The organism is Candidatus Thiothrix phosphatis, assembly GCF_035668035.1.
In the GTDB taxonomy this organism is placed as follows: domain Bacteria; phylum Pseudomonadota; class Gammaproteobacteria; order Thiotrichales; family Thiotrichaceae; genus Thiothrix; species Thiothrix phosphatis.
Genome location: NZ_JAYMYJ010000043.1, coordinates 54791 through 99541, shown reverse-complemented (window position 1 = coordinate 99541; position 44751 = coordinate 54791). Strand labels below are relative to the sequence as shown.

The 44751-nt window shown below is 57.4% G+C and carries 47 protein-coding genes (1 of these 47 running past the window's edge); 23 read left to right on the top strand and 24 right to left on the bottom strand.

The genetic code is table 11. The annotated features are described in order from the left end of the window. Nucleotides 1-354 (bottom strand): YgiQ N-terminal domain-containing protein (locus VSS37_RS05685; RefSeq protein WP_510952320.1); only part of this gene is annotated, 354 nt, incomplete at its 3' end. Between the two features lie 76 nt (nucleotides 355-430). Continuing rightward, nucleotides 431-685: an accessory factor UbiK family protein gene (locus VSS37_RS05680; RefSeq protein ID WP_324693784.1), complete on the bottom strand. Its 255-nt coding sequence runs from the start codon at nucleotides 683-685 to the stop codon at nucleotides 431-433. A gap of 265 nt (nucleotides 686-950) precedes the next feature. Between VSS37_RS05680 and VSS37_RS05675 the strand changes: the two genes are divergently transcribed. From VSS37_RS05675 to VSS37_RS05660, 4 genes are all read left to right on the top strand, one after another. Next, nucleotides 951-1601 carry a TorF family putative porin gene (locus tag VSS37_RS05675; protein WP_324693783.1) on the top strand — a complete coding sequence of 217 codons (651 nt, stop codon included), beginning with the start codon at nucleotides 951-953 and terminating at the stop codon, nucleotides 1599-1601. A 61-nt stretch (nucleotides 1602-1662) separates the two neighbouring features. Continuing rightward, nucleotides 1663-2001 carry a P-II family nitrogen regulator gene (locus VSS37_RS05670; RefSeq protein WP_324693782.1) on the top strand — a complete coding sequence of 113 codons (339 nt, stop codon included), beginning with the start codon at nucleotides 1663-1665 and terminating at the stop codon, nucleotides 1999-2001. Nucleotides 2002-2015: 14 nt separating this feature from the next. After that, the gene (locus VSS37_RS05665; RefSeq protein ID WP_324693781.1) at nucleotides 2016-3380 is read left to right on the top strand and encodes an ammonium transporter; all 1365 of its coding nucleotides are present in this window, start codon (nucleotides 2016-2018) and stop codon (nucleotides 3378-3380) included. Nucleotides 3381-3557: 177 nt separating this feature from the next. After that, complete coding sequence (locus VSS37_RS05660) at nucleotides 3558-5120, top strand: alpha/beta fold hydrolase (protein WP_324693779.1); 1563 nt, start codon at nucleotides 3558-3560, stop codon at nucleotides 5118-5120. On the opposite strand, the gene VSS37_RS05655 is transcribed toward VSS37_RS05660, so the two are convergent. The 9 genes from VSS37_RS05655 to VSS37_RS05615 form a co-directional block, all read right to left on the bottom strand. Further along, nucleotides 5113-5883, bottom strand: coding sequence for a type II secretion system protein N (locus VSS37_RS05655; RefSeq protein WP_324693778.1), 771 nt, complete (start codon nucleotides 5881-5883; stop codon nucleotides 5113-5115). The genes VSS37_RS05660 and VSS37_RS05655 overlap by 8 nt on opposite strands. Beyond that, on the bottom strand, nucleotides 5880-6356 hold the full coding sequence (locus VSS37_RS05650; RefSeq protein WP_324693776.1) for a type II secretion system protein M: 477 nt from the start codon (nucleotides 6354-6356) through the stop codon (nucleotides 5880-5882). The genes VSS37_RS05655 and VSS37_RS05650 overlap by 4 nt, the downstream gene beginning before the upstream one ends. Beyond that, complete coding sequence (gene gspL / locus VSS37_RS05645) at nucleotides 6353-7546, bottom strand: type II secretion system protein GspL (RefSeq protein WP_324693775.1); 1194 nt, start codon at nucleotides 7544-7546, stop codon at nucleotides 6353-6355. Before gspL ends, VSS37_RS05650 begins: the two co-directional genes overlap by 4 nt. Further along, nucleotides 7515-8579: a type II secretion system minor pseudopilin GspK gene (gene gspK / locus VSS37_RS05640; protein ID WP_324693774.1), complete on the bottom strand. Its 1065-nt coding sequence runs from the start codon at nucleotides 8577-8579 to the stop codon at nucleotides 7515-7517. Before gspK ends, gspL begins: the two co-directional genes overlap by 32 nt. A gap of 52 nt (nucleotides 8580-8631) precedes the next feature. Then, nucleotides 8632-10614: a transglycosylase SLT domain-containing protein gene (locus VSS37_RS05635; RefSeq protein WP_324693773.1), complete on the bottom strand. Its 1983-nt coding sequence runs from the start codon at nucleotides 10612-10614 to the stop codon at nucleotides 8632-8634. 97 nt (nucleotides 10615-10711) lie between these two features. Continuing rightward, entirely contained in the window at nucleotides 10712-11224 is a 513-nt protein-coding gene (locus VSS37_RS05630) for a hypothetical protein (RefSeq protein WP_324693771.1), read from the bottom strand. Nucleotides 11225-11525: 301 nt separating this feature from the next. Beyond that, a complete protein-coding gene (gene rsgA / locus VSS37_RS05625) occupies nucleotides 11526-12434 on the bottom strand; it encodes a ribosome small subunit-dependent GTPase A (RefSeq protein ID WP_324693770.1) in 909 nt (302 codons plus the stop codon). 40 nt (nucleotides 12435-12474) lie between these two features. After that, on the bottom strand, nucleotides 12475-12741 hold the full coding sequence (locus tag VSS37_RS05620; RefSeq protein ID WP_324693769.1) for a hypothetical protein: 267 nt from the start codon (nucleotides 12739-12741) through the stop codon (nucleotides 12475-12477). A gap of 16 nt (nucleotides 12742-12757) precedes the next feature. After that, nucleotides 12758-13999: a M48 family metallopeptidase gene (locus tag VSS37_RS05615; protein WP_324693767.1), complete on the bottom strand. Its 1242-nt coding sequence runs from the start codon at nucleotides 13997-13999 to the stop codon at nucleotides 12758-12760. Between the two features lie 52 nt (nucleotides 14000-14051). Between VSS37_RS05615 and orn the strand changes: the two genes are divergently transcribed. The 4 genes from orn to VSS37_RS05595 all read left to right on the top strand — a co-directional run bounded on the left by orn (nucleotide 14052) and on the right by VSS37_RS05595 (nucleotide 18563). Next, the gene (orn, locus tag VSS37_RS05610) at nucleotides 14052-14600 is read left to right on the top strand and encodes an oligoribonuclease (RefSeq protein WP_324693765.1); all 549 of its coding nucleotides are present in this window, start codon (nucleotides 14052-14054) and stop codon (nucleotides 14598-14600) included. Nucleotides 14601-14667: 67 nt separating this feature from the next. Then, nucleotides 14668-15603, top strand: coding sequence for an AAA family ATPase (locus VSS37_RS05605; RefSeq protein WP_324693763.1), 936 nt, complete (start codon nucleotides 14668-14670; stop codon nucleotides 15601-15603). Continuing rightward, nucleotides 15590-16558 carry a DUF58 domain-containing protein gene (locus tag VSS37_RS05600; RefSeq protein ID WP_324693762.1) on the top strand — a complete coding sequence of 323 codons (969 nt, stop codon included), beginning with the start codon at nucleotides 15590-15592 and terminating at the stop codon, nucleotides 16556-16558. Before VSS37_RS05605 ends, VSS37_RS05600 begins: the two co-directional genes overlap by 14 nt. Next, complete coding sequence (locus VSS37_RS05595) at nucleotides 16551-18563, top strand: transglutaminase TgpA family protein (RefSeq protein WP_324693760.1); 2013 nt, start codon at nucleotides 16551-16553, stop codon at nucleotides 18561-18563. Before VSS37_RS05600 ends, VSS37_RS05595 begins: the two co-directional genes overlap by 8 nt. Here the strand turns inward: VSS37_RS05595 and VSS37_RS05590 are convergent. The 6 genes from VSS37_RS05590 to VSS37_RS05565 all read right to left on the bottom strand — a co-directional run bounded on the left by VSS37_RS05590 (nucleotide 18556) and on the right by VSS37_RS05565 (nucleotide 22891). After that, a complete protein-coding gene (locus VSS37_RS05590; RefSeq protein ID WP_324693758.1) occupies nucleotides 18556-19500 on the bottom strand; it encodes a DUF808 domain-containing protein in 945 nt (314 codons plus the stop codon). The two genes, VSS37_RS05595 and VSS37_RS05590, sit on opposite strands and share 8 nt — an antisense overlap. A gap of 156 nt (nucleotides 19501-19656) precedes the next feature. Beyond that, complete coding sequence (locus tag VSS37_RS05585) at nucleotides 19657-20244, bottom strand: DUF4166 domain-containing protein (RefSeq protein ID WP_324693756.1); 588 nt, start codon at nucleotides 20242-20244, stop codon at nucleotides 19657-19659. Between the two features lie 11 nt (nucleotides 20245-20255). Beyond that, nucleotides 20256-20720: a DUF2269 family protein gene (locus tag VSS37_RS05580; protein WP_324693754.1), complete on the bottom strand. Its 465-nt coding sequence runs from the start codon at nucleotides 20718-20720 to the stop codon at nucleotides 20256-20258. Further along, on the bottom strand, nucleotides 20717-21547 hold the full coding sequence (locus VSS37_RS05575) for an NAD-dependent epimerase/dehydratase family protein (RefSeq protein WP_324693751.1): 831 nt from the start codon (nucleotides 21545-21547) through the stop codon (nucleotides 20717-20719). Before VSS37_RS05575 ends, VSS37_RS05580 begins: the two co-directional genes overlap by 4 nt. 101 nt (nucleotides 21548-21648) lie before the next feature. Beyond that, nucleotides 21649-22665 (bottom strand): AraC family transcriptional regulator, encoded by a 1017-nt coding sequence (locus VSS37_RS05570; RefSeq protein WP_324693749.1) that lies wholly within the window; start codon nucleotides 22663-22665, stop codon nucleotides 21649-21651. 4 nt (nucleotides 22666-22669) lie between these two features. Beyond that, entirely contained in the window at nucleotides 22670-22891 is a 222-nt protein-coding gene (locus tag VSS37_RS05565) for a hypothetical protein (protein WP_324693747.1), read from the bottom strand. Nucleotides 22892-22998: 107 nt separating this feature from the next. Between VSS37_RS05565 and VSS37_RS05560 the strand changes: the two genes are divergently transcribed. The 3 genes from VSS37_RS05560 to VSS37_RS05550 all read left to right on the top strand — a co-directional run bounded on the left by VSS37_RS05560 (nucleotide 22999) and on the right by VSS37_RS05550 (nucleotide 28623). Then, nucleotides 22999-23295, top strand: a complete 297-nt coding sequence (locus VSS37_RS05560; protein ID WP_324693745.1) for a hypothetical protein — start codon at nucleotides 22999-23001, stop codon at nucleotides 23293-23295. Between the two features lie 69 nt (nucleotides 23296-23364). Continuing rightward, nucleotides 23365-27318: a ribonucleoside-diphosphate reductase subunit alpha gene (locus VSS37_RS05555; protein WP_324693788.1), complete on the top strand. Its 3954-nt coding sequence runs from the start codon at nucleotides 23365-23367 to the stop codon at nucleotides 27316-27318. 21 nt (nucleotides 27319-27339) lie between these two features. Next, complete coding sequence (locus VSS37_RS05550) at nucleotides 27340-28623, top strand: ribonucleotide-diphosphate reductase subunit beta (RefSeq protein WP_324693743.1); 1284 nt, start codon at nucleotides 27340-27342, stop codon at nucleotides 28621-28623. Nucleotides 28624-28649: 26 nt separating this feature from the next. Here VSS37_RS05550 and VSS37_RS05545 read toward each other — a convergent pair whose 3' ends face one another. Together VSS37_RS05545 and VSS37_RS05540 are read right to left on the bottom strand one after the other, a co-directional pair. Beyond that, nucleotides 28650-30179 carry a hypothetical protein gene (locus VSS37_RS05545; protein ID WP_324693742.1) on the bottom strand — a complete coding sequence of 510 codons (1530 nt, stop codon included), beginning with the start codon at nucleotides 30177-30179 and terminating at the stop codon, nucleotides 28650-28652. Nucleotides 30180-30377: 198 nt separating this feature from the next. After that, nucleotides 30378-30824 carry a sulfur globule family protein gene (locus tag VSS37_RS05540; RefSeq protein WP_324693740.1) on the bottom strand — a complete coding sequence of 149 codons (447 nt, stop codon included), beginning with the start codon at nucleotides 30822-30824 and terminating at the stop codon, nucleotides 30378-30380. A 167-nt stretch (nucleotides 30825-30991) separates the two neighbouring features. Between VSS37_RS05540 and VSS37_RS05535 the strand changes: the two genes are divergently transcribed. From VSS37_RS05535 to VSS37_RS05500, 8 genes are all read left to right on the top strand, one after another. After that, complete coding sequence (locus VSS37_RS05535; RefSeq protein ID WP_324693739.1) at nucleotides 30992-31606, top strand: methylthioribulose 1-phosphate dehydratase; 615 nt, start codon at nucleotides 30992-30994, stop codon at nucleotides 31604-31606. A gap of 6 nt (nucleotides 31607-31612) precedes the next feature. Continuing rightward, entirely contained in the window at nucleotides 31613-32155 is a 543-nt protein-coding gene (locus tag VSS37_RS05530; protein WP_324693738.1) for a 1,2-dihydroxy-3-keto-5-methylthiopentene dioxygenase, read from the top strand. After that, nucleotides 32155-32847 (top strand): acireductone synthase, encoded by a 693-nt coding sequence (gene mtnC / locus VSS37_RS05525; protein ID WP_324693736.1) that lies wholly within the window; start codon nucleotides 32155-32157, stop codon nucleotides 32845-32847. The genes VSS37_RS05530 and mtnC overlap by 1 nt, the downstream gene beginning before the upstream one ends. A 62-nt stretch (nucleotides 32848-32909) precedes the next feature. Then, on the top strand, nucleotides 32910-34289 hold the full coding sequence (gene glmU, locus VSS37_RS05520; protein WP_324693735.1) for a bifunctional UDP-N-acetylglucosamine diphosphorylase/glucosamine-1-phosphate N-acetyltransferase GlmU: 1380 nt from the start codon (nucleotides 32910-32912) through the stop codon (nucleotides 34287-34289). Next, nucleotides 34289-36127: a glutamine--fructose-6-phosphate transaminase (isomerizing) gene (gene glmS, locus VSS37_RS05515; protein ID WP_324693734.1), complete on the top strand. Its 1839-nt coding sequence runs from the start codon at nucleotides 34289-34291 to the stop codon at nucleotides 36125-36127. The genes glmU and glmS overlap by 1 nt, the downstream gene beginning before the upstream one ends. Nucleotides 36128-36285: 158 nt before the next feature. Then, nucleotides 36286-38058: a SulP family inorganic anion transporter gene (locus tag VSS37_RS05510; protein ID WP_324693733.1), complete on the top strand. Its 1773-nt coding sequence runs from the start codon at nucleotides 36286-36288 to the stop codon at nucleotides 38056-38058. Nucleotides 38059-38124: 66 nt separating this feature from the next. Then, nucleotides 38125-38358, top strand: coding sequence for a MoaD/ThiS family protein (locus VSS37_RS05505; RefSeq protein WP_324693732.1), 234 nt, complete (start codon nucleotides 38125-38127; stop codon nucleotides 38356-38358). After that, nucleotides 38359-38802 carry a molybdenum cofactor biosynthesis protein MoaE gene (locus VSS37_RS05500; RefSeq protein WP_324693731.1) on the top strand — a complete coding sequence of 148 codons (444 nt, stop codon included), beginning with the start codon at nucleotides 38359-38361 and terminating at the stop codon, nucleotides 38800-38802. It begins immediately after the preceding gene. 11 nt (nucleotides 38803-38813) lie between these two features. Here the strand turns inward: VSS37_RS05500 and VSS37_RS05495 are convergent, their stop codons facing one another. From VSS37_RS05495 to VSS37_RS05475, 5 genes are all read right to left on the bottom strand, one after another. Beyond that, nucleotides 38814-39107, bottom strand: coding sequence for a hypothetical protein (locus VSS37_RS05495; RefSeq protein WP_324693730.1), 294 nt, complete (start codon nucleotides 39105-39107; stop codon nucleotides 38814-38816). A 181-nt stretch (nucleotides 39108-39288) separates the two neighbouring features. Further along, complete coding sequence (gene moaC / locus VSS37_RS05490; RefSeq protein WP_324693729.1) at nucleotides 39289-39780, bottom strand: cyclic pyranopterin monophosphate synthase MoaC; 492 nt, start codon at nucleotides 39778-39780, stop codon at nucleotides 39289-39291. Next, the gene (locus VSS37_RS05485; RefSeq protein ID WP_324693727.1) at nucleotides 39777-40328 is read right to left on the bottom strand and encodes a DJ-1 family glyoxalase III; all 552 of its coding nucleotides are present in this window, start codon (nucleotides 40326-40328) and stop codon (nucleotides 39777-39779) included. The genes moaC and VSS37_RS05485 overlap by 4 nt, the downstream gene beginning before the upstream one ends. Next, nucleotides 40329-41780 (bottom strand): S41 family peptidase, encoded by a 1452-nt coding sequence (locus tag VSS37_RS05480; protein WP_324693726.1) that lies wholly within the window; start codon nucleotides 41778-41780, stop codon nucleotides 40329-40331. A 177-nt stretch (nucleotides 41781-41957) separates the two neighbouring features. Then, entirely contained in the window at nucleotides 41958-43205 is a 1248-nt protein-coding gene (locus VSS37_RS05475) for a murein hydrolase activator EnvC family protein (protein WP_324693725.1), read from the bottom strand. A gap of 261 nt (nucleotides 43206-43466) precedes the next feature. On the opposite strand from VSS37_RS05475, the gene VSS37_RS05470 reads away from it, so the two are divergent. From VSS37_RS05470 to secB, 4 genes are all read left to right on the top strand, one after another. Continuing rightward, nucleotides 43467-43811: an ArsR/SmtB family transcription factor gene (locus VSS37_RS05470; protein WP_324693724.1), complete on the top strand. Its 345-nt coding sequence runs from the start codon at nucleotides 43467-43469 to the stop codon at nucleotides 43809-43811. Between the two features lie 99 nt (nucleotides 43812-43910). Further along, nucleotides 43911-44336, top strand: coding sequence for a rhodanese-like domain-containing protein (locus tag VSS37_RS05465; protein ID WP_324693723.1), 426 nt, complete (start codon nucleotides 43911-43913; stop codon nucleotides 44334-44336). Further along, nucleotides 44333-44596 carry a glutaredoxin 3 gene (grxC, locus tag VSS37_RS05460; protein ID WP_324693722.1) on the top strand — a complete coding sequence of 88 codons (264 nt, stop codon included), beginning with the start codon at nucleotides 44333-44335 and terminating at the stop codon, nucleotides 44594-44596. The genes VSS37_RS05465 and grxC overlap by 4 nt, the downstream gene beginning before the upstream one ends. A 26-nt stretch (nucleotides 44597-44622) precedes the next feature. Then, nucleotides 44623-44751, top strand: the beginning of a protein-coding gene (secB, locus tag VSS37_RS05455) for a protein-export chaperone SecB (protein ID WP_324693720.1). It continues 324 nt past the right edge of the window; 129 of the gene's 453 nt are visible here — the first part of the coding sequence; it begins with the start codon at nucleotides 44623-44625; the stop codon falls past the right edge of the window.

Here is a 44751-nt window from a genome sequence, read left to right as displayed (position 1 = left end):
GTCGGCGGTGTAGCGGTTGATCATGGAATCCATGTTGCCTGCTGCCACGCCGAAAAATAGGTTGGGTTCGCCCAGCGCCATAAATGCGTCTTTCGACTGCCAGTCCGGCTGCGCGATGATGCCGACGCGGAAACCCTGCGCTTCCAGCACTCGCCCGATCACCGCCATGCCGAATGAGGGGTGGTCGACGTAGGCGTCGCCGGTGACGATGATGATGTCGCAGGAATCCCAGCCGAGCGCGTCCATTTCCGCGCGCGACATGGGGAGGTATTCAGCCGTGCCGTAGCATTCCGCCCAGTATTTGGGGTGGTCGTAAAGGGAGGTGGGTGGGTTGGGGATGCTGTTCGGCGGCATGGGGGCGGTTTCGTCACAGGTAAAGGCGCTTATTCTAACGCAGCCTGTGGCAAGTGTGTGATTTCTCCCAAATAGTTTAGGGCGTGTCGGCCAGCCGGGCTTCCAGCTCCGTCAGCCGTTTTTCCAGCGCTTCCAGCTTTTCGCGGGTGCGCAGCAGCACGGCGGACTGGATGTCGAACTCCTCCCGCGTGACCAGGTTCATTTTTTGCAGGCTGCCTTCCATGACGCCGCGCAGGTTTTTTTCCATGTCTTCCTGCAAGTGGCGCACAGGTTCGGGCAATGCCGCCGAAAAGCGTTTCACGATGTCTTCCAGATTTCCCAGAGCGGCCATGAAGGGTTCCTTGGTGATGAATTAATGGGGATGCGCCACAGTGTAACAAATCCTGCCGCTGCCCGCGCATATCCGTATGGAAGTGCATCAGTGGTTGCTTATGCATTATTTTGGTGCGTTACTGTGTTCCAAAACAGGGAAACTATTTGGCTACTGAGGTTTATTTACAACAGGTTGTGCATTTATGACGCAATTCTGTTGTTGGCATGTCAATTGCATGGTTATTGGGCATACAGGAACATTTTCTTACTCAGGAGATATCGAGATGAAAAAGAACACTCTGTTGGCGGCAACAGTTCTTGCGTCACTGGTGGTCAGCACCCAGGCCATGGCGGGCGCCAGCGGCAATATCGGCGTCACCAACAATTACATCTGGCGTGGCGTCACCCAGACTGACAATTCAGCCGCTGTTTCCGGGGGATTGGATTATGAATCGCCGAATGGCCTGTACGTCGGCACTTGGGCGTCCAATGTGGATTTTGGGAAGAAAGGGACTGAAGTCGACCTGTATGGCGGTTACAAGAAGGAGCTGGCTTCCGGTTTGAGCTATGACGTGGGAGCCATCCGCTATGCCTATCCTGGCGATGCGGTCAGCGGTGACTTTACCGAAATTTACGGCAAGCTGGGCTATAAGGGCGTCAGCGGCGAGGTGGGTTACACGGTTGACAAGGAAGGCGACCCTGACAAGAAAAATGACGTTTACTACGGCCTGGGTTACGACGGTGAACTCAAAAATGGCGTGGGCTATGGCGTCAAGGCCGGGCATTACAACTACGATGACCCGACGGTTGATGATTACAGCCATTATCAGGTCAGCCTGAGCAAGGACGATTTCACCTTCGCCGTTGATGATAACGACCTGCCGGACACTGACCCGATGGTTTCTGTTTCCTGGTCCAAGTCTTTTGATTTCTAAAGCTGTTGCTTGCCCCATCGGTCATCCGGGCGGGGTTCCCAGCTTATAAGGAGTAAGTTCTATGAAAATGGTTACGGCTATTATCAAGCCATTCAAACTTGACGATGTGCGTGATGCGTTGGGGGATATCGGCGTCAAAGGCATTACCGTTACGGAAGTGAAAGGTTTTGGCCGCCAGAAAGGCCACACGGAGTTGTACCGTGGCGCTGAGTACGTTGTTGATTTCCTGCCAAAGATCAAACTGGAGGCTGCCGTGGCCGATGCGCAGGTTGATCAGGTGATTGAGGCGATCAGCAAGTCCGCCAATACGGGCAAAATCGGTGATGGTAAAGTTTTCGTCACATCCGTTGAACAAGTTGTCCGCATTCGCACCGGCGAAAGCGGTGAAGATGCGTTGTAAGGGGGAGCTTTTACATGAATATCCGTTTCGGTTTGATGCTGCTGGCTATCGTGCTGGGTTTTTCCGGCATAGCGATGGCCGATGAGGCCGCAGCTGCTCCAGTGCCTGACAAAGGCGACACCACATGGATGATGGTTTCCACGCTATTGGTCATTATGATGACGATTCCTGGCCTGGCGCTGTTCTACGGTGGCCTGGTACGCACCAAAAATATGCTGTCTGTGCTGGCGCAGGTCTTCACCATTTTCTGCGTGATTTCTATTCTGTGGGTCGTATACGGCTACAGTTTGGCCTTTACCGAGGGCAACAGTGTTATCGGCGGCTTCGACAAGCTGTTCCTGAAAGGCGTTGACACGGCTGCTTTGGCGGAAACCTTCAGCAAGGGCGTTTATATCCCGGAAATGGTGTTCGTCGTCTTCCAGCTGACCTTCGCTGCCATCACCACCGCATTGATCGTGGGCGGTTTCGCCGAACGCATCAAGTTTTCCACGCTGCTGGTGTTTTCTGTGCTGTGGTTTACATTCTCCTACCTGCCAATGGCCCACATGGTCTGGTTCTGGGGCGGCCCCTCCGCGTATGACGCCCCGGCAGGCTTCCTGTTCTCCAAAGGCGCACTGGACTTCGCGGGTGGCACGGTCGTGCATATCAACGCGGCGATGGCGGCCCTGGTCGGTTCAATCGTGGTGGGCAAGCGCGTCGGTTACGGGCGTGACTCCATGGCTCCGCACAGCCTGACCATGACCATGGTTGGCGCTTCGCTGCTGTGGGTCGGCTGGTTCGGCTTCAACGCTGGTTCCAACCTTGAAGCGACTGGCACGGCGGTGCTGGCCATGCTGAACACTATCGTGGCGACTGCCGCCGCTGGTTTGTCCTGGATGTTCTTGGAATGGATGCTCAACGGCAAGCCTTCCTTGCTGGGTGTGACTTCCGGCGCGGTTGCCGGTCTGGTTGCGGTTACGCCTGCTGCCGGTTTTGCGGGCCCGATGGGTGCCATTGTGCTTGGTCTGGTGACTGGCGCGGCGTGTCTGTGGGGCGTGACTGGCCTAAAACACATGCTGGGTTATGACGATTCCCTGGACGTGTTTGGCGTTCACGGCATTGGTGGTATCATTGGCGCAATTGGCACTGGCATTGTGGTCAACCCGGCGCTGGGTGGTTCTGGTGTGTTCGATTATGCAACCAACTCTGTGGCTGCATACAGCGGCGCACAAATCCTCAGCCAGTTGTGGGGTGTGGGCACGGTGCTCGTCTGGTCCGGTACAGTCAGCTTGGTGCTGTTCCTGATCCTGAAGCACACCATGGGGCTGCGCGTCACTCAGGAAGAGGAACGCGAAGGCCTGGACACTGTTTCCCATGGCGAGCGTGCTTATAACCTGTAAGCAGCATAGGCCGGAGTTGTTCCGGATCGTGTAAGTAAGATTTCAGAGTCGATTTTTTAGGCGGGAGCAACACTCCCGCCTTTTTCTTTTTGGATAAAAAATATCAATGCTAGATTGATTTCAACCGCAGGATATGGGTTAATGAAATCTCAAATTTGGGCTTGATAATAATATTTGATGAAAAAACTGATTTGGGCGCTGGCGGGCAGCCTGGTGGTTTTGTCTCTATTGGGGATAGTTTCAATCCATCATTTCGCGCCTGTCAGCCTGGTCGAAAGCATTTCTGCAAATGGGGCGCGGTTTACGCCAGTCGACTGCTGGTTCACTATTGGGGAAGGTGTCCGGGCGCAATGCGGCTGGTTATATACCGCGCCAGCGGCGGGCAAGACCCATTCCGCATTCAAACTTCCTGTCATCGTCATGCAATACCAAGGGCTAGACCGTCAGCCTGACCCGGTTGTGTACTTGGCCGGTGGGCCTGGTGCCCCGGCTGGGCTGGAGCGGAAAGCGGTGGAGGGTTATTGGCTGGGCTGGTTCCAACAAAAGGCCGGGCTGAAGCGCGACTTGGTGCTGTTTGATCAGCGCGGTGGTGGCATCAGCCGACCCGATATGGAATGCGATGGTTACCGTGAGTTGAGCGCCAGCATACTTTCCCAGCCCGGAACGCCGCAGGAGAACGCACGCCGCTACCGGGAAGTCGCCCGCCAATGCCATGGCCAATTGCAACAGCGCGGCCTGCCGCTGGATGAGTTGGGAACCGTTTATAGTGCGGGTGATGTGAATGACCTGATGCAATTGCTGGGGTATGCGCAGTGGAATTTGTGGGGCGTCTCCTACGGAACCCGGCTGGCGTTTGAAGTGCAGCGGCGCTACCCCGACAAGGTGCGCAGCATGAGCCTCGATTCCGTTTACCCGCCGGGCGAGCACCTGTTCCGCGCTTGGCCGGATTTGTTGCAGGGCAGTTTGCAGCGCCTGTTTGATTTTTGCCAGGCAGATAACCAGTGTGCGATGGAGAACGGTGACCTTGGGGCGCGTTACCAGCATTTGATGGCGCAACTGCGGGAGCATCCGCTGGAGATTCCGGTGGCAGGCTTGCATTTGGGCAACTTGCAGGAATTGCAGTTGAATGATGAAACCTTGCTGGCGATCCTGTTCGATTCCCAATACATGAGCGGCAGCCTCAGGGAAATGGCGGGCATGATCCGCCTGCTGGATGAGGGGCGTCCCGACAGGGCGATGGGTTTCATCCAGCATTACCTGCGCCAGCAATTCGATGCGTCATTCCGGGAGGCGGCGTATTGGTCGGTGGAATGCCGGGACAATCCGCCGATCGCACGGGCAGAGCGGGAAGCCAAGATCAACGCCTTGCCTGGATTGCGGGATTACCTGCCTTACGACTACGACCTGTGCGACATTTGGGCGGCGGATGCTGATGGGTCGCTGCGTTTGCAGGACGTCGCCGCGCCGCGCCAGACGCCGACGCTGTTGCTGGCTGGCCAGGATGACCCGATTACCCCGGCGGCGTGGGCGACCAAAGTCGCCAAGCAAGGGTTTGCTGAACACATGGCCTATTTGTTCCGTTTTGAGGGGATTTCGCACAGCGTCATGGACAACAAGCCTTGCGCCGCCGACCTGTTTGTGAGTTTCATCAATGCACCGGATCAGCGCCCGAGTGCGGACTGCCGCCGGAGTTTCAGGGATTCTGAAAAGGGGCCGCTGCATTCCCAAGGCATTAGTTAATCCCCGGCAATTGCCCCTGCTCCTGTATCAGGTAGCCGCCGTCAGCTTGTGGGCGGCCAATGAAGGAGGTGAGGATCTGTTTGGTGCCGTCATCGATGCTGTTGCCTGGTTTCAGGGTGATCTGGCTTTGGTAGTGGCCGTTTTGCTGCACTGTGACCGCACCGTCCAAGGTGAAGGCGGCGTCTGGTGCAGAAGCCAGCGTGATTTGCTGCGCATTGTCTGCCCCAGCATTGAGGATGGCGCTGTAGGTGCCGAAACGTTGCGGTGCCAGTTGTATCCCTGCTTCCCGCCATTCGCCGTGCCCGCTCAAATGAGGGAGGGTTTGCCGATCCCATTCCAGGTTGTTCAGGCTGGCCTGGAACGTGCCGCTCAGGGGTGGAACCATGAAGCGTTGCAGGTAGGGGGCAAGCGCTTGTGCCGGAACATCGCTCAGATTCAGAGGCGCGCAACGTATCGCGCCAGCCAGGTTGATATTGCAGATGCCGTCGAATTTCCCTCCTTGCGCCATCTTGCCGCGCAGGGCGGCGGCAAGATGGCCTTTCAGCAGGGGACTTAGACGCAGATCCCATTGTAAATGGTTTATTTGCGTGCCTTGGCTGCGGAGGGTTTCTGCGCCTCCCTGCCATAGGGTTCCGGTGATGCCTTGCAGTTGTACAGGCGCATCAGCCGGGAGTTTTGACAATACTAGGTTGGCCGGAAGCTGGCCGAATGAGGCGAGCAGGAAGCTGCCGACGCCTGCGAATATCAGGGTGCGTATTTTCATCTTTCCAGCGTGATCTGCGCGTCAACAGCGCCGGGTTTGGCCGCGGGTTTCATGTCCATGCGGGTGGCGAGGGCGGCATGTTGGGTTTCCATCAAGGCCAGGAATTGCGCCAGCGCGTCGAACGGTTTGCCTTCCAGTTTCAGGCTGACGCTGTTTTTGTCCTTTTCTTCGGAAGTTGCGCCTGCGCCATCCAGTTGGAATTGCTTGAGGGCGGCGATCACGGCGGTGTGCAGGCTGCCGCCAGGGGTCGCCGCTGCCGGGGATGCGCCCCGCAAGCTGAGGATTTCGGTGCGCCGGGATTGCATTTCCAGGTTGGCGGCCTGGGCGTCGGCCAGATCCTGTTGCAGTAGCTGGTGGTGGCTGGCGAGCGGCCGCCAGACAAACAGCCACAACAGGGTCAGGCCAATCAGGATGGCTCCGGCCATGACCAGTTGGCGTTCACGCGGGGCAAGGCTGTTCCACCAAGTTTTCATGATTGGCCTCCCAGCGTCAGGGTGGCTTTTACGCTGTCGGCGGTGCGGGAGGATTGCAGCTCCACCGGGTTGCCGAGGGATTTTTCCAGCGTTTCACGCAGGTTTTCAATCGATTGCTGGTTTTTCGCCTGAAGGTTGATGGTCAGGGAGCCGCTTTGGGCGCGGATGTCTTCAACCGTCAGGCCGCCGGTTTGGTTCAAGGCCGCCGCAAACGAGGCGAGTTGTGGCAAGTGGCTGGGCGAACCGGCCGCCGCATCTTTGCCGTTGACGCGCGCCAGTTCGGAAGCCAGCCGGTTTTTCAGCCCGCGCGGGTCAACATCGGTGGCGCTGGGGAACAATTCGGTGAACAGTTGCAGGTTGGCGGCGTCGAGGGTGTCCAGTTGCTGTTGCAGGCGGTGGTTTTCAAACCCGTAGATGCCAATTGCCAGCAACGCGGCCATTGCCGCCAGTCCGGCGGGCAGCCGCCAGCGCCGCCATTGCTGCCGCCACTGGGTGCGGTTTTCATCTTCCAGGCCGTTGAGCAGGTTCAGCTTCAGCGTCGGTTGCAGGCTGGTGGGCAGCAGTTGTTCGGGCTGGGTTTCCGGCAGGATGCTGAAACGCGGGTCGGCTGCCCAGGTTTCTGTCGTGTCGCTGTACAACCGCAAGCGCAATGGCTCTGTTTTTCCGTCAACCATGCCGTTCAGCAGCAGGGGTAGGGCGCGGACGTTGCTGGCGTAGCCGGAAAGCAGGCCAGTCCGCACCCAGGCGTTGTCACCCTGCCGCCAGAGGGTGGTGGCACCGTCTTCCCATGGCAGGGCGAACAAATCCGGCAGGATATAGGTGGGGCGCAATTGCCGCTCCTGTAAGGCCTTGACCCAAGCGCGCAGGCGGTCGCGGCGGATAATGGCGACATCCACCAGCGCCGAGCCGGGGCGGGCTTGCCAGACAATGTGCTGGTCTTCCAGGTCGTCAGCGATGCTGTCTTCCAGGGCGAACGGTATCGCCTGCTGCAACTGGCGTTGGTTGCGGGTGTTGATGCTGGTCTGGGTGAGCAGCACTTCCCGGCTGGGGATCAACAACGCCAGTTCCTGCCCGCGCGTCAGAGGGGGCAAGGCTTCCCACGAGCCATGCGTCCAGTCGGCGGCCTTATTGCCCAGGTTGGCCCAGGCTGGCTCTGGGTCATTCGGTGTTTGCAGGCGTATTACTAGCATCGTCAGTCGTTGTTGGTTGTTCATTAACCCGGTCGAATTGCCGCATTATGACACGAACCGGCCCATTCGGGGTGCGAAATAGCAGGCTGTTGACGAAAACGCGCGCCCGGTTGATCTGCACTTCCCCACTCAGGCGGAAGTATTGCGAGGTGACGTCGAAGCTGTCCAGCAGCACGTCGTCCTTGCCGGGAACAAAGCCCATGTCACGGCTGAACTCTTCCTTGCTCTTATAGGCCTGTTTGGCCTGACGCTTGTTCAGCACTGTTTGGATCTGGCTGTCGTTCAGGCCAATGGCCCTGAGGACTTCCTTGCTGGCAGTGTTGGGGTTGAGGGTGCTTTTCTTGAATGGGAGCACGGTGACCATGTGCAGGAACTGGTTCAACGCCTTGTCTTTCAGTTTCGGGTCGAGGATGTCCAACCGCACCAGCCGCAACTCGCTGGGGTCGGCGAACGGCATGTCGGCCGCCAAGTAAGGCATGGTGCCGGATAGGTAGTAATCCCGTTCCGCACCCTCCACCCCCTGCGGGATGACGTTGGCGTCCAGCCAGTCGGCGATGGCGTCGGAAAAACCGGGGGGAAGCCCGGCGTTGGCGACAAAAGGCTTCAACTGGTTGAGGGCGGCCCCATCCAGTTTGCCGCGTTGTTCGCCTTCCTGGCTGACCAGGTTATTGAGGTTGAAACGCGCTTGCATGTCTTCCAGCTTGCCGCTGAAGCGCACGACGGCACCGCTGTCTTCGGTCAGGGTCTGGACGGGAAGCTCGTAGGCCCAGCGGTCGGTGAAGGCGTCGTATTTGTTTGCCAGTGCGTCCAACTGCAATTGCAGCCCGGCGTATTGCTCCATGGTGAAGGCGTATTGCCAAGCGCGTTCCAGCGACTGGAAATTGTCGCTTTGCCGCACGGCGCGGCTTTGGCGGGCGAACACCACGGCCGCCAGCGTCACGATCAGCACCGCAATCACCAGCACGGTGAGGATGGCGATGCCGCGTTGCCGCTGGGGAGCTGGGTTGCCTGGGTTGGGTCGCTGTGCTTGCATGCGCTGATTATACGGCAATCGCCCAGCCTGTGGATGAACGTGCCGTCACCATTCAGTCCGGTTTGGCGGTGGGAAGCGTGGCCGCCTGCGCGGTGGCGGCAGGTGGCGTGGCAGGCGGAACCGGCGGCAGGCGTTCGGACAAACGGCGGCCTTTGCCAGCGTTGAGCTTGTAGTCGTAGATGGTGGTGTAGGTCATGACCGCCTGCACATAGTCGCGGGTTTCGGTGAAGGGGATGCTTTCCACCCATTGGTCGGCGTTGATCAGGCTTTCCGGTGCCCATTGTGGCGGGCGGGCGGGGCCGGCGTTGTAGGCGGCGGTGGCCAACGCGTAGTTGCCGGAAAATTTTCCCAACATGTCGCGCAGGTAGGCGCTGCCCAACTGGATATTGGTCGCGGGTTGCAGGATGTCGTCCTTGCCGTTGATGTTCAGGCCCAGTTTGCGGGCGACATGACGGGCGGTCGGGGGAATCAGCTGCATCAGGCCCAGCGCATTGGCGGGGGATTCCGCATTGGGGTCGAAAGCGCTTTCACGGCGCATGACGCCCAGTATCCAGGCCGGTTGCAAGCCGTTGTTGCGCGCCTGCTCTTGCACCAAGTCGGTATGGATCAGCGGGAAACGCAGGTAAGTTTCATCCCATTCCTTGGCGCGGGAAATGGTCCAGATCGCCAGGTTCGGGTCGCCTGCGCGGGTGGCGAGGTCGGCGGCGGCCAGCATGCCTTCCTTGTCCGCCTGCTTGAGGATGCGGAACCATTCCTTGCGCCCCTGGGCGCGCTCGCCCAGCGCAAACCACTCGAAAGCGCGCTGGATGGCGGCCAGTTTCTGCAACCCAGCGACCCGCTGGCTGCGGTCAACCGGGGCGGCTTGCAGGCTGCTGTAGCCCTGCCCCAGCCGGTCGGCAGCGAGGAAACCGTAGAAGCTGGCTTGTGGCGCAATGCTGGCGTACAGGCTGGCGGCTTCGCGCTGCTTGCCGGTTTGCTCCAGCGCCCTTGCCTGCCAATAGTGCCAGCCCGCTGCGTCGCGGGGGTCGTCAAATTTGAGTTGGCGGGTGGCGTCCAGCAGCTTTTCCCAGTCGCCGTAACGGGCGGCCATCCGCGCCAGCCACAGGTTGCCGTCCTGGGTGCGGTGTTCGGCGGGGATCGCCGCCAGCCGGGCGAGCGCGGCGGAGTCATGGCGCAATGCCTGATACATGCCAAGGGCGCTTTCCACCCGGCCAGATTCTTCCGGGGTGAATTTGAATTTCTGCCGGGCTTGCAGCCATAGGGATTCGGCGCTTTCCGGTTGCTTGCGGGCGAGGCGCTCCAGGCCAAAAGCCAGCGTTTCGCGCAGGTAAGGCGTGTCGGCCTGTTGGAAAGCGGTCGGCAAGGCAGAGGCGGGGTCGCGGCGTATCTGTATCCAGACAGCGACGGTGGCGCTGATTTCCGGCGGCAGGTCGGCGGCCAGTTGGGTCGCCAGGGTGGTCTGGTTCTTGTCGATGGCGGCGCGGATGCGTTCCCAATAGTCCTCGGTGGAGAGCAGGGAATGGTTGCGTAACAGCGTTGTGACCGGCTGGCAGGCGTTGGAAAGGGCTTTGTCGATCGTCATCCAGGTCTGTTTGCCGCTTGCCAGCGCTTCCTGCTGCCGTCCGGACGCCGCTAGCGCTTGGACGCGGTAGCATTGGGTGTCAGTGTCATCGAGGTCGGCGGGGATGGAGGCCAGCAATTGCCGCCAATCCTGTTTGGCCGCCAGCCGTTTGGCCAGTTGTATGTAAAGGCTGTCAGCCATGAGGGAGTTGGGGTTGCGCAGGGCGAAATCCAGTATTTGGGTGTCGGGGGCGTTGTCAAAAAAACGGTTGAGGTAGGCGTACTCCAGCCAAGGGTATAGCGGGTAGGTTTTCAGGTCGGTAGGCAACGTTGTGAAACTGTCGGTTTTGCCGCCTTGCAAATCGGCGTAGGCCCGCTGGAACAGCGCGCGCTGGTTTTCAGGTGTGGCAGCGGCGCAGGAAGGCGGAATGCAGAACAACGCGCAACAAATAATGGGCAGCAACAATCGGCTCATGGGCACAGGTCATAATTGTCAGTCATGTGCCAAGAATCTCATAAGTGCTGCAAGTTATTCAAATAATGCCATGTATATGGGTATGTGGATGAAACTGTCAGGCAGCCTTGTCAAAAGTTTCATCCACGGTCAGAAAATTGCTTCTGAACAACAGGTAGCCATAGTGTTTGACGGCACCATCCTTGTCATAGGCGGTGAAAAAGACGCCTGCATAAATCTGGCGGCCTTCGTCATTGCTCTGGCTTTCAATCATGATGATGTCGCGCATGACGCTGTTGGTTTGGCCATCTTTGCTGCTACGGTAAGCGATGTCGCCAAATTCGATGCCGTGGGTGGGGGCAAATTTGACAGCCGGGCTGCCGTTTTTCAGGTGGGCGTTGGGGTTGGCGGACAGGAAGGCGATTTTGACATGGCGCAAGACCAGATCAGGCCATGGGTTGGAGATTTCGATGCTCAAGCGCTCTTCCGGCATGCTGGGAAGGCGCAGGCGGCGCATCTTGACTTTGGGCCAATAGCACGCTGTTTCTGGGTGGGGGGACGACTCGCAGGGGATGCATTCCTGGAAGTTGGCGTGGATATTATCCGGCAGATGCAGTTGATGGACGTTCATGTTGTTACCTCTTTCTTGGTGCTGGATAGGGTGAATCCCAGGGAAACCAATCAATTATGTGCTTGACTTTATCTGAAAGCTATTAACCCAAAAGTGACAGTCATCACTTTGAAGGAAATTTTTCTGAAAAACAACCGCTTTTTCTTGTCGCCTTATTTTGGATTTGTATACGGGCATTATAGTTCCGTTGCGCCTAAACAACGAATGAATATGGGCTGCCTCCCTGATATGCGGCGAGTTGAGTTGGAGGAGTGGCGGGAATACGACGGCTTATGGTGGGTATGAAGGATGTGGTTGTGACTTATCTGGGCAACCCAGCCAACAGGCTTTGATAGCGGGTAAATCGTTGCGGTGGAATGTCGCCGACGTTGGCAGCCGCCTTGATGGCGCAACCGGGTTCATGGTTATGGGTGCAGTTGTGGAAGCGGCATTCACCCAGAAACGGGCGAAACTCGGGAAATCCGGCTTCCAGCGTGGCGAAATCCAGGCCCGTCAGGCCGAAATCGCGCACGCCCGGCGAATCGATCAGCGTGCCGTTGGCGGGCAGGCGGTAGAGGGTGGCGGTCGTGGTGGTGTGGCGGCCTTCGCCAGTGTCGGCGACTGCGCCGATGCGGATGTCGGTGTGCGGCAGCAATTGGGCGGCGATGGACGACTTGCCAACGCCTGACTGGCCGACCACGATGGCCGTGCGTTCGCCGATGGCGTTGAGGATGGCGTCTATCCCCTGTGGCTGCCCTGCCGATACGTGCAGCACCGGGCAACCGATACGCCCGTATTCGTGCAGGCAGGTTTCCGCTTCTTGGGTGGCGTGGGTGCTGCGCAAATCGGCCTTGTTCATCACCAGCAGCACATCGGCGGGCAAACGGCGGGCGGCGATCAGGTAACGGTCAAGCATTTCCCAGACTGGCGCAGGCTGCCAGCTGGCCACCACGATCAACAGGTCGACGTTGGCGGCGATGGCGCGTGGTTTGCCACGGAAATCGGGGCGCTCCAGCACATTTTTGCGCGGCAGCATGGCGGTGACGGCGGCGTTGCCTTGCATCTGCCGCTCCCATCTGACGCGGTCGCCGCAAGCAAGATGGTCAAGTTTGCGGCGGGCGGTGCAGCGTATGGCTTCGCCCTCGCTGGTTTCAATCAGGAATTCAGCGCCAAAGCGGGTAATGACCTGCCCGTCGCCGGAGGATGCAAGGTGTGGGGTGTTTTCCGTCATACATCCCTATTCTGACGGAAAACGGCTGGCTGCACACCCATTACTGGAAGTTGTGGTAATACTTTTGGGCGATGTAAGCGACGATGTCCTGGATTTGGTCTTCATACCAGTAGATGTGGTTGTCCAGGTCGCAACTGCGCACTTTTTTGTCCAGTTGTGCGCGGTTAGTGATTCCCGAGGTGGCGGGGTCGGTCAGTTCAGGCGTGTTGCAGGCTGAACTGGTGAACTGCGTGACGGAGTCTGGGTCATTTGCCCATACAGCCTGCGTCAGCAGAAGCCCGGAGCAAAGGATGAGTACAGGTTTCATTTCACTACTCGTCTTGTCAGGTTTGTTGTTGTAAATGCGCAATCCGTATCGTTGCTGGCGGATGCGAGTCGTAGAACGCCGAGTATAACGGATCAGGCGTCAAGGTGCTGGCGTTCTCCCTGTACAGACCCACCAAGGCGGCAATCAGTTCCGTGCCGCTGGATTGTTTTGCGGCGAACTCATCCGCCTCAAATTCATGCTTGCGCGACCACCAGGCCATCACCGGGCCGATGAAAAAAGTGAACACGGGGCTGACCAGCATAAACAGCAGCAGCGCCATGTAAGTGGACGGCTGGCTGACGCCAAGCGCGGCATAAAACCATTCCTGCCGCATCAGCCAAGCCAGCAGGGCGAAGCCCGCCAGCGTCAGGCTCATGGACAGCGCCATGCCCTTGACGATGTGCTTGCGCTTGAAATGGCCCAGTTCATGCGCCAGCACTGCCTCCACCTGCGCCGGGGTCAGGTGCTTGAGCAGGGTGTCAAAAAAGACGATGCGCTTGTTTTTGCCGAAGCCGGTGAAATAGGCGTTGCCGTGGGCGGAACGGCGCGAACCATCCATCACGAACACGCCCTTGCTGTTGAAGCCGGTGCGCGTCAGCAGGGCGTTGATGCGGTCGGCGACTTCCCCTGCTTCCAGCGGGCTGAACTTGTTGAACAGGGGGGCAATGAATTTGGGATAGGCCCAGGTCATCAGCAGGGAAAACGCCGTCAGCGCCGCCCAGGCATACAGCCACCACAGGCCGCCTGCGGATTCCATCAGCCACAAGATCAGCATGATCAGCGGCACGCCAATCGCCAGCATCAGCGCCGCGCCTTTCAGCAGGTCGGCAACGTAGGTGGCGGCGGTCATCTTGTTGAAGCCGAAACGTTCCTCCAGCACAAACGTGCGGTACAGCGATGCGGGCAAATCCAGCAGGCTGCCGATCAGCATGCTGCTGATGATCACGGCTGCGCCTGCATACAGTCCGCTCCAGCCGAAGCTGCGCCACAGGCGGTCGAGCCACTCCAGGCCGCCGCCCAGCGTCCACGCCAGCAGGATGAACACGCCCGCCAGCAGCTCAATCCGCCCCACGCTGCCCTTGGCGAGGGTGTAATCGGCGGCTTTCTGGTGCTCTACCAAGGAAATCCGGTCGGCGAAGGCGGCGGGCACACTGCTGCGATGCTGGCTGACATGCTGTTTTTGCCGCAGCGACAGGTAAAGTTGCGTCAGCGTCGACGCCAGCAGGAACGCCAAAAAGATGTAAGTGAAGGTTTGCATGGTGTTTCTGTTATAGTCCTGATTCCCTAAAGTATCAGGCAAGTGTAACCGAATGGGCATTCATCAGGAAAATTTGATCTGGATCGATCTGGAAATGACCGGGCTGGACGCATTCAATGACGCCATTATCGAAATCGCCACCATCGTCACCGACAAGTATTTGAATATCCTGGCGGAAGGGCCAGTCATCGCCATCCATCAGCCGGACGCTGCGTTGGCGGCGATGGATGACTGGAACCAGCGCCAGCACGGCGGTTCCGGTTTGGTCCAGCGGGTGCGGGAAAGCGCCTGGACGGAGGCTGGGGCGGAACAGGCCACGCTGGAATTCCTCAGGCAATATGTGCCGCCGGGCGCATCGCCGATGTGCGGCAACACCATCTGCCAAGACCGGCGTTTCCTCGCCCGCCACATGCCGGAGCTGGAAAAGTTTTTCCACTACCGCCATCTGGATGTCAGCACCCTGAAAGAGCTGGCCAGCCGCTGGCGGCCAGGGTTGCCGGACGGGTTCAAGAAGGATTCCAAACATCTGGCGCTGGACGACATCCGCGACTCGATTGAGGAACTGAAATACTACCGGGAGCATTTCATCCGGCTGGAGTAGGCAAGCCGCCCGCCATTGTGTACAGTCATCCACGCACCCCAAATTATAACAATAACGGATAAAAACGATGACAATCGCGGCCCCCCAGTTGATCCAGGCTACGCTTGCCCAATTGAACAAGGTCATCCACGGTAAGGAACAGCAGGTCAAACTCGCACTTGCCTGCCTGCTCGCCAACGGCCATTTGTTGCTGGAAGACCTGCCAGGTATGGGCAAAACCACCCTTGCGCATGCGCTCGCCGAGGTTTGTGGATTGGAATATAAGCGCGTCCAGTTCACCAGCGACCTGTTGCCCGCCGACCTGATCGGCGCGTCGGTGTTTGAACCGCAAGCAGGCAAATTCCGCTTTCATCCAGGCCCTGTCTTCAGCCAAGTGCTGTTGGCCGATGAACTCAACCGCGCCACCCCCAAAGCACAGAGCGCGCTGCTGGAAGCGATGGAAGAGCGCCAGATCAGCGTGGATGGCGTCACCCATGCGCTGCCTGCACCATTTTTCGTGATCGCCACCCAGAACCCGCAAACCCAGTCGGGCACTTTTCCGTTGCCGGAATCGCAGCTTGACCGCTTCCTGCTGCGGATTTCGCTTGGCTACCCCGACCCGGCGGCGGAGCGTAGCCTGTTGCAAGGGCGTAATGGCCGGGTGTTGCTGGCCAGCTTGCAGCAGGTGCTGAACGAAAGCCGCCTGAAGGCGCTGCAAGCGCTGGTTCCGCAGGTGAAAATGAGCGATACGCTGCTGGATTACGTGCAACGCCTGATCGCCTGCACCCGGCAGCCGGATGTCTGTCACCTGGGCCTGTCGCCACGCGGCGCGCTGGCGCTGGTGAAAAGCGCGCAAGCCTGGACGTTGCTGCAAGGGCGCGGGCATGTGCTGCCGGAAGATGTGCAGGCAGTGTTCGCCGCTGTCGCCGGGCACCGCATCATCGGCAGGCAGGAAGCGCAGGGTGAACAGCTTGCCCGCCAGGTTCTTGCCAAGGTGGATGTGGTGGGGAATGGCCATGGTTGAGGCGTGGCGGGCGCAACTGGACGGCTGGTTGCAAGGGCGCTTTGCCCCCGCACGGGAAATCACCCTCAGCCAGCACAGGATTTTCATCGTCCCCAGCAAAACCGCACTGGGGTTGCTGGCCATTATCGCCCTGCTGTTCCTGCTGGGCGTCAATTTCCAAAATTCACTGGTGTACAGCATCTGCTTCTGGCTGCTGGCAATGCTGCTGCTGAATATTTTCTATACTTGGCGCAACTTGGCGGGCTTGACCCTGGCCACTGTCGGCGTGGAGCCTTGCTTCGTTGGGGAAAAGGCGGTGCTGGAAATGGAGTTGGTCAGCACCCGCCCACAGCCCCGTTTCGCCATCGAGCTTGATTGGCCGGGGGAAGACCAGGCGCAAACCAACTTGGTGACGGCGCAGACGCAGCGGGTGAAGCTGTCGCACGCCAGCGGTGCGCGTGGCCGTTTCCAGCCGCCGCGCCTGCGGGTGTCGACCCGTTACCCGACCGGGCTGGCGGTGGCGTGGTCGTATGTGTACCCGGCGGCGCAGGGGTTGGTGTACCCCGCGCCGGTTGACAAGGCGTTCCAGCCCGGCGGCGGCGACCACAACGCCATGCTTGGGGACGGGGTGGAAATTGCCGGTGGCAGCAGCGATTTCAGCGGTGTGCGCGAATATCGGCAGGGGGACGCCCCCAAACGCATCCACTGGAAAAAATATGCCCAGACGGGCGAGCTGTACACCCGCACGTTCGTCGATTACGCCAGCCATGACCTGTGGCTGGACTGGGATGACCTGCCGATGCCGGGCGTGGAGGTGCGCCTTTCGCACTTGTGCCGCCGGGTGTTGGACTTTCATCAGGAACAGCGCCGGTTTGGCCTGAAACTGCCGGGGGCGTTGGTCGGGCCGGGCAAGGGTGAAGCCCACAAGGCGCGTTGCTTGCAGGCGCTGGCCTTGTTCGGGGTCGCGGATGTTTAAACAGGTCACCTATACCGGCATGATCTGGCTGCTGGCGGCGCAACTGGCGGTGATGCTGCCGTTCGTGTTTGACCTGCCGGTGTGGCTGGTTCCGGTGCTGCTGTTCGCGGCGGGCTGGCGGTTGCGGGTGCTGGCGGGGCTGGCCAGCCAGCCGGGCAATGTGACCAAGCTGGTGCTGGTGTTGCTGGGGGGCGGAGGGCTGCTGTTGAGCGGGCTGCAATTTCCATCGTTGGATGCGATGGCGAGCCTGTTGCTGTTGGGGTTTGCGTTCAAGTCGCTGGAAGTGGTGCAGCGGCGGGACGCGATTGTGGTGATTTTTATCGGCTATTTTTTGGTGGCGCTGCATTTCCTGTATACGCAATCGATGCTGGCGGCGCTGTATGGCACGTTGTCGATGGTGGTGCTGACCGGGGCGCTGGTCGGGGTGCAACAGTCGGTGACGGAGTTTTCCACGGCGCAGAATGTGCGTTTCAACTTGCGGCTGGCGCTGGTGATGCTGTTGCAATGCCTGCCGCTGATGGCGGCGATCTTTGTGTTTGCGCCACGCTTGCCGCCGCTGTGGTCATTGCCGTTATCCCATGTCCAGGCCAAAACTGGGGTTTCCGACCATATGGCTCCGGGCGACATTGAGAAGCTCGGCAAGTCGGATGAGCTGGCGTTCCGGGTAAGCTTTCAAGGCAAGCGTCCGGAACAGAGTGAGCTCTATTGGCGCGGGCTGGTGTTCAACCATTTCGATGGGCGTGAATGGCGGCAATTTGAGCAAGATTATGACGCGACTCAGGTGGCAGGGGCTTTGCAGACCAGTTTCCGCTGGAGCCCGGACAAGATTCGGACTCCAGGCGAGGCGGTGGCTTATGAAGCCGTGTATGAAAAAACCGGCCAGCCGTGGCTGTTTACCCTCACGCCCACGGTCGAGGTCAGCGGGGATGTGCTGCAAGGTGCCGATTACCGGGTGATGGCGCGGGAGGTGTTGCAGGCACCGTTCCTGCTGAAGGCGGTCAGCTACCCGCAGGCGCAGCGCGACCTGGCGCTGGATCCGTTGATGCGTTCATTGGCGTTGGAGCTGCCAGCCAACAGCGACCCGCGCAGCCGCGAGCTGGCCGGACGCTTGTGGCGGGAAACTGGCGCGGCACAGGCGTACATTGACAAGGTGTTGGCCCGGTTCGGCTCGCTGGGCTACGAATACACCCTGAACCCGCCGACCTTGGGTGGCCGGGACACCATCGATGCTTTTCTGTTCGATTCGCAACGTGGGTTTTGTGCCCATTACGCAGGCAGTTTCGTTTTCCTGATGCGGGCGGCGGGAATCCCGGCGCGCGTGGTGGTCGGTTATCAGGGCGGCGAATGGAATGAAACGGGGCAATATTTGGCAGTCCACCAGTATGATGCCCACGCCTGGGCGGAAGTTTGGCTGCCGGAGCGCGGCTGGGTGCGGGTTGACCCGACCACGGTGGTCGCGCCTAGCCGCACTGAGCAAGGGCTGGAGGCGGCGGTGCGGGCGGAAGGCAGTTTTCTGGCGGATTCGGTGTTTTCTGTCCGCAAGATTGCTTGGCTGAACACACTCAACCAGCAACTGGACACCGTACAGTATGGCTGGCGGCGCTGGGTGCTGGGGTATGACAGCGCCCAGCAAGCCGAACTGTTGAAAGCCCTGTTGGGGAGCCTGTCAGTGGCGAAAGTGGCGCTGCTGGCCGGTAGTGTGTTTGGGGCGATTGCACTGGGCTGGCTGGTGCTGCTGGGCATGACGCGGCGGCAAGCGAAGGAGGCGTTGGAACACCGGCTTTACCGGCAATTCTGCGCCGCCCTGGCGAAACGGGGCGTGCAGCGGGAGCCGGGCGATACGCCGGGCGCTTTCGCCGCCGAAGCCGCCGCCGCCCTGCCAAAGCTGGCGGGTGTCATCCACGAATTTACCCGGGTGTATGAAAGCGTCTGCTATGCGCCAGACGCCATGGACGGGCGCAATGCCGCCCGCAAGCTCAAGGTCTTGCTGGGCAAGCTCAACTAGGTTGGCGGAACTTGCTGATCAGGTTGGAGACCGGCACCGCTACCGCCAGCGTCACGGCTCCAGCCAGAACGCCGAACAGGCCGTTGAGCAGGGTTGGCGTGATCGCCGCCAGCAAGCCGCCAATCCCGCCAACCTGCTGCACGAACAGTTCCGCGCCATGCAGGAATTCATGTGAATGCGGAATGCCGTGCAACAGGATGCCGCCGCCGACCAGGAACATGGCGGCGGTGCCGACCACTGACAGGGCTTTCATCAGCCACGGTGCAAACGCCAGTAAGCCGCGCCCCAGCGCCTGTTTGAAGGCGGATGCCTTGTCGCGCAGCAAATAAAAACCAGCGTCATCCAGCTTGACGATGCCCGCCACGGCCCCGTAGACGCCGATGGTCATGACGACGGCGATGCCCGCCACAACGATGGCTTGCATGAGGAACGAGGCGTCTTTCACCGTGCCCAGCGCAATGACGATGATTTCGGCGGACAGGACGAAATCGGTGCGGATCGCGCCTTTGATCTTCTCCTTCTCGAATGCCACCATGTCCGCTTCGGGGTTGTGTGAAACCTGTAGCAGTTCGGCTTCCGTATCGATCTCCTCCTCACCGCCATGCAGCAGTTTGTGCAGGATTTTCTCGAAACCTTCATAACACAGGTAGGCGCCGCCCAGCATCAGCAGTGGGGTGATCAGCCAGGGCAGGAAGGCGCTCAACAGCAGGGCGATCGGCACTAGGATCAGTTTATTGAGGAATGAGCCTTTGGTGACGGCCCAGACGACCGGCAACTCGCGTTCCGCCTGGATGCCTGCGACCTGTTCGGCGTTCAGTGCCAAATCGTCGCCGAGCACCCCTGCGGTTTTTTTCGCGGCCACTTTGGCCATGAGGGACACATCATCCAGAACGGTGGTGATGTCATCAAGTAAGGCTAAAAGGCTGCCGCCGGCCATACAACGCTCCTGATTTGGAATGGATTATCGTGTGGGGGCGTATGCTACACGGCGGCGGCGGACGGGTCTATTAATGCCGGGGAATGGCGTATTGGGGGGGGGGTGCTTGCATTACCCCGCCATTCATTGTCTCAGGCCAGCCGGGGTAGGCAGTGCCTACCTTGCGGTGCTTTCCGTGCGGAATTGCCCCGCATAGCTGAACACCTGCCCCAGCCACGGGTGTGTCAGCCGGAAATCCATTGCAAACCCGCCTTCCTCCTGCGCGGTTTCAACGATGGTGGTATGCCCCAGCACCAGCCATTCGGGAACCGGAACCCGCAAGCCGCCCAGCTTCAGCACCAGATGCCTGCCGCTGTAATGCAGTTGGCCGTCCTCCACCCGCACTGCCATGCGTAGGCCCATGAACGGGCTGACGTATTCAATCAGCTCATTGCCGCCTGCGTATGTCCAGCGCGTCCTGAACAGGATGGCCTTGCCGTCGGGGAAGGTGATTGTGCGTTTCCAGTGCTGGATGTCGCCTTCCATCCACTTTTCCACCGTGGTCGGCACAGCTTGGCCGCGCCGGTTGACCAGTGCGCCCAGCAGCCGCAGGAAACTCAGGTAAGGCTGCATGAAGCCGGGGTAATCAATGTCCAGCGCCCCGACATCGCGGTTGTCACCGGGCTGGTAGTGCGCTTGCAAGCCGGGCGGCAATTGTTCCCACTGCGCGCCCAGCGCTTTCTGCATCAAGGGTATGTTGTCCATTATTTGCCTCCTCAAGCCGGTTTGAAAACCATCATCAGCAGCACCACCAGCATCGCCGCAAATGCAGGGATGCCCAGCCAGAACCAGATGCGCGCATACCGCCAGTATTGGGCAGGCAGCGCCTGTTGGGAAATGGACGCAGCCGCCGCAAGGTCACGCATCCTGATTTGCAGCCACACCACCGGCAGCCAGCATGCGCCCGCCAGTGCATACAGCGCCAAGCTCGCCGCCAGCCAGGTTGCCGTCAGCGGATAACCCAGCAGATGCGCCATCCACAAACCGCTGATGGGCTGGAAAATCACCGTCGGCGTGGTGAACAGCCAGTCCGCCAGCACCACATGCCGGTTGGTGGCGGCGATATGCGCCACGTTGCCGCTACGGTCTGCCATCCATTTGTAGAACGCGCTGCCCAGCCCGGTGCCGAACAGCAGCACCATGCTGAGGATGTGCAGGTATTTCAGGGTCAGGTAGGTCATGGCGCATCCCCCACGCCCAGCGGCATGCGCCCGAGAAATTTGGCCAGCGGTTGTACGTCGGCGGTATTGCCCCGTTGCAACATGCGCAAGTTATCGGGGTGCAGCATCGGTGCGGCGAAACGGCCAATATGGGCGCTGGCCATGATCAGGCCGAAGGGGATGGGCAGGGTTAGTGCAGGCTTTTTCCCCGCTGCCCGCCGCATGGATTGCAACCATTCGACGAAGGTAAGCGGGTAAGCCCCGACCACATCCAGCGTGCGCCGCGCCGAAGCCGCTTGCAGGCATTGCAGCACGGTCGCCACCACATCTCTGGCCTGCACTGGCTGGATGCGCTGTTTCCCATCCCCCACCAGCGGGATGATGGGCAGGCTGGCCATGCAACGGAACAGAGTGGAACTCTTGCCGCCTTCCCCGTACACCAGTGACGGGCGCAGCACGAACCATTCCAGCGGCAGGCTGCGCACTACATCATCCGCCGCTTTCTTGCTCAAATGGTAGGGGGTGAACGCTTGCTCGTCAGCGCCGAGCGCGGAAATCTGCACAACCCGCATGACGCCAGCCATGACGCAGGCGCGGAACAGGGCGGCGGGGGCGTGATGGTGCAACGTTGCGAAGGTTTGCCCGCGTGTTTCGGCGATGATGCCCACGCTGTTGATGGCGACGTCCACGCCTTGCAAATGGGGCAGCCAATCGTCCGGCGTCAGCATCCGTTGGAAATCGAAGCCGTAATGGCGGGAAACTGGCGTTATCTCATGGCCTGCCTGTTCCAACGCTTGCCGGATATGCCCGCCGATGAAGCCATTGGCTCCGGTGAGCAGTATTTTCATGCCGTGCCTCCTGTGCTGCTGTGATGGCGACAGTATGCAGGCAGGCGGGCGGGAAAACCTCCGGTTTGATAGGACAGGAACAATTGCCTGTTATGGAAAGATCAATCTGAGGCGTATTGTTGGCAGATCTTGCGGAACTGCCCCGGCGTCATGCCGGTAATTTCGCGGAACGCCTGATAAAAGTTCGACTGTGAAGTGAAGCCGACGCTCAACCCTACCGACAATACGGATGCGGACGGTTCCTCCCGCAGCATGTCTTCCGCCGCTTCCACCCGGAATTCGCGCACATAGCGGGAAAAGCCCTTGCCCAGACGGGTGTTGATCAGTTCCGACAACTGGTGGCTGCTGAGGCCGATTTGTTCGGCGAGGCCGGGCAGGTCAAGGTCGGGGTCGCGGAACAGCTCCCGTTCCTGCATCAGCCCTTCCACTTCCGCCAGCATCATGTCGCAATCGATGTTGCCGAGGGTGGAGACGGCATAGGTTTCGCGGGCGGCTTCGCTGACATCGGTCGGCAGGTGCGGGGCTATGCCAAGCGTGATGTTGACCAGCAGGAAAGCGACGCCGATGGCGCTGGCGTACAGCGTGAAGAAGGTGCTTTCCGCCAGCAATGGCAATCCCAGCCCCAGCAGCATCACCACCAGCGCGGTGACGAAGACTGTGCCAAGGATGCCAAGCTCCAGCCGGAACCGGCTGCGTTGCCCACGCAGGGCGTAAATGCTGCGTGCCAGCCACAACAGGTAACCGGCACCGATCGCAAACGCCAGCGGCAGCGCCAGTTGGAACGGTAGGAACGGCGCGGCCAGCACGGGGGCCAGATGCAGCAGTTGCGGGAGCATCCGGCCGTTTTGCGCCTGCAACAAGGGTTTGCTGAACAGGTAAAAGGCGGGGGCGACCGCGAGCAGCATGACCTGATAGTGCGGGTTGTGGAGGGAACCCAGGCCGTATTGCAGCGCATAGAAGTGGCTAAGTTGCAGGCCGGTCAGGATCAGCAGCAGGATGATCCCCATCGCTTGGGCGAAAAGCTGGCCTTTATAGTTTTCACAGCGGAAATGGATGATCCCTATCGACAGGGCGCTGAATACGGAATAGCCAATCAGCAAGGTGGCGAGCGTATGCATGGGGTCAATGCTGGTCGTCGGGGCGGCAGGCGGCGTTGGCCTGGATCAGGGCGTTGATCTGTTCCTTGCTTAACTTGCCTGTGGAACTCATGGCTTCCTGGGCGATGTCTTGGATGCTTTTGCTCCCAGCTTCCTTCGCTGGCGGCGCTTCCGCGCACCCGGTCAGCAGGTGGGAAACAACCAGCACACTGGCGGCGGCGATTATGTTGGGGTGTATCCTGTTCACGCGAATGTACTCTCAAAACAATGGAATGCGTTACCAATAACATATTCCGCTGGGCGGACATACATAGAATCTGTCAATGCCGCCACTTATTGCCGATAGGCGGATGCATGGCGGACGCTGGTTTCTGTGGTTGTGGCAAGTGGCTGGTTTCGCAAAATTATCGAAAAAGGAAATGGAAAATCCGTCTACGGTTGAAAAAAATTTTCCGCCTTATTCAGGTTGGCGCCAACACCGTACCTAGGCTGGATTTCTTCCAGTTATCCACAGGCTGTTCACAGGTTTTTGACAATATGTTGTGCTTGACCATCCATAAAAACACATCCTATAGTATTTGCCTAGAAGAAATCCACTTCTGGGCTAACAATATTCTGCCGGCATTGTCAAGCTACTCCGGCCTTGTTTGAGGATTAAAAATGCAAGCCGCCAGCATACAGGAATTAAAACCCTTCACCCCTGCTTCCATCGTGTTCACCATGCCAGAAACTCACCCCTGTTCGTGTAAGGTCATACGCCGCAATGGGCAAGTGACCGATTTTGACGGCAGCAAAATTCAGGTCGCCATGGCCAAAGCCTTTCTGGATGTGGAGGGCAGCCAGGCTTCCGGCTCCGCCCGCATCCACGACACGGTGCGCAAGCTGACCGCGCAAGTGATCGAAACCCTGCTGCGCCGCACCCCGGATGGCGGCATGGTGCACATCGAAGACATCCAGGATCAGGTGGAACTGGCGCTGATGCGCGCGGGTGAACACAAGGTGGCGCGCAGCTATGTGCTGTACCGCGAGGAGCGCTCCCGCCTGCGTGCCGAAAAAGAGGCTAAAACCAGGAAGAAAGGCAAACGTCCCGAACTTCTCATCCATGTCAAAACCCCAAATGGCGACTTGAAGCCGCTGGATGAGGAGCGCCTGCGCAAGATCGTGGCTGAATCCGTCGACGGCCTGGAAGGCGTGGATGCGCGGCAGGTGCTGAACGCCGCCATGCGCAACCTGTACGACGGCATTTCCGAGAAAGAAGTGGCGACCGCGCTGATCATCAGCACCCGTGTGCTGATTGACCGCGACCCGAATTATTCCCAAGTGGCCGCGCGCATGCTGCTGGACAGCCTGCGCCGGGAAGTGCTGACCTTCCTGGAAGGGCGGGCAGCCGAGGCGACGCAAGTGGAAATGGCCGGGCTGTACCCGGAAATCTTCCGGAAAACCATTCTGACTGGGGTGAAGGTCGAACGTCTGGGTGAAGACCTGCGCAACTACGACCTGGACAAGCTGGGTGCGGCGATCAGGCCGGAACGTGACTTGCAATTCACCTACCTCGGCCTGCAAATCTTGTATGACCGTTATTTCCTGCACCATGATGGTGTCCGTTTCGAATTGCCGCAGGTGTTTTTCATGCGTGTGGCGATGGGGCTGGCGATCAATGAAGTGGATCGTGAGGAACGCGCCATCGAGTTTTACGACCTGCTGTCCAGTTTCGATTTCATGAGCAGCACGCCAACGCTGTTCAACTCCGGCACGTTGCGGCCGCAACTGTCTTCCTGCTACCTGACCACGGTTTCCGATGACTTGGACGGCATCTACAACGCGATCAAGGACAATGCGTTGCTGTCGAAATACGCTGGCGGCTTGGGCAACGACTGGAGCCGGGTGCGCGGCATGGGCGCGCACATCAAGGGCACCAACGGCAAATCGCAGGGCGTGGTGCCATTCCTGAAGGTGGCGAATGATACGGCGGTGGCGGTCAATCAGTGTTTTGCACCGGATACCTGTATCCATACGGCTGATGGCGTCAAGGCCATCCGGGACGTGAAGGCGGGTGATCTGGTGCTGGGCATCAGCGGCACGTACCGTGAAGTCAGGCGTGCCATGGTTTACAACCAGCATGACGCCATGGTGGCGCTGGATGTGAAACATGCCATTGAATCTGTGCAAGTGACAGCAGGGCATCCGTTTTACGCCATTCGCGGTGTGCCAATGGAACAGGCCAACAGCCGTGCCCATGACTGGCTGGCAAAAGGCAAGGTCAAGCCTGCATGGGTCGAAGCTGGTCAATTGCAGAAAGGCGATTATGTTGCCCAGGTGATCCCGACTGAAACAGTCATGGTGGATGGTTTTGATGCTGACGATGCCCGTTTGTACGGTATTTTGCTGGGTGACGGCCATCTGTCCAAAAAGGGTGCGCAATGGGGGGTTTCCGGCAATCCGCAACGTGATTCCCACCTGCAATTCGTGCGTGGCTATCTGGCGGTGCGAGGTATCCATTGCTGGGAAACCAGCCGGGGTGACTCGTATCTGCAAATTCACTGGGCAAGTGGGCGTGGTGCAGTGCGTGATGGCACGACTGGGCGTATTGTTGGTGCGGGCGAGGCTGCCCTGCCATTTACCTACGACGATTTGTACAATGTGCAGGGTGAAAAGCGCATTGCCCGCCGTTTCAGCCATTTGCCCCGCCCTCAAACCTTGGCATTGCTGCAAGGCTTGTTGGAAACCGATGGTGGCGTCAGCCGGGGCAGGGAAATCTATTTCACCAGCACCTCACGTCAATTGGCGGAAGGGGTGCGTTACCAGTGCCTGCGTCTGGGGGTGCCTACTGCAGGGCAATGCCGCGAGCGCGACAATGCCCATACCGGAACCCGTTCCGACGGTACGCAGATTGAATTCAATGGTGTCACCAAGGCATTCGACATTCGTATTCCTGCCGTCTCAGGCATTGCTGAACTGGTGGGTTGCCAGCCCATTGAAAAGCACAACTGGTTGACTTACAACGGCTGTGTGTTCAGCCGGGTGCGTAGCGTGGAAGCCACGCCAACCCTGCCGTTTGTGTTTGACTTGATCGTGGAGGGAGATGAGTCTTACATGACCACGGCGGCACTGGCGCACAATGGCGGCAAGCGCAAGGGCGCGGTGTGCGCCTATCTCGAAACCTGGCACATCGACATTGAGGATTTCCTCGAACTGCGCAAGAACACCGGCGATGAACGCCGCCGCACCCATGACATGAACACCGCCAACTGGATTCCCGACCTGTTCATGAAGCGGGTGGCGGAAGAAGGCGAATGGACGCTGTTTTCGCCGGACGATGCGCCCGACCTGCACGACCTGAGCGGGCAGGCGTTTGAAGCGCGCTACGTTGAATATGAGGCGAAAGCGGCGCGCGGCGAGATCAAGCTGCACCGCAAGGTCAAGGCTGTTGTGTTGTGGCGCAAGATGCTGGGCATGCTGTTTGAAACCGGCCACCCGTGGATCACGTTCAAAGACCCGTGCAATGTGCGTTACACCAACCAGCATGTCGGCGTGGTGCACAGCTCCAACCTTTGCACGGAAATCACCTTGCACACCAACGACAGCGAAATCGCCGTGTGCAACCTGGGTTCCGTCAACCTGCCCGCGCACGTCATTGACGGCAGGTTGGACATCGCCAAGCTGGAGCGCACCGTCACCACCGCAATGCGGATGCTGGACAACGTCATCGACTACAACTACTACAGTGTGCCGCAGGCGCGCCGCTCCAACCTGCGCCACCGCCCGGTGGGCTTGGGGATCATGGGGTTCCAAGATGCATTGTATAAGATGAACCTCGCTTATGCCTCCACCGAGGCGGTCGAGTTTGCCGACCAAAGCATGGAGGCGGTTTCCTATTTCGCCATCCGCGCTTCCAGCAATATGGCGGCGGAGCGTGGGCGTTACGCCAGCTACGAAGGTTCGTTGTGGAGCAAGGGCGTCCTGCCGATCGACTCGCTGGAAATGCTGGGGCAGGAGCGCGGCCAATATTTCATCGTCGACAAGACCCAGCGGCTGGATTGGGATGGCTTGCGCAACCTGATCAAACGGCAGGGGATGCGCAACTCCAATTGCATGGCGATTGCGCCGACCGCAACCATTTCCAATATCTGCGGCGTGTCGCAATCCATCGAGCCGACTTACCAGAACCTGTTCGTCAAATCCAACCTGTCGGGCGAATTCACCGTGATCAACCCGTATCTGGTGGAGGATTTGAAGCAACTGGGCATGTGGGATGAGGTGATGATGAACGACCTCAAATATTTCGACGGCTCGGTGCAGCCGCTCGACCGGGTGCCGGACGCCATCAAGGCCAAATACGCCACTGCTTTCGAAATTGACGCCCGCTGGCTGGTTGAAGCCGCCAGCCGCCGCCAGAAATGGCTTGACCAGGGCCAGTCGCTCAACCTTTACATGCAGGAGCCGAACGGCGCCAAGCTCGACAACCTGTACAAGCTGGCATGGGTGCGCGGGCTGAAAACCACGTATTACCTGCGCACCTTGGGGGCTACGGGGGCGGAAAAAACCTCAACCGACGAGCCACCCCAAAGCGAGGAGGCTGTTGGCTTCAAAGCTGTGGCCGGTCTGGTGGCGGTTGGGTCGGAAGCGCCGAAGGCGTGCTCCATCCTTGACCCTGATTGCGAGGCTTGCCAATAAGAATTCTGGAGAAAGAAAAATATGATGCTAAACTGGGAAGACCCATTGGCCGCCCCGATTCCCCGGGCGAATGGCCATAGACCACAACTTAAAGTCGTTGATGCCGTTGATGAACCTGTTGTGGAGGTAGAAAACCGTGAAATCGTTGCTGAAACCCAAATTGCAGAAAGTACGCCAGCGCAGCCGCAGGCGCCTGCAACGGAGGTAACAGAAGCGGCTTCCCCCCTTACGGAGGAGGCCGCTGCGAAGGTGCCGCAACGCCGCGCCCGCACGCCTTTCACGGCTGAAGCCTTCAAGCCGCAACAGCCAGTACGCGCTGAAGACAAGCGCGTCATCAACGGCAGCGGCGACATCAACCAGCTCGCGCCCTTCAAGTACCCCTGGGCGTGGGAATTTTTCATCAACGCCAACAAGAACCACTGGACGCCGCTGGACATCAACATGGCGCAGGATGTGCACGATTACCATCACAACCTGAAGCCGGAAGAAGTCCATGTGTACGAAAACGTGCTGGCCTACCTGACCACTTCCGACATCCTCGCCATGCGCAATATCGGGCTGGCGGTGATGGAAAAAATGACGGCGCCGGAACTGCAAATCTATCAGGCGCGGCAGGTGTATGAGGAGTCGTTGCATACCTGGACTTACCAGCATTGCATCGAAACTATCGGCCTTGACCAGGGGGAAATCTACAACCGTTACCGCGTCGTGCCGGAAATCAACGCCAAGATCCAGATGTCCAACCGCCGTCTGTCTGACGCCATGCGCCCCGACATCAACCTGAAGGACGCCGATGACCTGCACGATTTCGTGCTGTCCTACACGTTCTTCGCCAGCATTTTCGAAGGTTGCTGGTTCTATAACGGTTTTTCGCCGATTTTCGCCCTGCAACGCCGTGGCCTGATGAAAGGCACCGCGGAGCAGTTCCAATACATCATGCGTGACGAGGTGCTGCATTGCTCGTTCGGCATCCGTGTGGTGCGCCAGATCATGCAGGAGGAAAATGTCAGGCTTGACCCGCAGGCCGTGCGCGACATGTGGGACGAGGCCGAAGCCGCTGAAGCCGCTTACGCCCGTTTCCTGCTGCCGAGCCCGATCCTGGGCTACAACGCGGAAGACCATACCCAGCAGTTCCGCTTCATCGCCAACCGCCGTGCGCGCCAACTGGGGATGGAAGAGCCGTTCCCTGGCGCACAGAATGCGCTGCCGTGGCTGGATGAACAGTCGAATATGCGCAAAGAGAAGAATTTCTTTGAAACCCGTGTGACGGAATACCAGACAGGTGGTGCCTTGAAGTGGGATTAATCTGCTGGTTTTTGGCGCTTGCCGGATTACTCCGGTAAGGTGCCGTCAACAATGTAGTTGCCAGCGACGTGCGTGTTGGCCGGATAAAGCAATACGTTGCTTCTCAATAGGTTGATGTCGTTAGCAGGGCCGGCGTAGAGGCTGACGCCATCCAGGTTCAAGTCCGTGGTGCGATAGCCCGGAAGAATAAAGCTGCTGTTCGCCAGGGAGTTGTCAGGGTGTGCGAGCACCGCGCCGAGCAGGACATTCGCGTCGTTGTCAGGCCCTGTGGCGATGATATGGTTGTTATTGTTGGCGTCCCCTGCCCATAACAACGCCCTGTTGTTTTCAATTGTGCGGGCGTATGCGCCTGCTGTCGGTAGGCCGGGTGAAGTGAAATCCACCGCTGTGCTGGTTGGTGACAAAGCCAACGGCGCTTGGGTCATGACGCCCAGGTGGTTTCGGTGGCGCAATGCCACGTAATAGGAATTTGCGGTTACTTGAGGGATGCGCAGTGTAGGCGTGTTGGTTTGTGGGTCAGCCACATCGCCGTCACGTTGAAGCAAAGCGGCAGCCGCCGCCAGCCGTGTGCCGGGGTCGTCTTTGTCGCGCAATTCCACCAAAACCCAGTCCACTGGCGCATCGTCGCCGCTGGTCGCCAATATTGCCGCAGTGGTTGTTTCTTCCCCAGCGTAATGGTTTGCCAAGTCGTTGTAAGGCTGGCTCAGGGGAAGATAGGATTTTTGGCGTAAGTTATCCCGCATGCGCCCGTCGCTGCTGGCGTAGGCTCCCTGCAAAAAGGCGCGCAGGTTCAAGCTTATGTAGGGTGGCTCACAGGCAAACACACCCAGCCCGGCAATGGCGAGGTCATCCCCGTAGGAACTGGTGGCGCTGTCAACCAACCGCAGGGTGACGGATGTTTGGCCTGCTCCAGTGGTGAAGGTTTGTTCCAGGCGAGTCCAAATATCCTGGCCTTGATCGCTGACTGAGTCCAGCGGCACATCAAAGGGTTCGCCAAGTGCGACCTCATCAGCGTAAAGCTGGATAATCGGGTTATGGACGCCACTGAGGTCTGGGTTCACCACATTGCTGACATAAGCAGCAAAACTGTACGTTGTATTGGGTTGCAATCCTGTCAGGGTGCTTTGCCATGCGGTGAACGGGCCGCCTTTATCGTTACCATTCACATACAGAAAATTTGCCAGGGCGGGTGCTTGATGTCCGGGATCCCCTGGGAAGGGCCATTGCAGGGTGGTGCTTTGGTAATGTCCGGTCGTGATGATGGAGGCATTGGTGGAGCCGCCCGGCGAGCCGTCTGCTGGGTACTGGTTGTCACCAAAGTAGTAAGCTTCTGTCTGCCATGAGCCTCCGGAAAGGGGCGTATTGGATGGGCTAGCCCCACCGTTAAGGATGCTGAAATCGTGGTTGGGGGCTAGATTGGTTTGGGAATAAACGGTATCCGCCGGGCAACCTGTTTGGTTGGGGGCGGGAACAATCTGTGCTGCGTGGATATTGGAACAGCAGACGATGCCTGCCAATATTGATATTGTGTAAGTGATTGGGGCTGGAAAGGTCATGCGGTCGTCCGGATTTTTATGCTAGTTATACGGAAACTGTGCCGGACAATAGTCTAAACAGGTTTAGGCGGAAGCAGGAATATAATGGATGAATGGCGCGCTGCAGATAAGGCAGGTTCTGGAACGTCAAGGGATGACGTTTGTGGTCATCCCTTGACGCTGCTCAAAGAAATGTGCCGGTCAAGTCGGTTTTGACGCTTATTGTGCAGGTTTCGCTTCAGTTGCAGGAGCCTGAGGCGCTGCGGTTGGCGCTGGCATAGGCATTGCGTAACCGTCTTTGGCGGTGTTGCTGTAGCCGTAGCCATTGCCGTAACCATTGCCATAACCGTAACCGTTGCCTGCGCCGTACCAGTCGCCGTTGCCTTTGCCATTGGCGGCCATGTCGCTATCCATGCTGGTGCGGCCTTTGCCTTTAAAATTGACAGTGAATTCGACTTCGCCATCAGCGTCGCCTTTGCCACGGCCCCAACCGTTGACATCACCAGCGCCGTTGCCGTAGCCGTTACCGTAAGCGTTGGAAGCGGCAGTGCCGTTACCTGAGCCGTTGCCTGTGCCGGAGCCATTGTCAAAACCGTTGAAGAATTCTGCGGAAGCGGCAGTGGACAGGGCGATCAGGGAAGCGAATGCGATAGCTTGCAATTTCATGTTTCAGTCTCCTAGCAAATTTGTGTGAACTTCAATATGAGAGAATTCTAATATTAGCAGTTACTAATGTAAAGGGTTCTTTTAGGTTTTTTTGAACTTTTTGCAAATCGTCTGACAATCGGGCGTAATGTTGAGAAAATGCTATGCTTTGCGTCATGAGTAATGCTATGTCCGATGCCTTGTCGCGCCTGTGCAGCGAATTGATCGCCGCCGGGCAGTTCTTCCATTCCAGGGGCTGGGTTCCCGCCACCAGCAGCAATTTTTCCGCCCGCTTGGATGCGGAAACGCTCCTGATCACCAGCTCCGGCCAGCACAAGGGTCGGCTGGAGGCAGGGGCGGGTTTCCTGCGGGTGGATTTGCAAGGTGTTTCGCTGGATGCGGGCAAGCGCCCTTCGGCGGAAACCGGCCTGCATATGTTGATGTATCGGCGTGACCCGGCGATGGGGTGTGTGCTGCATACCCATTCCGTCAACGCCACCGTATTGTCGATGCGGATGCAGCAGGTGGCGCTGGAAGGCTACGAGGTGCAGAAGGCTTTCCCCGGTGTGGAGACGCATGAGGGCAGCCTGCTGATCCCGGTGTTCCCCAACAGCCAGGATATTCCGGCACTGGCAAGGGAAGTGGACGCTTGGCTGGAGGCCAATCCGCAGACGGTGGGTTATCTGATCCGTGGGCATGGGCTGTATACGTGGGGCGCGACAGTGGCGGACGCCCAACGGCATGTTGAGGCGCTGGAGTTTCTGTTTGAGTGTTATTACCGGCAATTATTGCTGGACAGGTGAAGGGCGATGAGCGAATTGAAGATTTATGCGGAAAACGACCCGCAGCAGGCGCAGACCTATACGGACTACGCTTCCATCAGCGAATTGTTGCAGGCGCAGGGCGTGCGTTTCGAGCGCTGGCAGGCCAATGCGCCACTGACGGACGCTTCCACCCAAGATGAGGTGATCGCGGCCTACCATGCCGACGTTGCGCGCTTGATGGCGGAAAACGGTTTCCAGAGTGTGGATGTGGTCAGCCTGAACCCGGATCATCCGGACAAGCTGGCGTTGCGGCAGAAGTTCCTTAATGAACATACGCATTCTGAGTTTGAAGTGCGCTTTTTTGTGGATGGGCAAGGGCTGTTCTATTTGCATTTGGGCGATCAGGTATACACGGTGTTGTGTGAAAAAGGCGACCTGATCAGCGTGCCAGCGGGGGCTACCCATTGGTTTGACATGGGGCCGAACCCGAATTTCAAATGCATCCGCCTGTTTACCAATCCGGCAGGTTGGGTGGCCAATTTTACCGGCAACGACATCGCCGACCGTTTCCCGCGCCTGGAAAACTGATGACCATCAAAGCCATATTGACTGATATTGAAGGCACCACCACCAGCCTGTCATTCGTCAAGGATGTGCTGTTTCCGTATGCGGATCAGCACATGCAGGAATTTGTGACGGCGCACCGGCAAGACCCTGCTGTCGCCAGACTGATTGACGATGTGCGGCTGGAAGTGGGCAAAGCCAACCTGTCGCTGGCGGAGGCAATCGCCCAGTTGCGGCAATGGGTCGCCGAAGACAAAAAGCTTACGCCGCTCAAGGCCATTCAGGGCCTGATGTGGGAAGAGGGTTACCGCAAGGGCGATTTCACCGGGCATGTTTATGAGGATGCGGTGCGCAATTTGCTGCTTTGGCACGATCTTGGCCTGAAGCTGTATGTCTATTCTTCCGGGTCAGTGCATGCGCAGAAGTTGCTGTTCGGGTATTCCGACGCGGGTGACTTGACACCTGTCTTCAGCGGCTATTTCGATACGCAAACCGGCCACAAGCGGGAGCCGGATGCCTACCGGCGGATTGTGGCGGCGATTGGTTTGCCCGCAGCGGACATCCTGTTTCTGTCTGACATCCATGAGGAGTTGGACGCGGCACAGCAGGCTGGGCTGAAAACTTGCTGCCTTGTCCGTGAAAATCAACCAACCGATGGGCTGCGGCATCCCTGGATTAGAAGTTTTGATGAAATAAACCTAACTGCTATGATGTAGCTAATTAAAATTTTTTGACTCTATTCTTCGGGCAATAATTTAAACAGTTTGGCTAATACTCAATGAATATTTTTCCCATCATCCTCGCGGCGGGTCAGGGCACCCGGATGCGTTCCTCCTTGCCAAAAGTGCTGCACCCGGTGGCAGGCAAGCCGATGCTGCAACATGTTGTCGATGCGTGCGCCTTGCTGCAAGACCGCAATGCCTCCGGCCAGCGCATGGCGGTGGTGTACGGCCACGGCGGCGAATTGGTGCGTGAGCGCATTCAAGGCGAAAACCTCAGCTGGGTCTTGCAGGCGGAGCAAAAGGGCACGGGGCATGCCGTCAGCCAGGCAATCCATCTGGTTGATGCCGACGACGTGGTGCTGATTGCATATGGCGATGTGCCGCTGATCCGTCCTGCCACCTTGCAGGCGTTGGCGCAGGGCTTGCATGATTCCTCCCTGTGTATCCTGACGACCGAGCTCACCGATCCTAAAGGCTATGGGCGTATCGTGCGCAATGCTGGCGGGCAGGTGCAGGCGATTGTGGAGGAAAAGGACGCCACCGCTGAACAGCGCCTGATCCGGGAAGTGAATACAGGCTTCATCGCCGCCCGGGGCAGGGATTTGCAACGCTGGCTGCAACAGATTACGCCGCACAATGCCCAAGGCGAATACTATCTGACGGATTGCGTCGGGCTGGCGGCGGAAGGCGGCGGCATCAGTACGGTATTGTGCGTTGACCCGCTGGAAGTGGAGGGTGCCAACAACCGTGTCCAGCTTGCCCGGTTGGAACGTGCCTGCCAGCAACGGCAAGTGGAGCAATTGATGCTGGATGGCGTCACGGTGGCCGACCCGGCGCGCCTCGACATTCGTGGCACTGTGGAAAGCGGGCAGGATGTTTTCATTGATGTGAACGTGGTGCTGTCCGGCAAGGTGAAACTGGGCGACAACGTGGTGATTGAAGCCGGTTGCGTCATCCAGGATGCGGACATTGGCACCAACGTCCATATCAGGGCCCATTCGGTGATTGAGGAAGCTGTGATCGCCGAAAACTGTGACATTGGCCCGTTTGCCCGCCTGCGCCCTGGTACGGTGCTGGCGGCCAAAGCCAAGATCGGCAACTTCGTCGAAACCAAGAAAGCCCGTATCGGCAAGGGCAGCAAGGTCAACCATCTCAGTTATATCGGCGACGCTGAGATAGGCGAAGATGTCAATATTGGCGCAGGCACGATCACCTGTAACTATGATGGGGCCAACAAGCACAAAACCATCATCGGCGACAGGGTGTTTATCGGTTCCTGCACCCAACTGGTCGCGCCGGTCAGTGTCGGCGATGGGGCCACCATCGGCGCAGGCTCGACCATTACCAAAGACGCTCCGGCAGGGGAACTGTCCCTGTCCCGCGCCAAACAAATCACCCTGAAAGGCTGGCTGAGGCCGGTTAAGGAGAAAAAATAATGTGTGGAATCGTTGGAGCCATTGCGCAACGTCCGGTGGTGGAAATTTTGCTGGAAGGTTTGCGCCGTCTGGAATATCGGGGGTATGACTCGGCTGGCGTTGCAGTCGTGCGGGATACGGGGGAACTGGTGCGCAGCCGTTCCGTAGGCAAAGTGGCGGCGTTGACCGACAAGCTGGCGGCGGAGCCGATTGACGGCAAGCTGGGCATCGCCCATACCCGTTGGGCGACACATGGCGCGCCAGCGGAGCGCAACGCCCATCCGCATTTCAGCGGCGAATGGGTCGGCATCGTCCATAACGGCATCATTGAAAACCATGCGGAGTTGCGCCAGCGTTTGCAGAATGATGGCTACCGTTTCGATTCCGATACCGATACCGAAGTCATCGCCCATCTGATCGATGTGTTTCGCCGCCAGGGCGTGAGCCTGTTGGATGCGGTCATGGCGGCACGCAGCGAATTGCAAGGTGCGTATGCGCTGGCGGTGATTTCCCCTAATGAGCCGGATACGCTGATCGTGGCGCGCCAGGGCAGCCCGCTAGTGATTGGGTTGGGGATTGGTGAAAACTTTATTGCGTCCGACATCCAGGCGTTGCTGCCGGTCACCAGCCGCTTCATTTATCTGCAAAATGGCGATGTGGCCAAACTCAACCGCCACAAAATCGAGATCCTGGATGTCAATGGTGAGCGGGCCAGCCGTCCGGTGAAAGAGTCCGGCGCGGCCATGTGCTCCGCCGACTTGGGCGAGTACCGCCATTTCATGCTCAAGGAAATCTTCGAGCAGCCGCAAGCAGTGGCCGCCACGCTGGAAAATCGTCTGGCGGCCGATCATGTCCTGCCGGGTTTGCTGGGCGCGCCGGATGCGTTGGAGAAATTGGCGCAGGTGGAGGAGGTCCAGATTATCGCTTGCGGAACCAGTTACCATGCCGGTTTGGTCGGGCGTTACTGGATTGAGGCGAACACCGATATCCCTTGCCACGTCGAAGTCGCCAGCGAGTACCGTTATCGCCGCCAGCCGCCGCGCAAGAACATGTTGTTCGTGACCATTTCCCAGTCTGGCGAAACTGCCGACACCTTGGCAGCGCTGGAGAAAATCAAGGAAAATCAGGGCTGCATGGCGACTTTGACCATCTGCAATGTGGCGGAAAGTTCCTTGACCCGTGAGTCCGACATGGCGCTGATGACGCTGGCGGGGCCGGAGATTGGGGTGGCATCCACCAAGGCATTCACCACCCAGTTGGTGGCCTTGCAATTGCTGATGGCCTTATTGATGCAGGCCAAGGGGGCGGATAAGGCGCGGGTCGCCCAGATCACGGCGGATTTGCGCAAGTTGCCCGCCTTGATCGAACAGGCGCTGGAGCTGAACCCTAAAATTGAGGTGTTGGCGGAGCGTTTCCTTGAGAAGCACCATGCCTTGTTCCTCGGGCGCGGCGAACTCTATCCGGTGGCGATGGAAGGTGCCCTCAAGTTGAAGGAAATTTCCTACATCCATGCGGAAGCTTATCCTGCGGGCGAACTCAAGCATGGGCCGCTGGCGCTGGTGGATAGCGAAATGCCGATTGTGACGGTTGCGCCGAGCACGGGTCTGCTGGAAAAGCTCAAGTCCAATTTGGAGGAAGTGCGTTCCCGTGGCGGCGAATTGTATGTGTTTGCTGACCGGGAGGCGCATATCCGGGCGGATGACAGCCTGCATGTGCTGGAAGTGCCGCCCGTGCCGGAATTGCTGGCACCGATCGTCTATACAGCGCCGTTGCAATTGTTGTCATACCATGTGGCTGTGCAAAAAGGCACGGATGTGGACAAACCCCGCAATCTGGCGAAGTCAGTAACCGTGGAATAGTATTGAAGAATCCTATGATGGATTCTTTACTATTGAATCTGTTTACTGTTGGCGTTACTGCATATTTAGTACAATCTTATATTCTAATGAACCAGCGGCTTTCCGCTGGTTTCTTTTTAGGTGGAAAAGTTCGCAATTCTTGAGGAGGAAGGCAACTCATGGGGAGTTGGCTGTTGTCGTTTCTGCATGACTGGAAGGATCGTTTCACGCCGTATAAAGATTGGATCGGTGAGTTGAGAAATCCTGATGTGTTAAGGGCGGACTCGGTCGCCGGTTTGACGGTCGCACTGGTGCTGATCCCTCAATCGATGGCTTATGCGCAGCTGGCGGGTTTGCCACCTTACATCGGCTTATACGCGTCTTTTTTGCCGGTCATGGTGGCCGCGATGTTTGGTTCGTCCCGTCAGTTGGGCACCGGGCCGGTCGCGATGGTTTCCTTGATGTCAGCGGCCGCCATGCAGCCGTATGCAGCCCTTGGGCCGGAAACGATGGTTGTCTATTCCGCCATGCTGGCGTTGATGATTGGCGTTTTTCAGTTGTCACTGGGGTTGATGCGCTTGGGGGTGATGGTGGACTTCCTGTCGCATCCTGTGGTGATTGGGTTTACCAATGCGGGGGCGTTGATTATCGCCACATCCCAATTGCCCAAAATTTTTGGCTTGAAAGTCAAGGCAGACCAGTTTGAACACGCTTATGAGTTCTGGTGGGCTACGGTCGCCTCGTTGCCGGACACTGACCTGATCACGTTTGTCCTGGGTGCTTTTGCCCTGATCACTTTAATGGTGTTGAAGAAATATGCGCCGCGCTTGCCTGGTGTCCTCATCACCGTAGTGATTACGACGATACTGTCATGGGCGGTGGATTATAAGGCGCTGGGCGGGAGCGTCATTGGGGTGGTGCCGATAGGCTTGCCTTCCTTCTCGCTTCCGGAGATCAGTTTCGATTTTAAGACCCTAAGTTCGATGGCGATAACGGCGGCCATTATTGGGTTGATTGGCTTTGTGGAGGCAATATCCATTGCCAAAGCAATGGCCTCCCAGACCCGCCAGCGCTTGTCCGCCAATCAGGAGTTGGTTGGGCAAGGGTTGGGAAATATGGTTTCAGGGTTATTCCAAGGCTATGCGGTTTCCGGTTCTTTCTCCCGTTCTGCGGTAAATTTTGCGGCAGGAGCCCAAACGGGGTTTTCTTCCGTGGTGACGGGTTTGTTGGTGGCGCTGACCTTGTTGTTCCTGACGCCGTTGCTCTACCATCTGCCGCAGGCGACGTTGGCTGCTGTCATCATTATGGCGGTGATTAATCTCATTAAAATTTCCCCTATCAAGCATGCCTGGAAGGTGGAGCCGCATGATGGCGTGGTGGCGGTTGTGACTTTTGCTGCCACCCTGGCGTTTGCGCCCCATTTGGACAAGGGGATCCTGCTGGGCGTGGTGTTGTCCCTGGGGCTGTTCCTGTACCGCACCATGAGCCCGAACCTAGTGGAGGTCGCCCGTCATGAGGATGGTTCCATGCGGGATGCGTCGGCGCATGGGCTGCAAACCAGCGAGACGGTTTCCGTGTACCGTTTCGATGGGGATTTGTATTTCGCCAATACAGGTTATCTGGAAGGGAAGCTGCTCAATAATGTAGCTAAGAAGCCAAACCTGAAAGTGCTGGTGCTGGATATGGAGTCGATTGACCAGGTGGATTCGACGGGTGAAGAAATGCTGGAAAAACTTGCCGACCGGCTAAGGTCTGTTGGCGTTGAATTTTATATTGCACGCGCCAAATTACGTGTCTATGAGGCATTTCAGCGTTCAGGTTTGGCAAGGCATATTGGCGAAGACCGTTTTTTCCGCGAACGCAAGTACGCACTGGCCCATGCCAAGGCGTTGCTTGGGGATGCGATCGATATAGAGCCGCTGCAGCGGTATATGCCCGCCGGGTCAAAATAGGGTATCCTGAAAAAGCCGTGTTTGCGGCCTGCTGTTTTTATTGGCGTTGCCGGGAGTGCTGGCTGTATGTCTGTCAAGGTGTTGTTCTTTGCTAGTTTGCGTGAGCGTCTGGGGGTGGGGCAGGTCATGCTGGACGCCACTGGGCCGCTTAGTGTTGCAGAAGTCTGGCAGCGCAGCAGCGGAGGTGCGGCGCTTCCCACCAATGTGTTGGTTTCCATCAACCATGAATATGCTGATGTTGGCAAGCAGGTGCAGCCGGGTGATGAGGTGGCTTTTTTTCCGCCTGTAACAGGAGGTTAAATGGTGCAGGTTGAATTGCTGGACATACCCTTCGACCCTTGGACGTATCTGGCTGATTGGCAGGGGCATCGATCACAACAGTCCGCCCGTTCGGGCGCTACGGCTGTGTTTGTGGGTGTCATGCGTGATTTCAATGAAGGGGATGATGTGCGGGAAATGTTTCTTGAGCATTACCCGGGCATGACTGAACGTCAATTGGAGCAGCTTGCAACAGACGCCATGCAGAAATGGCTGTTGGATGACGTATTGCTCGTTCATCGGGTGGGAAATATTTCCCCCTCCCAGCCGATTGTGTTGGTTGCCGTGTGGTCAGCTCACCGTGCGGCGGCTTTTGATGCTTGCCGCCAGATCATGGAGGTGCTGAAACACACGGCCCCTTTCTGGAAACGGGAGACGCTGACGGATGGTTCCGTGCGTTGGGTGGAGAATAATACTCCCGGCTGAAGCCTGCCGCTTTAATCCAGCGCAATATTGACCACCCTGTCTACGTTGGACTCTACCCGGAATTCAGCTTCCCCGCTTTTCTTGTCCATTTGAACTTTGGCGCAGTAATGGCCAGCAGGCAAATCAATGATGCCGCTGTGCCGGGGCAGGGTTGCCACAGGCGTTTTGCGTTCCTTGTCTTTTGCAGTAAAAATAGCCCACGAAGCGGGTGCGAGTGCAGACTGTTTGTTCATGGTGACAACTAAAGTTATTCGGTTTGCAGATGCAATGCTAGATGCAATCAGCAGGGCTGCGCCAACAGCCAATGCAACACCTTGTTTTAGGCTGGGGTAATAAATAGCGGAACACAGACTCATCTTGCCCTTCCTTGATGATTAATTGTTGCTTTAGGAATTCTTGAGTAATAAAACAGCACAACAAATATAGTGTAATGCAATTATTGAGCAATAATACTACTGTTCAGGACGGAGCGTATAGGGGTTTACCCTAGGGTGCAGGGTTGTTTGAAATCCAGTCGCCTGATTTTCCTCCAGCCTTGCGTAACAGACGGATACTTTCCATAACCATCCCTCTATCGATAGCTTTACACATGTCGTAGATGGTGAGCAAGGCTATGTGTACGGCAGCCAGCGCTTCCATTTCAACGCCCGTTTGCCCATGTGTCTCAACAGTTGCCTGGCAGTGAATGCAGGATCTGTCAAGGTGAGGGGTGAGTTCAATGTCTACCCGTGTCAACGCTAAGGGGTGGCATAGTGGGATCAGGTCAGCCGTTTTTTTTGCAGCCATGATGCCCGCAATTCGGGCAATGCCCAATACGTCCCCTTTCTTGTTGTCGCCCTGCAAAATTTTGTTCAAGGTGGCGGCTTGCATAGCGATGAGGCCTTCAGCGACCGCTATGCGGTGCGTGATTTGCTTTTCCCCCACATCAACCATGTGGGCTTGGCCTTGTGCATTGAAATGGGTCAGTTCCGCGCTCATGGGCGTTGCAACGAAGCCTCAACTTGGTTTCTGGCGGCTTTTCCTTGCAGGATCTCAATCAATTGCAGGGTGAAATCCATGGCAACGCCAGGGCCGCGCGAGGTAATGACGTTGCCATCCACCTCAATCGGTTGGTTGGTGACGTTGACTTGGCTGGTGTCAATGGCGTCCAGCGCGCCAGGAAAAACCGTTAGCTTACGGCCATTTAAGATGCCGTTTTCCACCAGGATTTTAGGGGCTGCGCAGATGGCTGCGACAGGTTTGCCTGTCGCAGCCAGACGATTGATCAGGCGATGGATGCGTGCATCTGCGTTCAGGTGGTCGGCTCCTGGTTGGCCGCCGGGCAATACCAACATGTCGAAGTCATCATCCAGCACATCGTCCAACGGGCTGTCAGCCAGCAAAACGGTGCCGCGTGAACAGCGTACTGGTGCATCTTCCAGGCTAGCCGCGATCACCTCGATCTGCGCCCGTCGGAGCAGGTCAATAATGGTGACGGCTTCCAGCTCTTCGCAGCCCGTCGCTAATGGAACCAATACCTTGGGCAATTACATCACCTTTTCATTGGCTGACGCAGTTGGCGGGGTTGCAGGCTTGGAGTGGTTTTGAACCAGATCCATACCCTTGAGGATATTTAGCGCCTCGAACAGTTGATAGTCCTCTTCCGCCAGCGGGGATTTGGCTTTGTCGGCTTTCACCTCCTGATCGGTTTTTTCAACCTGGACCGGAGCCTTGTCTGTCTGCTCTGGAACTTGTTCCTGCGTTTTGTTTTCAGGTTCAGCCTGCTTGTCACCCTCATCCGTTTTGTTGTTCGGGTTGCTCAGGTGCTTGCTCAGGTCAGCTTCAGATAGGGGATCGAATGCATTGGCCTCCTCATCCTCGCCCTTGACTTTGAGAGGTTTGAGCTCAATGTCGGGCACAATACCTTCGGCCTGGATGGAGCGCCCGGATGGGGTGAAGTAACGGGCGGTAGTCAATTTGACAGCTGTTTTTTCGTCAAGTGGCAATACCGTTTGGACTGAGCCTTTACCGAAGGTTTTTTGTCCGGCAATCAATGCGCGCTTCTGGTCTTGTAAAGCACCGGCGACGATTTCAGAGGCTGACGCAGACCCCTGATTGACCAGGACGACAATTGGGGCATTTTCAATGACATCGCCTTTTTGGGCTGTGTATTCCATTTTAGCGTCTGGTACACGGCCTTCCGTATAGACGATTTTGCCAGAATCCAGGAATGCGTCGGATACGCCCACGGCTGCATTGAGGACGCCGCCTGGGTTGTTGCGCAGATCCAGCACCAAGCCCCGTAGTTTGCCCTTGTTCTCTTTTTTCAGGGTTTCGAGCCCTTCCAGCAGGGCTTCAGTGGTTTTGGCCTGGAAGCTGGTAATGCGAATGTAGCCATAGCCTGGTTCAAGCATACGTTGTTTGACGCTTTTTACCTGGATAATGGCGCGTTTGATGCTAACTTTGAATGGCTTGTCTTTGCCTTCGCGCACGACCATCAGGTCAATGCTGCTGCCCGGCTTGCCGCGCATGAGTTTGACCGCATCGTTTAGCGTCATGCCTTTAACCGGGGTTTCGTTCAGGCGAATGATTAGGTCGCCAGCTTGTAACCCTGCTTTTTGCGCGGGGGTGTCGTCAATTGGTGAGATGACTTTGACGAAACCATCTTCCATGCCAACTTCGATGCCAAGGCCGCCGAATTCGCCACTGGTGCCGACCTGCAATTCCTTAAATTCTTCTTCGTCCAAGTACGCGGAGTGCGGATCCAGGCCACTGAGCATGCCCCTGATCGCATTGGTCATCAGATCTTTGTCCTTGACATCCTCCACGTAATTTTCCTTGATGCGGGAATACACTTCCGAGAACTGTTGCAGCTCATCCAGAGGGGGAGAGTTTTCAATGGTTTGCCGAAAGGCAAAAACGTTCAAGCTGATGCTGGTTGTCGCACCAATCAGTACGCCAGCAATTGTGCCAGCCAGAACGCGATAACGTGTATGCATAGTATCGTTTCTCTCCAGTCTTTGCTGCTTGCGTCCATGTAAGCAGAATTATTTTTAGTGGCTTTGAAAAAAAGTGTCCCCAGTTTACCACTGTGTGGCAAAAATGCACTTGGTCGTTGTAAAAATGGTGCAATTGCCAGCTTTTTCAAGTGATCCATGGGTTTTTTGCCAACTAACCTATTGGCACCAGCGCGCCGGATTCTGTGGAGTTGTGCCCTGCCTGATTTCAAAGTAAAGCGCATCCTGGCTCTGTCCGCTAGAATTTCCCACTGCGGCTATAGCTTCATTGGCGCTGACCACAGCGCCTTCTTTTTTGTAAACTGCGCGGTTATAACCATACAGGCTCATGTAGTTGTTGTCATGCTCTATTATAATGAGGTGGCCATAACCGTCCATCCAGCCGGAAAACGCCACCCGTCCACGGGCGATGGCCCTGACTTTTGTTCCACCAGGAGCCGCGATGACAACACCCTTCCAGCGTTGTTTTTCATTCCGGGATGAGCCGTAGCTGTGGATGACGCGGCCTTTGACGGGCCAGAACAGCTTGCCTCTCAGGGATGAAAAGGGTTTGTCTGGTGTAAAGCCTGTTTTGACGGGCGTTCCACCATCATCCTCTTTGTCTGATGTTGATGATTGGCGGGCGGAGGTCTGTTTGCTGGTGCCTGATGAGGCGCTTTTGGGTGTCTGTGCACGGGAGTCAAGGGCGCGCTCCTGGTTTTTTGCCGTTGCGCTCGCCAGCCGGTCAACCATGCCTTGCAGCTCAGTTTCCTCGGCCTTCAATTTGTTAAGGCGCTTTTCCTTGCTGCGAATGTCGCTTTTGATGGTGCCCAATGCGGTCGAACGCGCCTGGAGGGTGCTTTCTATGTCGGTCTTTTGTTGGGCTAGGGTTTGGGTCAGTTCTTGAAGGCTAGTGCGGTCTTTTTCAATGGCTGTGCGCACAGCATCAAGTTCCCCTAATGTTTTCTGAATGCCTTGGATGCGCTTGACCCGGTTTTCGTTCAGGTATTCAAAATAGCGGATGGTGCGGCTGATGTCAGAAGGCTCATCTTGGCGCAGCAGCAACCGCAAGTGGGATTGCTCCCCGGCAGAGTACAGGGCCTGCAATTGCTGGGCGAGGCCAGCTTTCTGCAAGCCCAAATCGGTGTCCAGTTTGACTTTTTTTTGATTGGCTGTTTCCAGCTTGGCAAGTGTGGCGTCAATTTTTTTTTCAGTCTGGTAACTTTTGCTGGAAATGTCGCCCAGTTTCTTCTCAAGTTTGGTGACTTCATCCTGTAATGCTTGCGATTCAGTTTTCTGTGAGCTTAGTGTGGTGGATAGTTGACGGATTTCCTGTTGTAACTGCTTCTGTTGCTGGACATCCGCTGCTTCCAGCCAACCCCATGGGAACAATAGCAGGACGTAAAATAAATATGGATAAAGTTTCACCGCTCGTCAGAATTCCGGGTATTTATCATGGTGCAGAGTCTACCATAAGAAAAAGAGCAGGCGTGAATTGTCCCCTGCCGCCTTGCGCCAGTCGATTACGGGAGGCAAATTCCCCTGAAATGTAGGAAATGCAAGGTTTCAGAGTGACATACTGTTTAAGAGTATATATTATTGTATCCATCTATACTAATATACTAAGTTGCCTATGCGTGAAGCTTTGGGTATCAGGGGCGGGAAGATAAATTTTCAATGAGGATAAGTATGGGTAGCGTTGCTCTTGGTGGTGGCTGTGATTTCACGATTGGTGATATGTTGGTCAGGGAAGAGGATATTGACCGAGCTTCCCGTTCGCTGAAAGCCATTTCGCATCCACTGAGATTGAAAATTTTGTGTGTGTTGGGGGATAAGGAAGTCAGCGTACAAGATATTGTTGACAATGTGGGGACTTCCCAAAGCAATATTTCCCAGCATCTTGCCATATTGCGTGACAAAGGCATTCTTGCTTCCCGTAAGGATGCTAACCGTGTTTACTATCGTGTTGGCGATTATCGGACATTACGTTTGATCAGCATGATGCAGGAAGTTTTTTGCAGTACGCCGCACTGACCCATCCGCCAGCAGGCATAAAAAAACCTGCCGCAAGGGGTTTACGTTATTCTTCCTGCTGTATATCTTTAGCTCCTGCTTACAGCTAAAAGGTTCGATGTGGAAGAGTATCTTGTTTTTGCCCGCAATCATCCTGTATTGATTCTAGGGCTGGTTGCAGTCTTGGGCATGATCATCTGGACTGAGATCGGCCGCCTTACCCGCAAATATAAACAGGTTAACAGCGCACAAGCCGTGCAAATCCTTAATCAGGAGGATTCTGTTGTGTTGGATGTGCGGGAAGATAATGAGTTGCGTGGTGGTAAAATCAAAGGGGCCCGCCATATCCCTTTGGGACAGTTAAAAAACCGTTTGGGAGAACTGGAACAATCCAAGGGTAAGCCGGTGTTGGTGTATTGCCGAAGCGGCAACCGTTCGTCTTATGCTTGCCAGCTTATGACCAAAGCTGGGTTTCAGGATGTGAACAACTTGGCGGGTGGCATTATGGCCTGGGAATCGGCGAACTTGCCGGTCAGTAAGCGATGAAACAGGTTCAAGTGTCCATGTATGCAACCCGTTTCTGCCCATACTGCCTGAGGGCGCGTGCGTTGCTCAGGCGTAAGGGCGTGGAGTGCGAAGAAATTAATGTTGATGGTGATCCTGATCTGTGGGCGAGAATGGAGCGCCTGAGTGGTCGGGACACTGTGCCGCAAATTTTTATCGGCGGGCTTTCCATTGGTGGTTATGATGATATGGCTGCGCTGGATAGCGCAGGCAAGCTGGATGCCTTGCTGTTTGAATCTTAAAATTAATTGGATTAAGGGGTTATGATATGAATCAGGAACAACAAGAGCAGCAGTTCATTATCCAGCGCATCTATGTCAAGGATGTGTCCTTTGAGGCTCCTAGCTCACCGGCGGTGTTCACCCAGGATTGGCAGCCAGACACCAATCTGGATCTG

Excerpts from the sequence above, each read along its gene's own strand:
- VSS37_RS05650 (WP_324693776.1), bottom strand. The coding sequence starts at position 6,356 with ATGAAAACTTGGTGGAACAGCCTTGCCCCGCGTGAACGCCAACTGGTC.
- VSS37_RS05680 (WP_324693784.1), bottom strand. The coding sequence starts at position 685 with ATGGCCGCTCTGGGAAATCTGGAAGACATCGTGAAACGCTTTTCGGCG.
- VSS37_RS05535 (WP_324693739.1), top strand. The coding sequence starts at position 30,992 with ATGTCCGATGCCTTGTCGCGCCTGTGCAGCGAATTGATCGCCGCCGGG.
- VSS37_RS05595 (WP_324693760.1), top strand. The coding sequence starts at position 16,551 with ATGTTTAAACAGGTCACCTATACCGGCATGATCTGGCTGCTGGCGGCG.
- VSS37_RS05470 (WP_324693724.1), top strand. The coding sequence starts at position 43,467 with ATGGGTAGCGTTGCTCTTGGTGGTGGCTGTGATTTCACGATTGGTGAT.
- VSS37_RS05560 (WP_324693745.1), top strand. The coding sequence starts at position 22,999 with ATGGCGGACGCTGGTTTCTGTGGTTGTGGCAAGTGGCTGGTTTCGCAA.
- VSS37_RS05585 (WP_324693756.1), bottom strand. The coding sequence starts at position 20,244 with ATGGACAACATACCCTTGATGCAGAAAGCGCTGGGCGCGCAGTGGGAA.
- rsgA (WP_324693770.1), bottom strand. The coding sequence starts at position 12,434 with ATGACGGAAAACACCCCACACCTTGCATCCTCCGGCGACGGGCAGGTC.
- glmU (WP_324693735.1), top strand. The coding sequence starts at position 32,910 with ATGAATATTTTTCCCATCATCCTCGCGGCGGGTCAGGGCACCCGGATG.
- VSS37_RS05630 (WP_324693771.1), bottom strand. The coding sequence starts at position 11,224 with ATGAACGTCCATCAACTGCATCTGCCGGATAATATCCACGCCAACTTC.
- VSS37_RS05580 (WP_324693754.1), bottom strand. The coding sequence starts at position 20,720 with ATGACCTACCTGACCCTGAAATACCTGCACATCCTCAGCATGGTGCTG.
- VSS37_RS05540 (WP_324693740.1), bottom strand. The coding sequence starts at position 30,824 with ATGAAATTGCAAGCTATCGCATTCGCTTCCCTGATCGCCCTGTCCACT.
- VSS37_RS05530 (WP_324693738.1), top strand. The coding sequence starts at position 31,613 with ATGAGCGAATTGAAGATTTATGCGGAAAACGACCCGCAGCAGGCGCAG.
- VSS37_RS05600 (WP_324693762.1), top strand. The coding sequence starts at position 15,590 with ATGGCCATGGTTGAGGCGTGGCGGGCGCAACTGGACGGCTGGTTGCAA.
- VSS37_RS05605 (WP_324693763.1), top strand. The coding sequence starts at position 14,668 with ATGACAATCGCGGCCCCCCAGTTGATCCAGGCTACGCTTGCCCAATTG.
- VSS37_RS05555 (WP_324693788.1), top strand. The coding sequence starts at position 23,365 with ATGCCAGAAACTCACCCCTGTTCGTGTAAGGTCATACGCCGCAATGGG.
- VSS37_RS05615 (WP_324693767.1), bottom strand. The coding sequence starts at position 13,999 with ATGCAAACCTTCACTTACATCTTTTTGGCGTTCCTGCTGGCGTCGACG.
- VSS37_RS05620 (WP_324693769.1), bottom strand. The coding sequence starts at position 12,741 with ATGAAACCTGTACTCATCCTTTGCTCCGGGCTTCTGCTGACGCAGGCT.
- VSS37_RS05550 (WP_324693743.1), top strand. The coding sequence starts at position 27,340 with ATGATGCTAAACTGGGAAGACCCATTGGCCGCCCCGATTCCCCGGGCG.
- glmS (WP_324693734.1), top strand. The coding sequence starts at position 34,289 with ATGTGTGGAATCGTTGGAGCCATTGCGCAACGTCCGGTGGTGGAAATT.
- VSS37_RS05665 (WP_324693781.1), top strand. The coding sequence starts at position 2,016 with ATGAATATCCGTTTCGGTTTGATGCTGCTGGCTATCGTGCTGGGTTTT.
- VSS37_RS05590 (WP_324693758.1), bottom strand. The coding sequence starts at position 19,500 with ATGGCCGGCGGCAGCCTTTTAGCCTTACTTGATGACATCACCACCGTT.
- VSS37_RS05570 (WP_324693749.1), bottom strand. The coding sequence starts at position 22,665 with ATGCATACGCTCGCCACCTTGCTGATTGGCTATTCCGTATTCAGCGCC.
- VSS37_RS05510 (WP_324693733.1), top strand. The coding sequence starts at position 36,286 with ATGGGGAGTTGGCTGTTGTCGTTTCTGCATGACTGGAAGGATCGTTTC.
- VSS37_RS05675 (WP_324693783.1), top strand. The coding sequence starts at position 951 with ATGAAAAAGAACACTCTGTTGGCGGCAACAGTTCTTGCGTCACTGGTG.
- VSS37_RS05500 (WP_324693731.1), top strand. The coding sequence starts at position 38,359 with ATGGTGCAGGTTGAATTGCTGGACATACCCTTCGACCCTTGGACGTAT.
- VSS37_RS05635 (WP_324693773.1), bottom strand. The coding sequence starts at position 10,614 with ATGAGCCGATTGTTGCTGCCCATTATTTGTTGCGCGTTGTTCTGCATT.
- gspL (WP_324693775.1), bottom strand. The coding sequence starts at position 7,546 with ATGCTAGTAATACGCCTGCAAACACCGAATGACCCAGAGCCAGCCTGG.
- gspK (WP_324693774.1), bottom strand. The coding sequence starts at position 8,579 with ATGCAAGCACAGCGACCCAACCCAGGCAACCCAGCTCCCCAGCGGCAA.
- mtnC (WP_324693736.1), top strand. The coding sequence starts at position 32,155 with ATGACCATCAAAGCCATATTGACTGATATTGAAGGCACCACCACCAGC.
- VSS37_RS05655 (WP_324693778.1), bottom strand. The coding sequence starts at position 5,883 with ATGAAAATACGCACCCTGATATTCGCAGGCGTCGGCAGCTTCCTGCTC.
- VSS37_RS05575 (WP_324693751.1), bottom strand. The coding sequence starts at position 21,547 with ATGAAAATACTGCTCACCGGAGCCAATGGCTTCATCGGCGGGCATATC.
- VSS37_RS05660 (WP_324693779.1), top strand. The coding sequence starts at position 3,558 with ATGAAAAAACTGATTTGGGCGCTGGCGGGCAGCCTGGTGGTTTTGTCT.
- VSS37_RS05505 (WP_324693732.1), top strand. The coding sequence starts at position 38,125 with ATGTCTGTCAAGGTGTTGTTCTTTGCTAGTTTGCGTGAGCGTCTGGGG.
- VSS37_RS05670 (WP_324693782.1), top strand. The coding sequence starts at position 1,663 with ATGAAAATGGTTACGGCTATTATCAAGCCATTCAAACTTGACGATGTG.
- moaC (WP_324693729.1), bottom strand. The coding sequence starts at position 39,780 with ATGAGCGCGGAACTGACCCATTTCAATGCACAAGGCCAAGCCCACATG.
- VSS37_RS05480 (WP_324693726.1), bottom strand. The coding sequence starts at position 41,780 with ATGCATACACGTTATCGCGTTCTGGCTGGCACAATTGCTGGCGTACTG.
- VSS37_RS05545 (WP_324693742.1), bottom strand. The coding sequence starts at position 30,179 with ATGACCTTTCCAGCCCCAATCACTTACACAATATCAATATTGGCAGGC.
- grxC (WP_324693722.1), top strand. The coding sequence starts at position 44,333 with ATGAAACAGGTTCAAGTGTCCATGTATGCAACCCGTTTCTGCCCATAC.
- orn (WP_324693765.1), top strand. The coding sequence starts at position 14,052 with ATGGGCATTCATCAGGAAAATTTGATCTGGATCGATCTGGAAATGACC.